Origin of the sequence: Tissierella carlieri, assembly GCF_018917285.1 — a bacterium.
Classification (GTDB): Bacteria; Bacillota; Clostridia; order Tissierellales; family Tissierellaceae; genus Tissierella; species Tissierella carlieri.
This window is the reverse complement of the sequence record NZ_JAHLOH010000048.1, coordinates 1-57671: the sequence shown is the minus strand read 5'-3', so window position 1 is coordinate 57671 and position 57671 is coordinate 1. Positions and strand designations below refer to the sequence as shown.

At 31.0% G+C, this 57671-nt stretch carries 59 protein-coding genes; 4 read left to right on the top strand and 55 right to left on the bottom strand.

All coding sequences use genetic code 11. From position 1 onward, the window contains the following. Positions 1-227: 227 nt before the first annotated feature. The 18 genes from KQI38_RS17335 to KQI38_RS17250 all read right to left on the bottom strand — a co-directional run bounded on the left by KQI38_RS17335 (position 228) and on the right by KQI38_RS17250 (position 18314). Entirely contained in the window at positions 228-749 is a 522-nt protein-coding gene (locus tag KQI38_RS17335; protein WP_216561605.1) for a GNAT family N-acetyltransferase, read from the bottom strand. A 280-nt stretch (positions 750-1029) separates the two neighbouring features. Continuing rightward, positions 1030-1551: a GNAT family N-acetyltransferase gene (locus KQI38_RS17330; protein ID WP_216561603.1), complete on the bottom strand. Its 522-nt coding sequence runs from the start codon at positions 1549-1551 to the stop codon at positions 1030-1032. Between the two features lie 260 nt (positions 1552-1811). After that, the gene (locus KQI38_RS17325; RefSeq protein WP_216561733.1) at positions 1812-2123 is read right to left on the bottom strand and encodes a GNAT family N-acetyltransferase; all 312 of its coding nucleotides are present in this window, start codon (positions 2121-2123) and stop codon (positions 1812-1814) included. Positions 2124-2129: 6 nt separating this feature from the next. Further along, a complete protein-coding gene (locus KQI38_RS17320) occupies positions 2130-2654 on the bottom strand; it encodes a hypothetical protein (RefSeq protein WP_216561601.1) in 525 nt (174 codons plus the stop codon). Between the two features lie 282 nt (positions 2655-2936). Further along, positions 2937-3692, bottom strand: a complete 756-nt coding sequence (locus tag KQI38_RS17315) for an NUDIX domain-containing protein (protein ID WP_216561599.1) — start codon at positions 3690-3692, stop codon at positions 2937-2939. Positions 3693-3885: 193 nt separating this feature from the next. After that, a complete protein-coding gene (locus KQI38_RS17310; protein ID WP_216561597.1) occupies positions 3886-4356 on the bottom strand; it encodes a pyridoxamine 5'-phosphate oxidase family protein in 471 nt (156 codons plus the stop codon). A 185-nt stretch (positions 4357-4541) separates the two neighbouring features. Continuing rightward, positions 4542-5783 carry a [FeFe] hydrogenase H-cluster maturation GTPase HydF gene (gene hydF, locus KQI38_RS17305; RefSeq protein WP_216561595.1) on the bottom strand — a complete coding sequence of 414 codons (1242 nt, stop codon included), beginning with the start codon at positions 5781-5783 and terminating at the stop codon, positions 4542-4544. Between the two features lie 13 nt (positions 5784-5796). Then, a complete protein-coding gene (hydG, locus tag KQI38_RS17300; protein ID WP_216561593.1) occupies positions 5797-7170 on the bottom strand; it encodes a [FeFe] hydrogenase H-cluster radical SAM maturase HydG in 1374 nt (457 codons plus the stop codon). Continuing rightward, positions 7167-8216, bottom strand: a complete 1050-nt coding sequence (hydE, locus tag KQI38_RS17295) for a [FeFe] hydrogenase H-cluster radical SAM maturase HydE (protein WP_216561591.1) — start codon at positions 8214-8216, stop codon at positions 7167-7169. The genes hydG and hydE overlap by 4 nt, the downstream gene beginning before the upstream one ends. A 102-nt stretch (positions 8217-8318) precedes the next feature. Beyond that, complete coding sequence (locus KQI38_RS17290) at positions 8319-10022, bottom strand: [FeFe] hydrogenase, group A (RefSeq protein ID WP_216561589.1); 1704 nt, start codon at positions 10020-10022, stop codon at positions 8319-8321. A 3-nt stretch (positions 10023-10025) separates the two neighbouring features. After that, positions 10026-11897 carry an NADH-quinone oxidoreductase subunit NuoF gene (locus tag KQI38_RS17285; protein ID WP_216561587.1) on the bottom strand — a complete coding sequence of 624 codons (1872 nt, stop codon included), beginning with the start codon at positions 11895-11897 and terminating at the stop codon, positions 10026-10028. Then, positions 11898-12374: an NADH-quinone oxidoreductase subunit NuoE family protein gene (locus tag KQI38_RS17280; protein WP_094899723.1), complete on the bottom strand. Its 477-nt coding sequence runs from the start codon at positions 12372-12374 to the stop codon at positions 11898-11900. A gap of 458 nt (positions 12375-12832) precedes the next feature. Beyond that, complete coding sequence (locus KQI38_RS17275; RefSeq protein WP_216561585.1) at positions 12833-14323, bottom strand: 4Fe-4S dicluster domain-containing protein; 1491 nt, start codon at positions 14321-14323, stop codon at positions 12833-12835. A gap of 16 nt (positions 14324-14339) precedes the next feature. Next, complete coding sequence (locus KQI38_RS17270; RefSeq protein WP_304440613.1) at positions 14340-14600, bottom strand: NAD(P)H-dependent oxidoreductase subunit E; 261 nt, start codon at positions 14598-14600, stop codon at positions 14340-14342. 45 nt (positions 14601-14645) lie between these two features. Continuing rightward, a complete protein-coding gene (locus KQI38_RS17265; protein ID WP_094899720.1) occupies positions 14646-15818 on the bottom strand; it encodes a trans-sulfuration enzyme family protein in 1173 nt (390 codons plus the stop codon). Positions 15819-15854: 36 nt separating this feature from the next. Beyond that, positions 15855-16619 (bottom strand): S-methyl-5'-thioinosine phosphorylase, encoded by a 765-nt coding sequence (locus tag KQI38_RS17260; protein WP_094899719.1) that lies wholly within the window; start codon positions 16617-16619, stop codon positions 15855-15857. 10 nt (positions 16620-16629) lie between these two features. After that, positions 16630-17667: an S-methyl-5-thioribose-1-phosphate isomerase gene (mtnA, locus tag KQI38_RS17255; protein ID WP_216561583.1), complete on the bottom strand. Its 1038-nt coding sequence runs from the start codon at positions 17665-17667 to the stop codon at positions 16630-16632. After that, the gene (locus tag KQI38_RS17250; protein WP_094899717.1) at positions 17667-18314 is read right to left on the bottom strand and encodes an L-fuculose-phosphate aldolase; all 648 of its coding nucleotides are present in this window, start codon (positions 18312-18314) and stop codon (positions 17667-17669) included. Before KQI38_RS17250 ends, mtnA begins: the two co-directional genes overlap by 1 nt. Positions 18315-18490: 176 nt before the next feature. Between KQI38_RS17250 and KQI38_RS17245 the strand changes: the two genes are divergently transcribed. The 3 genes from KQI38_RS17245 to truA all read left to right on the top strand — a co-directional run bounded on the left by KQI38_RS17245 (position 18491) and on the right by truA (position 21838). Next, positions 18491-20056 (top strand): hypothetical protein, encoded by a 1566-nt coding sequence (locus KQI38_RS17245; RefSeq protein ID WP_094899716.1) that lies wholly within the window; start codon positions 18491-18493, stop codon positions 20054-20056. 62 nt (positions 20057-20118) lie between these two features. Further along, positions 20119-21021, top strand: a complete 903-nt coding sequence (locus KQI38_RS17240) for a DUF2935 domain-containing protein (RefSeq protein WP_216561581.1) — start codon at positions 20119-20121, stop codon at positions 21019-21021. A 79-nt stretch (positions 21022-21100) separates the two neighbouring features. Then, positions 21101-21838 (top strand): tRNA pseudouridine(38-40) synthase TruA, encoded by a 738-nt coding sequence (gene truA, locus KQI38_RS17235; protein ID WP_216561579.1) that lies wholly within the window; start codon positions 21101-21103, stop codon positions 21836-21838. On the opposite strand, the gene KQI38_RS17230 is transcribed toward truA, so the two are convergent. The 34 genes from KQI38_RS17230 to KQI38_RS17065 all read right to left on the bottom strand — a co-directional run bounded on the left by KQI38_RS17230 (position 21835) and on the right by KQI38_RS17065 (position 53567). Beyond that, positions 21835-23865: an erythromycin esterase family protein gene (locus tag KQI38_RS17230; RefSeq protein WP_216561577.1), complete on the bottom strand. Its 2031-nt coding sequence runs from the start codon at positions 23863-23865 to the stop codon at positions 21835-21837. The two genes, truA and KQI38_RS17230, sit on opposite strands and share 4 nt — an antisense overlap. A gap of 279 nt (positions 23866-24144) precedes the next feature. Continuing rightward, a complete protein-coding gene (locus KQI38_RS17225) occupies positions 24145-24777 on the bottom strand; it encodes a hypothetical protein (protein WP_216561575.1) in 633 nt (210 codons plus the stop codon). Beyond that, entirely contained in the window at positions 24743-25891 is a 1149-nt protein-coding gene (locus KQI38_RS17220) for an ABC transporter permease (RefSeq protein WP_216561573.1), read from the bottom strand. The genes KQI38_RS17225 and KQI38_RS17220 overlap by 35 nt, the downstream gene beginning before the upstream one ends. 6 nt (positions 25892-25897) lie before the next feature. Then, positions 25898-26752: an ABC transporter ATP-binding protein gene (locus tag KQI38_RS17215; protein WP_216561571.1), complete on the bottom strand. Its 855-nt coding sequence runs from the start codon at positions 26750-26752 to the stop codon at positions 25898-25900. Beyond that, positions 26736-27047 carry a hypothetical protein gene (locus KQI38_RS17210; protein ID WP_216561569.1) on the bottom strand — a complete coding sequence of 104 codons (312 nt, stop codon included), beginning with the start codon at positions 27045-27047 and terminating at the stop codon, positions 26736-26738. Before KQI38_RS17210 ends, KQI38_RS17215 begins: the two co-directional genes overlap by 17 nt. 20 nt (positions 27048-27067) lie before the next feature. Beyond that, the gene (locus KQI38_RS17205; RefSeq protein ID WP_216561567.1) at positions 27068-27580 is read right to left on the bottom strand and encodes an RNA polymerase sigma factor; all 513 of its coding nucleotides are present in this window, start codon (positions 27578-27580) and stop codon (positions 27068-27070) included. Positions 27581-27619: 39 nt separating this feature from the next. Further along, the gene (locus KQI38_RS17200) at positions 27620-28363 is read right to left on the bottom strand and encodes an ABC-2 family transporter permease (RefSeq protein ID WP_216561565.1); all 744 of its coding nucleotides are present in this window, start codon (positions 28361-28363) and stop codon (positions 27620-27622) included. Continuing rightward, a complete protein-coding gene (locus KQI38_RS17195) occupies positions 28356-30518 on the bottom strand; it encodes a M1 family aminopeptidase (RefSeq protein WP_216561563.1) in 2163 nt (720 codons plus the stop codon). Before KQI38_RS17195 ends, KQI38_RS17200 begins: the two co-directional genes overlap by 8 nt. Continuing rightward, complete coding sequence (locus KQI38_RS17190; protein ID WP_216561561.1) at positions 30505-31398, bottom strand: ABC transporter ATP-binding protein; 894 nt, start codon at positions 31396-31398, stop codon at positions 30505-30507. Before KQI38_RS17190 ends, KQI38_RS17195 begins: the two co-directional genes overlap by 14 nt. Positions 31399-31521: 123 nt before the next feature. Continuing rightward, the gene (locus tag KQI38_RS17185) at positions 31522-32292 is read right to left on the bottom strand and encodes a nucleotidyltransferase family protein (protein WP_216561559.1); all 771 of its coding nucleotides are present in this window, start codon (positions 32290-32292) and stop codon (positions 31522-31524) included. Between the two features lie 15 nt (positions 32293-32307). Next, a complete protein-coding gene (locus tag KQI38_RS22675) occupies positions 32308-33972 on the bottom strand; it encodes a B12-binding domain-containing radical SAM protein (protein ID WP_216561556.1) in 1665 nt (554 codons plus the stop codon). Then, entirely contained in the window at positions 33969-35186 is a 1218-nt protein-coding gene (locus KQI38_RS17175; RefSeq protein WP_216561554.1) for a DUF6365 family protein, read from the bottom strand. Before KQI38_RS17175 ends, KQI38_RS22675 begins: the two co-directional genes overlap by 4 nt. Beyond that, positions 35183-36106, bottom strand: coding sequence for a radical SAM protein (locus tag KQI38_RS17170; protein ID WP_216561552.1), 924 nt, complete (start codon positions 36104-36106; stop codon positions 35183-35185). Before KQI38_RS17170 ends, KQI38_RS17175 begins: the two co-directional genes overlap by 4 nt. 15 nt (positions 36107-36121) lie before the next feature. Next, on the bottom strand, positions 36122-36922 hold the full coding sequence (locus KQI38_RS17165; RefSeq protein WP_216561550.1) for a hypothetical protein: 801 nt from the start codon (positions 36920-36922) through the stop codon (positions 36122-36124). 1 nt (position 36923) lies between these two features. After that, positions 36924-38216 (bottom strand): DUF6365 family protein, encoded by a 1293-nt coding sequence (locus KQI38_RS17160; protein ID WP_216561548.1) that lies wholly within the window; start codon positions 38214-38216, stop codon positions 36924-36926. 14 nt (positions 38217-38230) lie between these two features. Continuing rightward, entirely contained in the window at positions 38231-38872 is a 642-nt protein-coding gene (locus KQI38_RS17155) for an SAM domain-containing protein (RefSeq protein ID WP_216561547.1), read from the bottom strand. A 12-nt stretch (positions 38873-38884) separates the two neighbouring features. After that, positions 38885-39208, bottom strand: coding sequence for a hypothetical protein (locus tag KQI38_RS17150; RefSeq protein WP_216561545.1), 324 nt, complete (start codon positions 39206-39208; stop codon positions 38885-38887). A 19-nt stretch (positions 39209-39227) separates the two neighbouring features. Further along, positions 39228-39938, bottom strand: coding sequence for an ABC transporter permease (locus tag KQI38_RS17145; protein WP_216561543.1), 711 nt, complete (start codon positions 39936-39938; stop codon positions 39228-39230). Then, positions 39938-40804: an ABC transporter ATP-binding protein gene (locus KQI38_RS17140; protein WP_216561541.1), complete on the bottom strand. Its 867-nt coding sequence runs from the start codon at positions 40802-40804 to the stop codon at positions 39938-39940. The genes KQI38_RS17145 and KQI38_RS17140 overlap by 1 nt, the downstream gene beginning before the upstream one ends. Positions 40805-40824: 20 nt before the next feature. Next, positions 40825-41004 (bottom strand): hypothetical protein, encoded by a 180-nt coding sequence (locus KQI38_RS17135; protein ID WP_216561539.1) that lies wholly within the window; start codon positions 41002-41004, stop codon positions 40825-40827. A 760-nt stretch (positions 41005-41764) separates the two neighbouring features. Beyond that, a complete protein-coding gene (locus KQI38_RS17130; RefSeq protein ID WP_216561537.1) occupies positions 41765-42148 on the bottom strand; it encodes a hypothetical protein in 384 nt (127 codons plus the stop codon). A 486-nt stretch (positions 42149-42634) separates the two neighbouring features. Continuing rightward, positions 42635-43723, bottom strand: a complete 1089-nt coding sequence (locus tag KQI38_RS17125) for a hypothetical protein (protein ID WP_216561535.1) — start codon at positions 43721-43723, stop codon at positions 42635-42637. After that, positions 43724-44200, bottom strand: a complete 477-nt coding sequence (locus KQI38_RS17120; RefSeq protein WP_216561533.1) for a pyridoxamine 5'-phosphate oxidase family protein — start codon at positions 44198-44200, stop codon at positions 43724-43726. A gap of 96 nt (positions 44201-44296) precedes the next feature. Then, on the bottom strand, positions 44297-45277 hold the full coding sequence (locus KQI38_RS17115) for a helix-turn-helix domain-containing protein (RefSeq protein ID WP_216515732.1): 981 nt from the start codon (positions 45275-45277) through the stop codon (positions 44297-44299). 291 nt (positions 45278-45568) lie between these two features. Continuing rightward, entirely contained in the window at positions 45569-46519 is a 951-nt protein-coding gene (guaA, locus tag KQI38_RS17110) for a glutamine-hydrolyzing GMP synthase (RefSeq protein WP_476756238.1), read from the bottom strand. Between the two features lie 15 nt (positions 46520-46534). Continuing rightward, entirely contained in the window at positions 46535-47986 is a 1452-nt protein-coding gene (gene guaB, locus KQI38_RS17105) for an IMP dehydrogenase (RefSeq protein WP_216561531.1), read from the bottom strand. A gap of 202 nt (positions 47987-48188) precedes the next feature. Continuing rightward, positions 48189-48317, bottom strand: coding sequence for a cyclic lactone autoinducer peptide (locus KQI38_RS17100; RefSeq protein WP_216561529.1), 129 nt, complete (start codon positions 48315-48317; stop codon positions 48189-48191). A 43-nt stretch (positions 48318-48360) separates the two neighbouring features. Next, entirely contained in the window at positions 48361-49722 is a 1362-nt protein-coding gene (locus tag KQI38_RS17095; protein WP_216561527.1) for a sensor histidine kinase, read from the bottom strand. 170 nt (positions 49723-49892) lie between these two features. Further along, positions 49893-50471 carry an accessory gene regulator ArgB-like protein gene (locus KQI38_RS17090; RefSeq protein ID WP_216561524.1) on the bottom strand — a complete coding sequence of 193 codons (579 nt, stop codon included), beginning with the start codon at positions 50469-50471 and terminating at the stop codon, positions 49893-49895. A 216-nt stretch (positions 50472-50687) separates the two neighbouring features. Beyond that, complete coding sequence (locus tag KQI38_RS17085; RefSeq protein WP_246565907.1) at positions 50688-51620, bottom strand: CobW family GTP-binding protein; 933 nt, start codon at positions 51618-51620, stop codon at positions 50688-50690. 130 nt (positions 51621-51750) lie between these two features. Continuing rightward, complete coding sequence (locus KQI38_RS17080; RefSeq protein WP_216561522.1) at positions 51751-51984, bottom strand: thioredoxin family protein; 234 nt, start codon at positions 51982-51984, stop codon at positions 51751-51753. 4 nt (positions 51985-51988) lie between these two features. Beyond that, positions 51989-52597, bottom strand: coding sequence for a TetR/AcrR family transcriptional regulator (locus KQI38_RS17075; protein WP_216561516.1), 609 nt, complete (start codon positions 52595-52597; stop codon positions 51989-51991). A 43-nt stretch (positions 52598-52640) separates the two neighbouring features. Then, positions 52641-53360 carry an ABC transporter permease gene (locus tag KQI38_RS17070; protein ID WP_246565906.1) on the bottom strand — a complete coding sequence of 240 codons (720 nt, stop codon included), beginning with the start codon at positions 53358-53360 and terminating at the stop codon, positions 52641-52643. A gap of 6 nt (positions 53361-53366) precedes the next feature. Then, positions 53367-53567 carry an ATP-binding cassette domain-containing protein gene (locus KQI38_RS17065; protein WP_094899675.1) on the bottom strand — a complete coding sequence of 67 codons (201 nt, stop codon included), beginning with the start codon at positions 53565-53567 and terminating at the stop codon, positions 53367-53369. Between the two features lie 309 nt (positions 53568-53876). Here KQI38_RS17065 and KQI38_RS17060 point away from each other — a divergent pair, with 309 nt between their 5' ends. After that, a complete protein-coding gene (locus tag KQI38_RS17060; RefSeq protein WP_094899674.1) occupies positions 53877-54605 on the top strand; it encodes a hypothetical protein in 729 nt (242 codons plus the stop codon). Positions 54606-54690: 85 nt separating this feature from the next. On the opposite strand, the gene KQI38_RS17055 is transcribed toward KQI38_RS17060, so the two are convergent. From KQI38_RS17055 to KQI38_RS17045, 3 genes are read right to left on the bottom strand one after another with little or no spacing between them, the layout of a single operon-like run. Continuing rightward, positions 54691-56553, bottom strand: a complete 1863-nt coding sequence (locus tag KQI38_RS17055; protein WP_216561514.1) for an oligopeptide ABC transporter substrate-binding protein — start codon at positions 56551-56553, stop codon at positions 54691-54693. Between the two features lie 17 nt (positions 56554-56570). After that, positions 56571-57503: an ABC transporter permease gene (locus tag KQI38_RS17050; RefSeq protein WP_216561512.1), complete on the bottom strand. Its 933-nt coding sequence runs from the start codon at positions 57501-57503 to the stop codon at positions 56571-56573. A gap of 12 nt (positions 57504-57515) precedes the next feature. Beyond that, the gene (locus KQI38_RS17045; protein ID WP_276515577.1) at positions 57516-57665 is read right to left on the bottom strand and encodes an ABC transporter permease subunit; all 150 of its coding nucleotides are present in this window, start codon (positions 57663-57665) and stop codon (positions 57516-57518) included. Positions 57666-57671 lie beyond the last annotated feature (6 nt).

Genomic DNA, 57671 nt, shown 5'->3' with positions numbered 1-57671 from the left:
TAAAATCTTTACTCTGAAATTAGACTTTCAGATAATGACTAGTATTTGCGACGTCCCTGAACCAGAACTGAAAGATAGCCTCCTGCTCCCAGTGAAAGGATGTGGTGCACAATGTCCTAAGAATGTGCCTAGTACACCTTTACACAAATTTACTGTTATAAGATGTGGCGATTCTTTTCTCCCATAATATTTCGCATAAAATAAAAAATGCGACTTACCTTATGAAACTATCTAATTTTTTTATATAGATACAATAGCAAATCATCATCAACAAAAACATCTCTTTCTGGCTTTACTTCAGCATTATTATATACAAGTCCGTTTCCATCAAGAACATATCCATTTTTCGTATATAATCTCTGTGCACTTCCATAATCTTTGTATAACCCAACACCAAGACCTATGTAATCGTACTTGTTTGAAGCAAATTTTTCACATTTATCTATTAGCATCTTACCTATACCTTTCCTTCTATATTTTGATATGACCACCAAATCATTTATTTCTGGAATGTTCTTCTCCAGAAAATGTGGATAAGATGATTTATAAAGGATATTTACATATCCAGCTATCTCATTATTGATAAACGCTATAAATGTTACTCTCTCTTTTGTTTGGTTTTGCTTAAAACAGTGATTAATATACTTCTCAAATCTTCCTTCACATCCAACCAGTTCATTAAAAGCAGTTACAATTTTTATAATATCATTTTTTTGTATAGTTCTTATCGATATAACATCATTCTCCATAGTAAATTCTCCTTATTTTTTCTATTACACAAAATCTTGTTTTCATTAAACAGGCCACTAATGAACAGCTCCGATATTTTCATGTCTTATAGCGTCCACGTATTCCTGATATTTCGTAACCTTAGATAGAAGCTATCTAAGGTTACGAAATATGCACAACGAACAGAAGAATTTTGCTATAGGGAGTCGTAATGCTTTTACCTCTTTATCCTCTAAATCATACTCACTAAATTCATTTTCTTTAGTAGTAGCTTTAACATTAGCCTAGCCTACGTAAAGTTTAATCAAGTATTTTCTCGAAATTTATTCCATCAATCCATTTTCCATTTTGGTAAATATACTGATTGTATCGACCTGTAAATTGAAATCCATTTTTTATTAAAACAATTTGTGAACCTATATTATCAGGTGATGTACCAGCCTCTATTCTATGAAGTTTATGCGTATTGGCGGCTTCATCTAAAACCAATCTTACTGCACTTGTTGTATATCCTTTTCCTTGATGTCTCTCAGCTATTCTATAGCCTAATTCAGCTTTATTAAAACTTCCTCTTGTTATTGATACTAGATTTACCCTACCAACAATTTCTCCATCCTCAGTTTTTATCAAATACATGTATACCAAATCTTTTCCTTGTTCCTCAATTAACTGCTTTATTATAGTTTTGAAATTATCAAAACTATAGTAACTACTATGTCTAAATAAAAATTTTCTTTCAAAAAAAGCTCTGTTTTCTAGTTCAAATTTAAAAAGCTCTTCTTCATCTGATTGCTCAAGTAGCTTAATACGTATATTACTCATAAAAACACTCCTTTCCTTCCTATTACTGAATACACTATAAACTAATTTAAATAATACTCCAAAGAATGACCCTGATTTGCCATTTATTATAATATCCTAGTATTTGCGACACCGCTGAACTTCCCCCTAAAAATGGTTCCCATAGTGAAGCTTTATTTTTATTTCTCAAATTTTTCAACACAATTGCATACTTCAAGGCCAATTTTTTCTGATATCACAGTCATAGGTAAAGCGGTAATACTATTCTGCATATAAATATATCACTTTATAAATAATCTCCTAGAATCCTGCGCTTGTACAACTTCAAATCCTATGTTTTTATATAGCTTCAATGCCTTCTCATTACTTGCCAATGCATTTAAATTTACACCTGCTTTATTTTGTTCTAAACCTCTATTTACTGTAAATTCTAATATCTTTTTACCATAACCTTTTCCTTGGTATTTGATATTAACAAATAATAAATCTATTTCAGCATTTTTAACCATTGAAGCTCCAATCATCTCATTGTTTTCAAAAAATAGATAAATATATTCTTTTTCCTCAAGTGTTTCCTTTCTATTATTTTCAATTGCCTCTTAGCTTGCACCTAAATACCAATTATATGGCTTAATATCATTTTCTCTTCTTACTACTGAGAAAGCTTCACTCTCAAGTCTTATTTTATCCTGATAATACTTATCTTCATATTTTACTGCATGAATATTAGGTTCATTAAATTTATCTCCCTCATATGAAAATCGATATACAGAATACCAATATTTAAATCCAATTTCATTAAATAGCTCTTGCCAGTTTAGATTATCTTTCACATGAAAAACTTGAATAAAATTTATAGATTTCTCTATAAAAAGTTTTTTAGCTTCTTCCCAAAGTTTCAAACCCACAGGCCTTATTAGCTCATTAGCTGCAGCTCCCATTTCAACATAACAATAGCTACCACTCATTGCTAAATGAATAAATCCTTGAATTCCATTATCATCATATACTAAAATTTTAGATGCGGATTTTAAAGCTTCAATTTCTGCTGGCATTGCCTTGTATTCTAATGTATATATCCTAACAATTTCATCAATATCATATTGTTCATAATCTCTAATCATATTTACTCTCTCTTCCCTCTAATTAACTAAGCCTCTAATTATATGCAAAATTTCGGCTAACCTCCAAATACTGGTAATATGTCTGAATCCAACCCTAAAAAGAATCCTCCTTTTGCATTTCTTGCACTCAGTTAGAAGGTAAGGATTACAGGACATCAACTCCTTGATCAAAAATTGCCTTTAACCTCCTAAGACTGATTGATGTTAAACTCCCCCTAATATAATTTTACTACCCAATGTCGATAAGCCTATGTTAAATTATGATCCAGATGGAATAAACGATTATAATAGCTTGATCAATTCTTTAGGATATAATTTCTTAGTACCATTTATTAGCTCATCAATTTCAATCCATTTCATCGTACAGGGCATTATATCTCCTTCCATAGTTGTCCCATCAATTAATTTTCCGTCTTCTATATTGTAAAGTTCATATATCTGAACGATCTCATGGGCTTTTATACCATCTATTTCAAATATGTTGCTTATTATATGTGATAAACCATAGTCTATTATATCTATATTAAGCTCTTCTTTCATCTCTCGTTTCAATGCATCTTCACTAGTTTCTAAAAACTCAATTCCTCCACCTGGCAAATAATAGTATACTTCCCCCTTATATTCCTCTTCAAGAACTAAAACCTTATTTTCTTTTCTCAATAAGCCTCGTACAGTATTCCTTATTGAGCTTCTTAAATAATCTAAGGTTATTACTTCGCTATCAAAAAATCTCTCTTGAAATTCAGTTAAAGCCTTAATCTGATACTTATCATAATCATTTAGTTCTTCTGCAACTACTAGCTTGTCCTCTGCATCATCGTTCCTCTTTATGATACCAATAACCTTCCCCTTAAAGCTACTTATAGGCTCGAATATACCAAGAACATATGCATAAATCTCCCCACCATCTCCTGCTTTAGTTCCTTCAATATATCCATAATTTATTGGATATATAAAATTATGTTTAGGATGCTTACTTCCCATCGGTCTATCAATCTTTACTGTTATTACTTTACCCAAATATTCTATCGTAGTCATTCACCTCAATTTTTATTATTCATGGACTTGACTATAACCCTAAGTAGATTTAAGTGCTTTGCTAGATATATCTTTTAGAGTTAAATCTTCTCCCTCTTCTTCCGCTCCTTCTTCAATGTTCAATAAATTTTTTAAATGACATCGATATGTCCAAGTATATGGACTCCTATACTAATACAGCAAGATTTACAAATCATGATACAGGGACAATATCAATATCGAACGGAAACTGCTCTGCTTCTTTTTGTTGAAAGTTTACTTTATAACCTACTCCATCCTTATAGAAAAATCCTTCCTTAAGTTCAATTCTTATATAACACATATTTTCATCATTTTCATTATTATGTGCGAAATACCAAGGCTCAAATACCTTTATCAATTTTTCTCTAATTTCTTTATTTTCCGTTAGTAATGGATGTCCAATATTATAGCCATTTCCGCTAAAGCGGTATAGCTTATTGCATAGTGCAACTTGAATGTTGTTCTTCAATTCCTGAACCTTTTGTGATTTTGAATATGTAACTACATAAAATGAGCCATCTTCATAGAAAGTGTCCACAAATCGAACTGATGGTATATTGTCTTTTACGGTAGCCATTGCAAGCTGATAATCCTTTGCGAATAATTCACTCATAACCTCTATGGCTTTTTCATAAACATTCATTTTCAAATCCTCCTAAAATTTTTATTTTCTATATACTTTAATACTATACAAGTTTACAATCATTATATGTTAAAACATATATATTACTTATTCTACAAAATTTTCTATATTCCTCTATATTCCATAAAATTTTTATAAAATAAACAAAGCATCCAATCTTCCAATTGAATGCCTTATCATATAATTTACCTGGGACACAACTCCTGTCCTCCTGTCTCAATAAATACCTTCACAGCCCTATTCAATATTCCAGTCAAATATGCCAATAATATACCATAATTAGTAATAGGTACTCCTTTATCATTACAAACTCTCATTCTAGTTTCCATAGTCTTCTTATTCAACATACAAGATCCACAGTGAATAACTAAATCGTAAGTTTCCAAATCCTTAGGAAAATCTTCTCCCATTCTAAAATGAAAATCTATTTCTTTTCCTAGATGTTTTGTTAATAGCTTTGGAATCTTCACCTTGCCTATATCTTCATGGGAGGTATTGTGGGAGCAGCTTTCCATGATTAGAATTTTTGGGGTTTCCTTTTCTTTTAAACTTTCTATAACCTTTATACCTTCTAAGAATGTATTCATGTCTCCCTTTTGTCTAGCCATTATAATAGAAAAACTAGTGAGGCTTATACTTTTCGGTACTATTTTATCTACTTCTTTAAAGGCTTGTGAGTCTGTGACTACAAGGTCTATATCCTTTAAGTCCTCTATAGCTGAGGCTAGTTCTGTATCTCTCACTACATAAGATTTTATACCATGATCTAAACAGTCTCTAATCAATTGTACTTGAGGTAGAATTAGTCTTCCCTTTGGTGCTTCTGCATCTATGGGAACTACCATTATTACTTTGCCTCCGTAGGGAATGATATCACCTATTAAAGTCTCCTCTTCCTCATCTGCATCTAGATTTTTTATTAACTCATCCTTTAGATGAGATATTGCATCACTATCCTTTGTAGATACAAAAACTACATTTTCCCATTTCTTCTCATTATCTATATTACTTTTAATTTCTTCTAATCTTTCCTCTGATACTATATCAGTTTTATTTATAACTATAATATAGGGAATGTCTCTCTTTTTAAATTCCTCTACAAATTCTTTATGATAGTTATCATCTATATCAGTTATTTCCATTACATAGATAGCAAAGTCTATCTTTTCCAAGGTCTTCATGGTTTTCTCTACTCTTAGTTCTCCTAACTGCCCTTCGTCATCTATGCCTCCTGTATCTATAAATACCACAGGTCCAAAGGGAATTAACTCTACTGATTTAGATACTGGATCTGTTGTAGTGCCTTTAATTTCCGATACCAAAGATATTTTCTGCCCTATAATATCATTCATAATAGATGATTTCCCTGCATTTCTTTTTCCGTAGAATCCTATATGTTTTCTATTGGCTCTTGGCGTATTGTTCATATTCCTCTCCTATCTATAAATATAAATCCCTTTCCCCTTTTTTTATCTTGTCTATTTTTTCTAGAAGAAGATTTCTTATATCTTCTCTCTCTATATTTTCTATTTCTCTTGCTATCATATTATTTACTGTACTCTGTAATTCTCCGTCACCATAGTCTAATGCATATTCCAATAATGTCATTAGTGCATTAGGTCCACAAACATTTTGTATCCGCCCTGATTTTGCTAATTGCATAAATCTGTCCCCAGTTCTACCCATTCTATAGCAGGCCGTACAATAGGAAGGGATATGACCCTCGTCTATTAATTCCTTAATTACTTCAAAGGGTTTTCTATTATCTGCTACCTCGAATTGAGGTTTATTTTTCTTTTCTTCACTTTCCTTGTACCCACCTACACCTGTGCAGGAACCAGCACTTACCTGAGATACTCCATATTCTATTACTTCCTTTCTCATTTCATGGGTTTCCCTTGTAGATAGGATAATTCCTGTAAATGGAACTGCAAGCCTTATTATAGCAACAATTTTCTTGAACTCATCATCTGTAACTATATGAGGAAATAGATTCAAATCCATACCTTCAGCTTTTTTAAGCCTTGGAACTGATATTGTGTGGAAGCCTACTCCATATTTATTTTCCAAGTATTCATTATGAAGCATCAAAGCTAATACTTCAAACTTATAGTCATGTAGTCCAAATAATACTCCCGCCCCTACATCATCTACACCACCTTCCATGGCCCTGTCAAAGGCAGTTAAATGATAATCATAATTTGCCTTTGGTCCGTTTAGATGCATTTTCTCATAGGTAGGTTTATGATAGGTTTCTTGGAATAATATATAAGTGCCTATACCTGCATCCTTTAATTTTCTATAATTTTCTACTGTAGTTGAGGCTATATTTACATTTACTCTTCTTATGGCACCATTATCATTTTGTGTTTCATAGATTGCTTTTATAGCATCTAGAATATAGTCTATATTACAATTTATTGGATCTTCTCCTGCTTCCAGAGCCAATCTTTTATGTCCCATCTTTTCTAGTAATTTTACTTCTTCTTGTATTTCTTCTCTTGTTAGCTTTCTTCTTTTGAAATCATTATTCCTTTTATATCCACAGTAGACACAGTTATTTACACAATAATCACTTAAATAAAGTGGTGCAAAGATTACAATTCGATTGCCATATATTTTCTTTTTTACCTCACCGGCTATTTTAAAGATTTCCTTTATATCCCCTTCATCTTCAGCTTGAAGTAAAATAGCTATATCTCTATGAGACAGTCCCGTTTTATTCTTTGCTCTATCTAATATCTCTTTAATATCTTCCTTCGTTACATTCTTTCCTTCTTCCAATAGATTATATATAAGTTCATGGCCAATCATCTTCTTTCCCTCCACTTTACATTGTCTCCTCTAGACATATCTATAGAAAATCCTGATGATACTATTCTCTTCTCTATACAATATCTACACTCTGCTGCCTCGTCCCCAGTACAAATCTTTCCATCATATAAAGAGTATTTTTCCCTCACATTAGTAGGAGATAAATTCGGCATCACTACATTGGCTCCCGCCTTTATTCCCTGCTCTCTTCCAAGTGGATGAATTGTACCTAAGGCTGTTGTTGCCGGTAATAGTGAATATGGTAAAAATAATCTAGTTAGAGCAATCATAGTAATAGTATCTTCAAGTGTACCACCTAATTCATCCTTATAAATAGTGTCCTTATGTGGAATAAAAGGTCCTATGCCTACCATCTCTGGTTCTAACTCCTTTAAGAACAAAAGGTCCTTTGCTAAATCTTCTTTGGTTTGTGTTGGTATACCAACCATAAATCCAGCTCCTACTTGGTATCCTATTTTCTTTAAATTCCAAAGGCATTCCATTCTATTATCATAGCTTGAATTAGTGTGTATTCTTTCGAATAATTCTCTGCTAGCTGTTTCATGTCGTAGAAGATATCTATCTGTACCTGCACTATGATATCTTTCATAAGAATCATAAGACTTTTCACCTATTGAAAGTGTTATGGCAACATCAGGGTATTTATCTTTTATAGCGATGATTATTTCAATTATCATATCATCTGAATAATAATCATCTTCTCCGCCCTGCAGAACAAATGTTCTATAGCCTAGGTTATATCCGATTTCACAACAAAAGAGTATTTCTTCTGGACTCAACCTATATCTTTCTACATTTTTATTTGATGCACTTATACCACAATATTTACAGCCCTTCTTACAATAGTTTGTAAATTCTATTAGGCCCCTCATATAAACCTTATCTCCATAGGCTCTCATTCTTGTTTCATGAGCCTTTTCTATAAGATAGTCCTTCCCAGACTCTTCAATATTATTTAAGACATATACTAGCTCATCATATTCTAATTTATTAGTTTTATAAAGCTTATCTATTAATTTTTTCATAACTTATTTCCTCTTCTTTGGTTTCTAAATAATATTATAATTGGCAATATGGAAATAACCTCCATACTGCCAATTCTTCAATTAATAATTCAAAATTCAAAATTACATTTCAGCTTCAGCTTTCTTATGCACATGTAATAGTTCATGATTATCCTTTAGTATATCTTCAAACAATGACATTACTAATGGATTTTTCTCTGAGCTCTTTATATGTGATGTTCTATCAAGCTTATAAAGCCCCTTAGCTCTCTCTTTTCTCATTTCTTTATTCATTGGAACCGGTTGTCCTCCACCAGCTATACATCCACCTGGACAGGCCATTACTTCTATGAAATCATAATGTCTTTCTCCTGCTTTTATTTGCTTTATCAATTCATCTGCACTTTTCAAACCATGTACTATAGCAATCTTAACTTCTTTTCCATCTACATTAAATACTGCTTCCTTTAGATTATCCATTCCTCTTACATTGCTAAACAGTATGTCTTTTGCAGAATGGTCAGGTTTATCTCTTAATAATCTAGTAACTACAGCTTCAGTAACTCCACCAGTAGCTCCAAATATTATTCCTGATCCACTTGCTAATCCAAATGGCATATCAAAGGATTCTTCTTCTAACTGGTCAAAGATAATTCCTGCTTCTCTAATAAGAAGTGCCAGCTCTTGAGTTGTAATTACTACATCTACATCTCTAACACCATTATGCTGAAGTTCTTCTCTAGCTGCTTCTGCTTTTTTAGCAGTACAAGGCATTACTGAAATCATTATTGTTTCTTTACCTTCTTTTTTATCTTTGTCCTTATAATATTCCTTTATAACTGCTCCGAACATTTGCTGCGGGGATTTACATGTAGAAATATTATCAACCATGTCTGGGAACTTATTTTCTGCAAATTTCACCCATCCTGGACAACAGGAAGTGAATAATGGTAAATTTTCTCCTGTAATTAATCTTTCTACAAATTCCTTACTTTCCTCTATTACAGTCATATCAGCAGCAAAGGCAGTATCATAAACTTCATCAACTCCAAGAGTTTTAAGAGCTGATACTATTTTTCCTATAGTTACTTCTCCAGGATTTAGTCCAAATTCCTCACCTAAAGCAACTCTTACGGCTGGGGCAATCTGTGCTATTACTCTCTTTGATTTATCGTGAACTGCTTCCCATACCTTTTGATTATCATTTTTTATAATAATGGCTCCTGTAGGACAAACTGCTCTACATTGTCCGCAGTTTATACAATTTACTTCTGCAATATCTCTATCAAATGCTGGTGATACTGTCATATTTGAACCTCTATGTGCAAAACTCAAAGCTCCTACTCCTTGCACCTCTTCACATACCCTTACGCAGTCGCCGCATAGAATACATTTATTAGGGTTTCTAATTATACTTAAACTGGATTTATCTATCGGTAATCTTTTTCCTATATGGTCAAATCTAATATCTTTAATACCAAATCTAATAGCTAATTCTTGCAGCTCACATTTTCCAGTTCTATCACAAGCAGTACAATCTCTGTCGTGGTTTGCTAGTATCATTTCAAGTATTGTCTTTCTGTATTTTTGTACCTTTGGAGTATTTGTAAATACCTCCATACCATCCTTTGGTAATTGGGAACAGGAAGCAAATGTACCGCCCCATTTATCTTCAACTATACACATTCTACAAGCACCATAAATACTTAACTCAGAGTGATAGCAGAATGTTGGTAAATTGATACCAGCTTTTCTCACTACTTCCAATACATTTTTCTCTTGATCAAATTCTACTTTTCTGCCGTCTACAATCATTGTACCCTTCATAGCCTAAGCCTCCTTTATAGCTGTAAATGCGCAGGATTCTATACAAGCACCGCATTTGATACATTTACTTTGATCTATTATATATGGTTCCTTTATTTTGCCACTAATTGCACCTACAGGACAAATTCTACTACATTTACTACATCCTTTACAAAGCTCAGGGCTTATCTCTATTACCTTTAGACCTTGACAAGTCTTTGTAGGGCATTTCTTATCTACCACATGGGTTAAATATTCATCCCTAAAATATTTCAATGAGCTAACTACAGGATTGGCAGCTGTCTTACCTAATCCACAAAGTGCAGTATTCGTTATTGTATCTGATAGCTCTTCAAGTAGGTCTAAATCCTCAACAGTTCCTTTACCTGATACAATTTTTTCTAGAATACTAAGCATAATCTTTGTACCTTCTCTACAAGGAACGCATTTACCACAGGATTCATTTTGAGTAAAGTTCATAAAGAATCTAGCTACTTCTACCATACAAGTATCTTCATCCATAATTACCATTCCGCCAGAGCCTATCATAGCACCAGCATCTGTCAGCGAATCGAAATCCAACGCCATGTCTAAATGCTCTTCCGTTAAGCATCCACCTGATGGACCACCTATTTGTACAGCCTTAAACTTCTTATTATCTTTTATTCCGCCACCTATGTTAAATATTATCTCTCTAAGAGTAGTACCCATTGGTACTTCTATAAGTCCAGTATTATTAACATTTCCAGTCAATGCAAAGGCCTTTGTACCTGGGCTGCCTTTAGTACCAAAAGATCTGTACCATTCAGCGCCATTCATGATTATATGTCTAACATTAGCAAATGTTTCAACATTGTTTAGAACAGTAGGTTTTCTCCAAAGTCCTTCTTCTACAGTTCTTTTTGCCTTTACTCTAGGCATTCCCCTTTCACCTTCGATTGAAGCAATAAGTGCACTACCTTCACCACATACAAAAGCTCCTGCTCCTTGATTAACATGAAGATCAAAGTTTAAGCCTGTGCCTAGAATATTTTTACCTAATAGTCCTATTTCCCTTGCTTGCTCTATGGCTTTATTAAGTCTAGCTACTGCTAATGGATACTCTGCTCTAACATAGATATATCCTTCAGAGGCTCCAGTAGCATAGGCCGCAATAGCCATACCTTCAATTATATTATGAGGGTCTCCCTCCATAAGGGATCTATCCATAAATGCACCTGGGTCTCCTTCATCACCATTACATATTACATATTTCATATCACTGGAATAAGAAAGAACTTGAGACCATTTCTTTCCAGCGGGATATCCTCCGCCTCCTCTTCCTCTAAGACTCGCATCAGATATTTCTTTACATACTTCCTCTGGTGTCATTGTATCTATAGCCTTAGCTAATGCTTGATATCCACCATATGCAATATATTCTTGAATTGATTCTGCATCTATATGTCCACAATGTTCTAATACAACTCTAGTTTGAGATTTATAAAAAGGTATTTCTTCCTGCTCATGATAAACCTTATCTCCTACATTGTACATAAGCCTTTCAACTGGCTTTCCCTCTACTAAAGTAGAGTTTACTATTTCTTCACAGTCTTCTACTTTTACCTTTAAATATAAAAATTTATCAGGTTCAATTCTAACTAACGGCCCTGCCTCACAAAATCCATGACAACCAGATTTCTTAATTCCTATTCCCTTATCTTCTTCATATAATTCAACTTTAGCTAATAAACCTTTTTCTTCTATCAATCTTTTTATCTCAGCATATACCTCTAAAGATCCTCCTGCTACACAGCCTGTTCCACCACAAACCAATACTTGTTTATATTGTTTATCTAAGGAATTCTTAAATCTTTCAGAAATGTCTATGAGTTCTTTAATACTATTGATTTTCATTTATGCTTCCTCCCTTAATTTATTTAAGAGTTCAACTGTAGATTCAGGAGTCATCTTCCCATAAACCTTATCATTGATATTCAATACTGGTGCAAGTCCACATGCTCCAAGGCATGATACAGTCTCAACAGTAAACATTAAATCATCAGTAGTATGCTTTTCATTATCAAGTCCCAACTCTTTCTGTAATGCACTCAGTATAGGTATAGATTTTCTAACGTGACATGCTGTGCCATCACAAATTTTAATAACATACTTTCCCTTTGGTTTTAATGAAAAGTTCTCATAAAATGTGGCAATACCAAATATCTTAGAAGGACTAATATCCATCTTATTTGCTATGTACTCCAACACTTCCTCAGGTAAATACCTATAGTTCCCTTGAATCTCTTGTAGAATAGTAATGATTGAGGATTGATTACTTCCATGCTTCATTACAATCTCATTAATTGTGTCTTTCATCTCTACAGTAAGCATAAATGAACCTCCTAACTATTTTTTATTATATTTTGTTAATTTTTTAACCCTTAATTTGAAAAATTTATGCTGTGAATATTTGAATACTGATATGAATTATATTTGCTATGCCTAGTTTATGATTATATACCTAAATGAAATTGTGAGAATATTTAGAATGAATAAAATTGTCAAACCGCTCCGTTCCAATATTATTGAAGGTTTTATTAAATCTTGATAATGTAATTCTATCAAAAATATACTTTTAGTCAATATAATTATTATATTTTTTCGACAAAATATTTTTATAGATAAGCTCTTTATATTAGGTATTCTTATGTTTATTTTGTTTATATTTTAACAAGTTTTCCCTTTATTTCTTTATTGCATTAAAAAATGAGCAGAAAATCTATAGTAGACTACTGCCCATTTTAAATTTAAGTTTTAATTATACTTATTCTTCGTATCTCACTCTAATCTCACTCTAAAAATGGATTCTGAAACACATCATTATATGGTGATTTTTTAGCGAAGTCCTTCGCTTCTTTTTCACCCTTTTCCGTTGGCAACATGGTTCCTGGGCCTCCAACGCATCCACCAGGGCAAGCCATACCCTCCAATAAATATCCATTAAATTTCCCAGCCTTTGCTAACATTAACATTTTTCTACACTCAGATAAACCGTTAGCATTATGTGTTGGTACTTCCACTCCTGGATTAAATTTTTCTATGCTTTCTTTTACTGATGCTGCAACACCTGATGCAAATGCAAAATTCCTTCCCTTCGTTGATGCATCTGCAACAACTTCATCCTCTTCAATCTCAGCAACATCGATATTTGCTGCTACAAATATTGCAGCAAGCTCCTCATATGTGATTACGAAATCAACATATGGTCGAACTTCTTCATCCATTGCTTCAATTTTTTTTGAAATACATGGCCCTATAAATACTATCTTACCACTTGGACTTCTTCTCTTAATTGCCTTTGCTGTTTCTACCATTGGTGTATTAGATGAAGATATATACTGATATAGATCTGGAAAGAATTTCTTCGCTGTCATTGTCCAAGATGGACAGCAAGAAGTACCTAAAAACGGTTGTTTTTCCGGTACAAGTTGTGGAAACATTTCAGCTTCATGTCGGGCAGCAACATCTGCCCCTAATGCTACCTCAATGATTTCTGTAAATCCTAGGTCCTTTGCTGCTCTTACTATTTTACCCGGTGTTGCAAATGGTCCAAATTGTCCTACAAATGAAGGTGCTATTATTGCATGAACTTCTTCTCCTTGTTTAATAGCTAAAACTAACTGAAATATATCTGATTTATCTGTGATAGCTGCAAATGGGCAATTTACTATACACATACCACAACTTACACATTTATCATAGTTTATTTTTGCTCTGCCTAATTCATCTGACTCTATAGCATCTACTCCACATGCAACCTCACAAGGTCTCTCTAATCGCATAATTGCATGATATTGACATGCTTTAGCACATTTCCCGCAATCTATACATTTTTCCTTATCTATTATTGCTCTATCCTTTCCTATGGAAACAGCATTAACTGGACACACTATTACGCAAGGGTGAGCGATACATTTTCTACAATTGTCAGTAACATAATGCTTTGATCTCGGGCAAGCTTCGCAAGCAAATGGAATTACATTAACTAAAGGTTCTTGAATTATACTATGGGTCGCTACTGCTTCATCAACAGATTTAGATAAACGAGCATTCTCATCATTAGATTTTCTATCTAACCCTAGACCAAGTCTAGCTCTAGCCGCTACAATTGCTCTTTCATGAAAAATACTTCCCCTATATTGAGGTATTTCCCCACTTATTACTTTATAGGGTATATCGTCAACTTCTCTTGGGTCTCTTCCCTCCCAAGCTATCTTTGCAATCTCGGTAAATACTTGTCTACGAATGTATGTAATTGGTGTAAACAGTCCTCTTAGCATTTTTTCTCTCCTCTAATTATTTAACTAGTTCTATTATTTCTGATACGATTTTTTCCGCACTGGCATTTGTGATTATTTTTCCATTCAACTCAACTACAGGTGCTTTATCACCCTTGCAAAACTTTAAACATTTTATTGCCTCAATTTCAATTTGTTCGGGATATTCTAATTGTAAATTTTCAAGACTTTCCTGTAAATTTAAATTTCCCATCATTGTACAATGAGTTCCCATGCAAATTTTTACTTTAACTGCCATTTTATCACTTCCCTTATATATTTGTTATAATTATAACATATTATTGCTTTAATAAAAATATTAAATCTATTGTTTTAAAGCCTGCTCTAAATCCTCTATTATATCTTTACTATCCTCAAGTCCAACGGAGATTCTTACCATACTTTCTGTTAATCCAAATTCAGCTAATTTTTCTCTTGGATAACCTCTATGGGTAATGGCTGCTGGTAGCTGTACTAAAGTCTCGCAATCTCCTAAACTAACTGCTAGCTGTGCTAGTTTTAAACTATCTACAAATTTTATTGCAGAATCAAGTCCACCTTTTACCTCAAAGCTTATGATAGCTCCAAAGCCATTCATCTGTTCCTTCGCTATATTATGTTCTTTAAAATCTGATAGACCTGGATACATTACTGAATCTATCCTAGAATGATTTTTTAAAAATTCTGCAACTTCTATCGCATTTTTCTCATGCTGTCTCATTCGAAGTCCTAAAGTCTTTAATCCTCTAAGTAGCAGCCAAGCATTAAAAGGACTCATCACGCCTCCAAATTCACACATATAGCCAAATTTTAGATGATGAATATAATCTAAATCTTTAGCTATGGCAACTCCTCCTACTACATCACCATGACCACAAATATATTTTGTAGCACTATGCACTACCACATCTGCTCCGAGTAATAGTGGATTTTGGAAATATGGTGAAGCAAAAGTATTATCTACTACTACCTTGATACCTTTACTCTTCGCTATTTCCGACACTGTTTTTATATCTATAATAGATAAATCTGGATTTGATGGAGTCTCAAAATATATTACTTTAACAGATTCATCTATAGCATTTTCTAGCTCATCTATGTTGGTAAGGTCTGCTATTTTATAATTTACATTATATTTTGGCAGTAATTCAGTAACGACGCTATAGGATGAACCATAAAGTGTTTTGTGAACTATAATAGTGTCTGCTGGTTTTAGAAGAGAAAATATCACAGAGCTAATAGCAGCCATACCTGAAGCAAATGCCACAGCCCCTGCCCCATGTTCTAGTTCTGCCATTCTGTTCTCAAATAATCTTAAGGTTGGATTATTTCCCCTAGTATATACATAATCATCACTCTCAAAGGACATTACCTTGTTTGCATGATCTATATTGTTAAATACAAAGGTTGAAGTCTGAAATATAGGTGGATTTAATGAATTACTTGGATTATTTCCTTTACTTCCTGCATGAATTGCTCTTGTATCAAATCCTGTCATTTTTATCACTCCGTTTCTACAGTTCACAATGCACAATTATAATTCAATTATTGAATTGTTGCATTTACACTGTTCTTGATCTAGTCCTTGTTTAAATATTTCTATAAAAACTTCTGTTATTTTTTCCTTATTTCTGTTCATTGCACCCTGAATGTCATGTAGCTCTATTTCCCCACTTATTCCTGTGCACCAGTTAGTTATAATTCCTATGGTTGAGTAGCACATACCTAATTCCTTAGCCAGCACAACCTCTGGTACATTAGTCATACCTACTACATCACCGCCAAGACTTTTATACATCCTTATTTCAGCACCAGTCTCAAATCTTGGCCCTTCTGTACATACATAGACTGCATCTCCTTTTATTTCTAATTCATGTTTCTTAGATTCATTATAAAACTTTTCTCTTAGATTTTTACAATATGGATCACTCATATCAACATGTTTTACTGGTTCATTTCCGCCCTCAAAGAAAGTCATTGGTCTTAATTTGGTAAAATCAATAAAATCTTTAATTACAACAACATCGCCAGGAATATAGTTTTCATTACATGATCCTACTGCCGCAGTTCCATATATATATTTCACTCCTAGTTCTTTCAATGCCATCATATTAGCTCTATAATTTATTAAGTGAGGAGGTGCAGAATGTCCTTTACCATGTCTAGCCAAAAATACAATATCTTCTCCCTCTATATTGATAATATCCAATTCTACTTCTCCATACTTTGTCTTTACTTTTTTTATAGTAGTGTTATGACCTGTATCATATACACCCGTGCCTCCGATTATAGCTTTCATAGATTCACCTCTATCTTAGTTTCATTATATTTTCCTTATATGGAAACCTTATAATTCCCTTCTCAGTTATTATTCCAGATATATTTTCCCAAGGAGTTACATCAAAGGCTGGATTATATACTTCTATTCCCTCTGGAGCAGTTCTTACTCCATCTATATGGGTCACTTCTATTGAATCCCTTTCTTCAATCTCAATTTCTTTTCCTGTTTCTATATCAAAATCTATGGTCGTCGTAGGTGCAACTATATAAAATGGTACATTATAAGCCTTAGCTACTACAGATAACATAAACGTACCTATTTTATTTGCAGTATCACCATTTAAAGCAATTCTATCTGCACCAACTAATATTACATCTATTTTCCCATCTCTTATCAATGTGGCAGCTACATTATCTGCTATCAATTTTGATGGAATCCCTTCCTGTACCAGCTCCCATGCAGTTAATCTACCACCCTGTAATCTAGGTCTTGTCTCATCGGCGTAAACAAATATATTTTTTCCAGTATAGTGTGCTTCTCTTACAACTCCAAGAGCTGTACCATATCCGACTGTAGCTAAAGCACCAGTATTGCAATGAGTTAGAATAGTTGCCCCTTGTTTTATAATTTCATTACCATGCTTTGCCATAGCCTTATTTGTAGCCATATCTTCCTCAAATATTTTATCTGCTTCTTCCTTTATCTTTACATATATTTCTTCATTTGATAATCTTCTATTTTCTTCTATTAGCAATCTCATCTTTCTTATTGCCCACATTAAATTTACTGCTGTAGGTCTTGAATTGTTTAAAACTTCCAAAGCTTTATCAAGATTTCCTAGGAAATCTTTCTTGTCTTGATTTAAAAACTCCTTGGCTGCTAAGACAACTCCATAGGCAGCTGTAGCGCCTATAGCTGGTGCTCCTCTCACAACCATGTCCTTTATAGCGAAGTCCACCTCCTTATAGTCTTTGCATTGAAATATTTCATAAATAGTTGGTAGCTTTCTTTGGTCAATTAAATATAGAATGTCATCCTTAAATTCAATAGCTTTTATTTCTTTCATTATTTCTTCACCTGCCCATAAGTCTTAAATTTTTCAAGCATTAATACCATCTCTTCTTCTGGTAGAATTATCGGTTCTCCAATGGACTTAGTTCTATAATATAGCTCTGCACAATATTCAATTTCTTCCGTAATATTAAATGCATTAGCTAAATCCTTTGCACCTGCCAATAATCCATGGTTTGCCAATAATACTGCATATCTATCTCTCATAGCTTCAAAGGCATTTTCAGCCAATTCCTTTGTTCCATATGTAGCATACTTTGCACATCTAACATCAAGTCCCGCCAAAGCAACCATATAGTGTACTGGTGGTAGTGACCAATTTAAACAAGCAAGTGTTGTGGCATACATAGTATGTGTATGAATTATTGCATCTATCTCTTCTCTATTAGCATAAAATATCCTATGCATTTCCACTTCTGATGATGGCTTTTTATCTCCTTCAATTATCTTCCCTTCCAAATCCATAACTACTACATCTTCTGGTTTTATATCAAAATAATCTATGCCAGTGGGTGATATGCAAAATAATCTTTTCTCTCTATTATAAATACTTAGATTTCCACCTGTTCCCTTAGTAAGTCCTGATGTAACCAATCTTTTCCCATATTCTACAATCTCAGTTCTTTCATCTATCATCAACATTGTATCAGCTCCCATTTTGAAAGTATAAACTTTCCATCATTATGATTAGATAATACCATTGATTTGATTCTACATCAACTTTTTTGACAACTATATATCACTTTTTTTGTAACTTGTTTGTTACCCAAACCTTAAGATTCCAGTGTATAATATGATTATAGAAAGGAGAATATTGTATGTGGAAAAAATCGATAAAATTCATAGTACTACTTCTATGCTTAACTATTTTTACAATGGCTTGCTCTAAAAAAGAAAGTCTTCCGACTGCTTTAAGTCTAGAGCAATCGATCAAAGAAATCATCATATCAAAAGGTGCTAGCTACGATTTTTTGACTGATACAGCCTATATGGAACATATGGATAAACTTGGGGCTGAACTTACAAATGACCATAAATCTCCTCATTATGCAATTGGAAATCTTGATGAAGATAGCATACCAGAGCTTGCTGTATTTAAAGAGAGAGATCCTAAAGACATGAATGATGAAGGAAGTCTGGAAATTTACAAATTTAACGGAGAAAAATATACTTCTATAGATAAAATTTCAATGAACTATGACAATACCAACTATCAAATTGCAATTGGTAAAATATCTGAAGAACAAAATGGATTGCTTTTAAATAATCAGGTAGGTGCTCACTCTGGATTAACTTATGGTTTTATTCTAAAGGATGGCAAACTTAAAAGCATATTTAATGAAAATAAGATTTCACTACTATCTATATATACTGACAATGAAATTAAAGATATAAACGATGATGGAATCTTAGAATTTAGTATTTATATAACGGATCCAGAAACTAAAGATTCTACTGTTTCTAGCTCTGACAAGATGACTCTCTGGTATAGATGGGATGGTAAAGATTCTGCCACTCTACTGGAAGTTGAGAGAAAAGATTATTCTAAAGACGAGTCAGACAAAGAAATATTTAATGAAGCAAAGGACTTGATAGAAAATAATTTCCCTGAAGCATTAAAATATATGGAGGAACATAAAGATGAATTATCAAAATATGATAATACTGAGCTTTTAATGAAATATATGAAAATATTAGATGAGATGTCTTTTGATGAAGGTGTTGAAATCGAAAACTTATTTATAAAATACCAGAATAATGAAAACTTCGATTATCTATTTAAAAAATATGGTTTATCTATTGAAAAATTAAATAGCTTAGAATACTTAACTCGTGAAAAGGTACTAAAGGATGAAGAAGAATTGAAGAAACATCTAATCGATCATATCATCCTTGGATATAAGTTAGATACTTCGGAAGGTATTTATTATTATTTAATAGATAATCAAAAGTTCGTAGATACTTTTGGTCAAAATATTACTAACGAATATAATGATTATCTCAAAATATTAGCTCTAGATACTAATGAACCTTTTATGAATGATGGAAGTCTTATGATATCTATGGATAAATTAGCCGAAAGGATATTATTAGTTGAAAGCTTTAAAATGGTTTATCCATATTCAAATCTACTACCAAAGGTTGATGAATTATATAAATGGTACATCTACACTTATTTTTACGGAGATAACCATACTCCTAACTTTAATGAAAATACTTTTATAATGAAAGAAGAAGTTCTTAAAGAATTTGAAAATGCCATAGGAAAATATGAATATACTAATTTTGCAGATATAATAAGAGAATTTATGGAAAACTTAAAACAAAATAATAATATAATTAATGATGAAATCAGAGTAAAACTTGATGAAAGATTAAACTAATCACAAAAATCTCCCCTCATAATATTATATATTACGTAATATTATAAATAGGGGGGATTTATTTGTTAACAAGAAAAGAATTTATTCAGATTTCACTTGAGACAAATTTATTTTTTCAAAGAATTATGAAAGAGCATCTATTTTTTATACAAACTAGTCTTCCATCAATCAATGAATCTGAAATTGATGAGGCTAATATACTTAAAAAATCCTTTGAAGCACTATTAGCTGAAACCGTCATATTTGGTAATTGTGCAGTAAGAAATGAAGTTTTACAATCAAATGAAATTGTGACACCTTTTACTCTAAGAGCAGAGCAAATATCATCTAAATTAACTGGTGCTTCTCTAAACATGGAAATTACTGAAGCTGAATACGATTTAAGATCAGATCCAAACTTTAATTATACAGAATGGTTAGAAGAAAAAATTTGCAACATAAACATGAGATCAATAAATTTATTAGAGGAAGTCATTAATCTTAAGAAAAAATTGCTTAAATCTCAGTTAGAATGTAAAATATTTACAACCCTCTATCCTCTTCTAATAGAACATATTCTTCGAGAGGCTGAGTTGTATATGGAAACATTAAAGTCTCTACAGAATAGAAAACTACCTGATAGAACTAAATGTGATGATTTAAACTTTTGGAATCAAATAATGGAAGAACATGCAGAGTTTATTGATGGACTACTTGATCCTACAGAAGAAGAATTAAAGGAAACTGCGGAAGAATTAGCAGAAACCTTTGAAAAGATATTAGAAGAAAAGTGTAATAAAAACAACGAAAAGGAGATATTAAATAAAAGCCTAAAAGCCACAGAAAATATAAGGGCTTTTAAAAAAGCTGGTACTGAAGGCTTGTTAGCATGTAAAATCAGGTCCATCATCATACCTCTCTTAGGAGATCATGTTCTAAGAGAAGCAAACCACTATTTAAGAATATTAAAAGAAATGAAAAACTGATGGCTATCCATCAGTTTTTTATTTATATATAATCTAATATAAGCTATAATAACTATAATAAGATATAGGAGTAGATAAAATGAGAAATTTTAAGATGTACTTACAATTCGACGGTAGTAGATATGCTGGATGGCAGAGATTAGGTGATGATGATAATACTATACAAGGTAAGCTAGAAACTTTACTGAGAAAAATGACTTCTGAAGAAGTAAATGTAATAGGCTGTTCAAGAACTGATAAGGGAGTCCATGCTAAAGCATTAGTTTGCAACTTTTTCACTAATTCTGATATGACAATAGATGATATAGAGAAATATATTAACCGCTATTTACCTGATGATATTGTAGTTTATAATCTATCGGAAGAAGATGAAAGATTCCATTCTAGATATAATGCAAAATCTAAATTATATAGATATACTATAGATAACAATAAATACCAAGATGTATTTACTAGAAAATTCACTTCTCATGTCCCTGAAAAACTAAATATAGATTTAATGCAAAAAGCTGCTAATGAGTTAGTTGGAACTTTTGATTTTGCTGCCTTTACTACTATGAAATCAAAAAAGAAAAGCTCTTTAAGGACTATAATGAATATCAATATATCAAAGGAAAACACCTATATTTATATGGATTTTGAAGGTGATGGATTTCTTCATAATATGATTAGAATAATTACAGGAACTTTAGTTAGGGTAGGAAAAGAAGAAATTAGCCCCAAGGATGTAAAGTCTATACTTGAGGCTGGAGATCGTAGTATTGCGGGTCCTATGATTGAGGCTAAGGGTTTATGCTTGATTGAGGTTAGGTATTAGATTTTAGAAATTAAAACAACTCCTAACATGATTAAAATATTATAGATAACTAATATTATTGAAATCGTAATTAAAGGCTTTTTTCCTTTATAATATAACAATCCATAAGTATAACCATATATAAGTCCATATATAATGTTTATTAAAATGTTAAAAGAATATAATAATATTCCAGAACTGAAGTAGTGCTGTGAATTAATCAATGCCATTATAATAGAAACAATAAGAATATGCTTGAGATAAATAGCTTTTTCTTTTGAAAGAGCTTTTATTATATTAAGAGGCAAAATATAGAGTAAAAATATTTCACCAGTTCCAATCAATATAATGAAAATTAGGTTTAAGAATGCTAATATCCCCTTATCAACATATATTCTGCTAAATACATCTATAGAATTCATTATAATTGATGTAATTGTTAAAATGGTCATAATAAATAAAACTATGACACAATATTTAAAGGTGGAGATGGAATTAAAATAATTATTTATCCTTATTATTAACTTTTCAATAATATTAATATCTGTTTTTTCCTCAGTATATTTATCTAAAATATAAAACTTATCTGAAGACTTCTCTGTTAAATTTGATGTAGACTTCTTCTTTTTATATAATGTATATAAAAGCACAAATACAATTATAGCTATAATTGCCACAAAAATATAGTATTGTATTAAGAGTTCCTTTCCATCTGGTACTCTACTAATATATGGCTTAGCTCTTTTAGCTTCTGTAGTAGATTTGACAAAAATCATACCATCATAAGTGTCCCTTACTACTATTTTATTTATAGGATTTACATTATGCCATTTCCCAAAATAAGTTGCACCAATGTTATTTACATGGACTTTTGATGATAAAAAATTCAATAATATCTTATCTTTTTCAGCATTTTTAAAATCTAAAAAACTAGTTGGAATACCTGTATTATTCATTTCATCACCATATGATCCAATCGGTGATGAACTTATATAAAAATTAGCTAGGCCACTACCTACTTTTGTACCATAAAATGTAGTTGGCATTGCTACAAAATTTCCTTGATAAAAGTCAAAGCCCAGAGAATAGTAATCTTCATTATATAGAATCTTTAGGTTTTTACCCATATTTTTAATCTCAAAATAGCTATTAGCAATATGCCCATTATGAGCCCATAGCATGATTTTAGCATTACCATAATATTTATTCTCATAATCTAAAATCCATTTTACATTCTCAGCCATATAATAATCTCTAGTTTCAAATCTTGACCCATTAGATACAAAATCAATCCATTGGTCTATAGCTGCCATATGTTGAAGTATCAAATCATATTCTTCCACTGAGCTATTATTAATATAAACATCTTTATTTTTTATAAGGTCATTATGTATTTTCTCTATTTTAAGATTAAATTTCTTTAAACTATCTTTATTTGGACGATAATAAACCTTACTTGAATCTTTTAAGTTTGCTCTATATTGAGTAATATTGCTAGCTCCTAATTTCTCTAAATAATCTAAAACATAGTTTACACTATTATCAATTGATTGCATATCAAATCCATAGAATCTTATCTTATTTTCATTATTTTTATTTTCATTATACTCCTTCATCCATTCAATCATATCTGCTACTTCCTGAGTATTCCAAGTCCAAAACTTCATAGCATCTAAACAAGTCTGTATGCTTCCTTTGCCACTGAGAATGTAATCATTAACAATTTGAGCTCCACCAAATTCAGCCTCTATACCAAACACCCTATATTCCATTTCCTCTACTAAGAATTTAAACATCCTATGTTTCATCTGAAAGAACTCACTTGTTCCATGGGTAGCTTCCCCCATGCCTATAATCTTCTTATCCTTAAGAATTTCCTTCAATGGCATGAGGTCTTCAAAACCATTCCTAGGTTCCGTAGTCTTTAGCGGAATTAAATTTTCCCTTAGCCTCGTGGTTAACTCACTTTCTGCATCAGCTTTTATCTCTATAAAGCTTGTAAAAATAATTATAACGACTATTAATACTATTAGTGCCTTTTTATTCATTATTATCCCCCCTATTTTCCTTCCCCATTATGTGTCTATCTCTTTTTCTATGATACCTCATATCCAAATTATGGTAAAGTCTATATTTGAATATATGATCAATCAATATCAATTTGAAGAATTGTCAGCACCGAATACTCGAATAAATTTGAGTTATCTAAAAAAGCTACTGAAATTAAAAAATTATTCAAACATCAATCACGCAGCATATGTAACATCTTAAGATAAATTATAAAAAATGCCAAAGGATAGTAAAAATAATCCTTTGGCAATGTAATTTTACTTTGAAATTTCTTTTTTTATAATAAAAAGAAATACTATTATAGCAATTGTAGCAATAGAAAATAGCTTTATTTTACTTATATAGTTTCCCCTACCCATTCCAAATAAATATAAATTCTTGGTAAATCTTCCCTTTGAGAACATTTCGAAGAAATAATAGAGAAAAGGGACTAAAATACCAATAGATATTTCCTTAGTCATATATCCTAATATCATACCAATAACTCCCAAGTACAATGCTGTTGTATAAGAGCCAAATAAAATATTAGTTATATGAAAGTCTAATCCAGCAATTTTCAATGGAAGAAAGACAATACTTAATACTAAAGATAATTGTATGGAAGTAATAACAATCCTATATAAAATAATTCTCCAGTAAGGATATACCTTTGAATAGACCATTTCCGATACTCCATATTCATCTTCAATCAATGCAGTCCTAACAAACATTGCTATACCAATAGGAGATATAAGCTGTTCTCCAATAAAAATTATACTATCCTCTAATAAGTCATTTTTATTTATCATTAAATAAATAGCTCCTATATATACCAAAGCTAAAGCCATGGTATTAAAGGAAATTATCTTTATATTACTATAAAATATCTTTTTCTCTAATCTTAAATCCATTACTCATCTCCCCTCGCTTTCTATCCCATAGCTTTATAGCCAAGAATAATAGCACTAAAGAGAATATAGTAAATAAGATTCTATTTAAGCTTATTCCCTTGACAAAAGGTTGAAACTCCGAATGAGGGATAATTGTATTAAACCTTATAAAATATTTTGTAGGCTGAATCCCCTGAGGCAACAAATTCTTCATGCTATAGAGCCAATAAAAAAACTGGGCTATGATTGATACTATTCCATTATTAAACACAAGCTGAATTACATAGCTTAGGGAAGTCACAAACATAATAGTAGGTATAATCCACACTATAGAATATTTAAAGAATCCTCCATAGGAAATAGTATCTCCTGTTAATTTTGAAAAACCATGAAATAGCCAAGTTACATGACCTGTTACTAAGAACAATATTAAAATTGTTATAGTTATATCCCCTAGATATTTTCCCAGTACATATTTATATGAAGGCACACTAGTAGTATATATAAGCTCATTACAATTATATCTCTTATCTTTGGTAAGAGTAAAAGCCGTTACAAATACGGTAAAAAAACTTATTGCAATTCCTATATAGTCTGCAAAGAGTCTTCCATAGGCATTAGTAATCCTATCTTCTTTAAGTATAGCATTATAAATTTCAAGCTCTTCATCATAATATCTACTACGAATAATAGATGAGAAATTATTTTCATTGCTATATACAGTATTTCCACCTAAAGCTTTGTCCACTCTATATATAAACTCATAATATTCATCAATAGTTTGAAAACTTATATCTTCCATTTCTTTTATTGCTTCTTCTAAAAATTTTCTTTGTTCTTCATTTATTTTTTCATAGAGCATATTTATTTCCTTAATCCTCAGAGTATCACCTGAGTTATAATCAGCCTTCATAGTATTATAAGCATACTCAATATGATCTTCTAATGTAACTCCCCTTATAGTTTCATCAACAGTATTATATTTAAATCTAGGAGGCATAGGTTTTATGCCATCTCTCTTTATATCTCCTATAAATTGAGTGTAATAGAATAGAAATATAGCTACTATTAAAATCAATACACTTAGACTTTTAGTTTGTTCCTTTATTTGCTTCAAAAAGATTTTTCTAAGCATTTTTTTCTATACCCCCTTTATAAGCTTCATATATGCATCTTCTAAAGTTGGCGAAATATTATTAGCATTTACAGACGGTCTCTCCTTTGATAATATCCTTAAAGAAATCTTATCCTCATCTACTATAGATGAAATAACATTGTACTTGTCCATATACTGTTCAGATTCACCAAAACTTACATTTAAATTCCACACATATCCGTCCGCTTCTTTTATTACATCTTTTACTGTTCCATTATAGATGAGTTTTCCTTTATTTAGAATCGAAAGACTTTTGCAGCTTAATTGAATATCTTCAACAATATGAGTTGATAATAATACAGTTTTTGTCTTTCCAAAGTCAGAAAGCATATTTCTGACCCTTATTCTTTCTTCTGGGTCAAGGCCTGCCGTAGGCTCATCTACAATTAATACTTCTGGCCCTCCTATCATTGCTACGGCTATTCCTAATCTTCTCTTCATTCCTCCTGAAAGAGTCTTTGTCTTAGCTTTATATATATCTTGAAGATGTACGATTTCTAGTCTATCTAATATCTCCCTTTTATTTAACTTTATATTAGAAAGGGAAGCAAAATAATCTAAAACTTCATATACTGTAAAATTTGGATAAAAGGAAAACTCCTGAGGAAGATACCCTATTATCTTTCTTATTTCCTCTTTATTATCCACTTTTATATTATCATAATAAATTTCTCCTGATGTCTTAGGTAATAATGTTGACAAAATTCTAATAAAAGTTGTCTTCCCTGCTCCATTAGGCCCTAAAAGTCCGTGGATTCCCTCATCAAAGGTAAGATTTATTCTATCTAATATCTTGTAAGCTCCATAGTATTTTTCTAACTCTTTAATTTGAATTTTCATAATAAATCCTCCTCTTAGCCTCACTAAAACTCAAATAATCATAAATTTCCGCACCTATTAAAAATGCTGATATACATATAATTAGCCACTCCATACTAACTCCTAATATAAAATATAATATCAAGCTTAAGAAAGATAAACCTCCAAATATTGATAATGATAATTTTATTTCTATCATCCTTAGAAATTTCTTGTTTTCTTTTATCTTATCTAGCTGATATCTATCATATTCCTGTACTCTCACTCTTCTCCATACTTCATTTAGATATTCTCTATTGTTCTCGTCAGGTCTCATAAAATTTACCTCCATCAACTTTATTTTTCAGCATATAGAGCCTTTAATTTTTTTCTTGCTCTAAAAATATTTATTTTCACCTTAGATAAGCTTATATCTAATACTTCTGAGATCTCCTTATAAGACATCTGCTGAAATGCATATAAATAAAGTATGCTCTTCTGACTTTCATCTAATTTGTTAAAGTTATCCATGAATCTATGTTCTTTTTCTTTGTTTAATATAATTTCTTCAGGAGAAATAGTGGAGGCAATATTATAATCAGTATAAATATTTTTATTATTATCTCTAATATAGTCTACAGATTTATTGTGTATAATAGAAAATAAATAAGATTTCAATGTACTATAATCTCTTAATCTTTCTCTATATACATAAAAGATAGCAAAACTATCTTGAACAACATCCTCTGCTGCATAATAATCTTTAAGTATACTTAATGCGAAATTTACAGCTTCTTTTCTATGTTTAAGAACAAATTCTTCAAAGGCATTTTCATCACCACTCTTTAATAGCTGTAACCGTTCATCCACTCTTTCACCTCCATCTCATTTATATAACTAGCCATAACTTTATTCCTTTTCTCTTTTCAAGCATGTATATATTAAAAGTATAACACCTAAAAATATAAATATAAGTCTAGAATAAATGAAATGATTGGGTAAATTAAATGGTATGACTTGGCTCTTTCTTCCTATAAGTTCTGCAAAGGTAGATATATCAAAGAAATGTTGTCCAAATATATCTAACCATAGTGGGAGAATACTTCTTGTATTTATGCTTCCTAATAAAAATACTATTGGAATCAAGCCATATAATAGTTTTGAGCTCGTTTTTCCCAAAACCATACTAACTCCTAATAAAAATATAAAAGTAGGAATAAAAAACCATATAATATATTTTCCAAAGTTGATAAATTGGCTATAATTAAATAATACTTTATAATATATAAAACTCATGACAATCGGAACTAATGCTGTCAATATAAAAGTAATCACTAATCCAGCAATTTTCAGTATATAATATTTACTCTGAGATATAGGAGCGGAAAATAATATCTTTCTAGCCCTTAATTCTTTTTCATTAAAAATACTTGTCATGATAAATATCATTATGCTCATTACTAAAGGTGAAATTAGTTGAATAAAAAGTGTATATGTCCATTCAGAAAATGGAGCTGTTCCATAGTATCCACTTATTACTAACCTTGTTAGTGAATCATAAGTAAACGCCATCAATATAAGAATCATATATAAATACTTTTTTGATATGATCGTTGTTTTAATCTCGTATTTTAATAAATTAATATTATTCAAATTCCATCGCCTCCTTAGAAAGATTCATTTCTTTAAGAAACTCTTCATAGGTTAAATCCTTATACAAATAATTTTTATATACCTTTGCTAGTCCCTTTAAAAATTCTTTTTCTCCTAAGACTTCTTCTCCATTTAACAATTTAATAGGCATTAGATAATATAATTCACTCTGAAGCTTTTCCATCTCTAAGGATCTTCTATATTTTTCATTTATTTTATCTAACATTTCACTATTATTTAAATAGTAATAGTTATTCAATTCTCTCACACGACTCTCCCATCTGCTCAGAAATAGATTTGATTCCATATCTTCAAATTCACTTTGTATATATTTATAGGACATATATTGTGCAAGCCCTTCTGATGACCATGGACTATCCTCTACTACCTTAACCCCTGTACCCCACCATTGATGTGCTATTTCATGAGCTATTGTATTTATATCACTCATAAAAACATCTATATCCATACCTCTATACTGAGTATTATCATCACCAATTACTGAATACATAACTTTATCACGATTTAACATATTTTCAGAAATAGTTATAACATTTTCTGATGAATGACCACCTCGCTTATATAGAGCAACTTCTGCAATTTTTAGTGGATATATATCCGAATAATAATCTCCTATATTTTCAATATAATACTTCATCATATTTTTTATATATTCTTCTATTTTCATATTCTGCACATATTCTTCATGTCTAGGGGAATAGTAAAATTCAATTTTCATATTTTCAAAGTTGATTAGTTGTCTTTCATATCTCCCTGCAAATGCTCCAATGTCTGCCGTATGAGAATTATATTCAAATATCCACTTCTTTAATTGACCTTCTATCTCCGTATCTATAAGTCTTCCTGGGACTACCATTGTTAAATACTCCGGTGCAGAATAATATCCACTAATCTTTATAGAATCTCCTTCTTTAACTAAAGGTCTGAAAATCCAATTAGAATTCTCTAGTAAATAAATACTATCTTGAGAAATATATCCCGGCATACCTCTACCTACTCCATTTTTATCTGTTTTTACCTTCCCACCGTAGGAAATCATGATTTTTATTTCTTCTATATTTGGTATAGGTACTTCAACTTTACCTTTATTCTCGCTACATTCTATTTCTTTTCCATTAACCTTTATAGAATCTATATTTAGCCCTTCGTTAGTATGAAATGTGATTGAATCAGAACCTTTATTTATGAAATCATATAGAACCCTTCCATACATTTCTCCCTTTTCATTATCAAAAATGATCTCTGGTTTAAGACCAGTTAAAGATATGTTTTCATCAATATTAGTTTCCATATTTCTTATTAATTCCATTGTATAAGGCTCTTTTATATAGGTAAATCCACTTCCCAATACAGCAATTACAACTAATAATATCAATATTTTGCTTTTTATATTGATTAAAAATGATTCTTTTAAATTGAATTCATATCTTCTTTTAAATAGCAATCCTACCCCGAATATTGAAATAGAGATAAATAGCCACAGTAATCTATTATAGATAATGGTTTGCCCTACAGGTTGTATTCCTGCAAAATCTGAAATAATATCTAAATTAGTTTGTACCCATGTAAATAAATAATTATTCGAAGTTAAACTCTTAACAAATAATACTCCTAAAGCTATAAAACTTATATCCAAGCTATCTGTTAAAAGATATAGCCCACTTACTATTAAGGTAGAAAATAAGAGTGATGGAAAAAATATAATCCAATAGTTAAATAGATAATAAAAAATATCAATTGGAATACTAAATACAAATTTTTGTATAACAATAACAGCCATCATTCCAATTATAGTTGCTATAACTTCATAAAAAACTATAGCTAAGATACGAATTATCATTAATCTATGATAATTTATATTAGATTCTATAATTCCCTTACTTCTTTTTTTCTTATCTTTATCTAGCGTTAATACTGTAAACAATCCAAATAGCAATGCACATATTGAGGCTCCAAATCTTACAGCACCAAAGGCAATAGTTGAAGAAGACCTTCTTATATAAAACAAATCAAAATCATTAGACATATTTAAGGAATTTATTCCAGTTGTTACAGCAATACAGGATACCAATATCAAAAACACTATCATTTTTGATTTAAACATTAATTTAATTTCATTCTTAAATAAAGACATATTCTTCCTCCTCCAGCATGCAATATATATAGGCATCTTCTAAAGAAGGAACTACTTTTTCAAAATATGAAGGTAGAGATTTAGATACTACCCTATATCTAGTACCAGTAGGAGTTATAACTGTAGATGTAATCTTAAATTCTCCTTTTAATTCTCTCTCTAAAAAATTCTCTTTGTCAGCACCTGTAATCTCTACAATTCCTACATGATCTATGGCTTTTCTAACTAGTTCACTAGGTTCACCGACAAATAGTATCTTACCTTTATTTATAACTATAATTAGATTACATATGGATTCTACATCTTCAATAATGTGAGTAGATAATACAACTATTTTATCAATGGAGTCTTCAGAAAAAAGATTCCTAAATTTAATTCTTTCTTCAGGATCAAGTCCTACAGTTGGTTCATCAACTATAAGCAATTCAGGATTATTTAACATTGCCTGGGCAATTCCAACTCTCTGTTTTTGTCCTCCTGAAAGAGTCTTTATTTTAAGTTTTCTCTTTTCTTCAAGATTAGTCATTACTAAAACTCTTTTTATTTCCTCTTTCTTATTTCCTTTTATCCCTTTTAGTGAAGCCATATAGTCTAAGTATTCCTCTACTCTTAACTCCTCATATAATCCAAAGTCTTGAGGTAAATATCCTAATCTTTCTTTTAAGTATTTTTCTCTTTTATTGAGAGGAACTCCATCTACTAAAACCTCTCCCTCTGTAGCTATTAGTTGTCCTACTAAAATTTTCATAAGAGTACTTTTTCCCGCTCCATTTGGTCCTACAAGTCCAATCATTGCAGGAGTGTTAATAGTTAAATTAATATTATTTATAGCCCTTACATTTTTATATTTTTTACTAAGATTTTGTATTTTTATTTCCATTTTATCACCCTCCACTAGATATTCGGAAAAAAGAAGGAAAAGTTACAAAAAATAAAAAAAATTAATATCTTTTTTTATTTAAAGATATTAATTTTTTTAAAATTATGCTAAGACCTATATAAATCAAATACTTTCAACACCATATTTTGAATCACGATAAATATCAACCTTTACACCAAACAATCTTACTAGATTATAGTAATCTTCCTTTGTATTTAGATTTATATAAGAATCTCCTACCTTAAAGGTAGTCACATTTCCATATTTTTTTAATATTATCTTGAGAAAATCCACTAATTCCTTTTCTCCCCTTATGGAATTTACCGGAGTTTGGTCTATATATTTAAGAAAACTTTTTTTAAATATAATATTCCCCGTTCCCATAATATTGTTAAATGGTTTAATCGGCTTTTCAATAAAATCTAGTATATTATCATTTTCGTCTATTTCAATTGTATAAGTCTTTTTAACCAAGTTTATATCATCGACTTCTACTATTCCAATCATACAGTTATATTTCTTTTCATAGAACCTTTTGATTGCACTGGAATAATTATTATTAATTATAAACTCATCCCCTAATATAAGAATGAAATCATTATCTTCAACTGCATATTTGGCTGCCTCAAGTGCATTAATTAGTCCTTTTTGCTCTTTTTGAATGCAGTAACTTATTCTTTTACCATTATAATAATTTCCAACCTTAGACATTATATCATGGGACCTATAACCAACAACTATTATTATCTCATTGATTTCATCAATTCTACTAATGTTTTCCACATTATATTCAATAATAGTTTTATCTCTAATTTTTAAAAGACATTTGTTCTCACCATTTGTGACAGAATCAATCCGCTTTCCTTTACCTGCAGCCAATATAACAGCCTTCATGGTTTTCCTCCTTTATTATGAGCTTTCTCTAATTTTATTCATACTGGAATAGAATTTGAATAGCTGATTAAATTCAGGATTTCTTAATTCTGATAATCGTTTAATCTTATCAATATTTTCCCTTTGCATTTCACCATAAGACCTAAAAGAATTTTCCTTCACTTCATTGAATCCCCAAAGCCTAGAATTGGAAGTCATATTGCTTGTATTTTCATTTAAGAACTTATCCCTATTTACATTTAATAACATATTATAATTGTATATATCTTTAATCAGTTCAATTCCATATTTATTTGGATATCTTCCTATTAAGCTATTAGGTATTAAAAAGTATTCATTTAACCAGAAGTTGTTTATTAGATCCCTATATTCATAAAGGAAATTATAGGTGTTCATAAATTCATTTTCCCTTTCATAAGGCAATCCTATTATAACTTCTAAATCTGCCCAAATACCTATTTCCTTGCACCACTTTAGAACCTGTATAAGTTCTTTTAAATCTAATTTTTTATTTATAAATTCAAGCAGCCAAGTGTCCCCCGTTTCAAATCCAAATACAAGCTTTCTACAGCCACTTTCATATAATAGTTTTAATTTTTCATAGGTCATACCATTGACTCTCCCACAATCGGACCAATATATTCCTAAGTTTCTTTCCTTTAATAATCCATTAAATTCTTTTATGAATTTTAAAGATGATGGGAAATAGTTATTTAGAAAATAAAAATATTTTGAATTATACTTCTTTGATAATTCTTCAATATCCTCTACTACCCTTTCTACATCTCCAACAATAAGCTGCCCCCTATCTGTATCACTTTGAGTACAAAATGCACAGCTGTAGACACAATTATAATTAAAAATATATGGTATAAATAAGGTGTCTTCTCTATTTTTTCTTCTATTAAACTCTACTACTTGACTTGTTATTGCCAATGGGAATCTATATAATATATTTTCATTTTCCCTTTGACTTGTAGAAAGAGGATAACTATAAAGCTTCATATCTAGTCCATCCCATGTCGGACAAATTACAATTGGACTGGCCTCTACATTACACTTTATCTCTCCGTCTTCAAGATATAATAAACCTTCTCCTTCTCTAACTATAATTTCTTCGGGAATTCCTTTGTCTATGGAGTTTATAATCTTATAAATAGCTTTTTCTCCAGGTCCTTTTACTATGAACTTTAAATTTTCTATAGCAGCCGTAAGCAATTCATGATAAAAATCTTTAAAAATATAAAGATAGGATATATTATTACCTCCGACTATTACAGGCCTTTTAGTTTCTTTTTTTAGATATTTAGCAATAACCATTCCTAAATGAATTTGAAATAGAGAAAAATCAGCACCTATGGAAATACCATAGGAATCATATTCTTTCCAATTTTCATCTAAAAACAATCTAGCTATTCCATCTAATGTAGTATCCTCTTCACCATAAATATAACTCAAGACTCTATCTTTATCATATAATATAGAAATTAGTTCTTTATCCGTTTTAGTGAAAGATTTATCCATCAAAAATTGATTTATATCATGTACATGCGTATCTATACCTACTCTTCTTAAATAAGATGAGATAATCCCCATTGCCAAAGATAGACCTATAAAATTCTGTTCTTTTATTATTGAATCCTCATCAGCAACAAGAATCATATAAAAGTTCTTTATCACCTTTTCCCCTCCAAATCATAACTTAGTATGGATCTTACAATTTCCTTAGGTGTCATCAATTCTGATAATCTCTTTCTAAGTTTATTTGTTAAAATAATATGATTAGAATTATCTTCATAGAGAATATCCTTTATAGTTTCTATTCCTCTTTCAATTTCAAACTGCTCAATTTGAATTATAAGCTCAGCATATGGATTATCATCAAAAATTGGCTTTAAAAAACTATACCATCCTACTGGGAACATAAGATATCTATAGGGTTTTATGGTCATATTAAATTCATCTTTTGCTGCTATTTTTTCTATAGTTCTTATATCACTTATGCTATTAATTATATTTACACATCTTACCCCTGATAAAGCGATCCTCACCATTGAAGTGGATGTCATGTTACGGCTTATATAGATATCAGAGATAGAAACTAGTTCATCAAAAATTTCAGTATGCACAGAGCTGTAATGATGAATATTATCACCCTGAATCTTTTCTTTGCTTCCAACACAGATTATATGAAATTCTTCTGCTAGTTTAATAATAAGTTTATTAAAAAAACTATTGGATAATTTTATAAACTCACTTACTCCCCTATCCTCTATGTGCTCATTTTGCCATTTTGCATAGGATACTAAGATAATCTTATCTTCATCATTATCAAATCCATATTTTATTCTATTTTTTCTCTTTTCCAAATTAGATATATCTACAAAATCACTAATCAATGAATAAGTGTATACATTTTCTCCCTCTACTGAATCTGGACTTACAATAGGACAAGGAACTATTCTAGCTCCATAATCTTCTAAAACTATTTTCTTAGGTATGTCACTTTTAAATCCATAGGTATCCATACATTTTCTCGGGTAGTTCCAATAGAAATTGTCAAATGTGCATAGGGTGGTATCAAATATATTTAAATCTTCTTTTGTTATACCATAGTGTATATCCGCAAAATTATAATTTAAAAAATCAGAGAGTATCACTAAGTCTGGTTTAAATGAATATTTAACTTCATTGAAAAGTATTCGATTTAACTGTCTAGATTTAGGAACTAATGAAATGCATATATAGCCTTTTTTAAGAATAGTATTTTTATGAGTTGGAGGAGCTATAAAACATATATTATCTCCCGATTTTACTAGTTCATCAGCAAATTCCATTGCAATTAATAGTTCACCAAAAGACCAAAAACTAGTAACTATAAAAACTATATTCATATATTCACTTCCGCTATTGGTCCTTCGCTGAACTCATCCCATCCATATTTCTCTATATATTCTTTGTATATACCTCCACATAATCTATCATGACTATAATTGCATCCGTTACACATAGTGCCAAGGTTCTTTGTACTTTGTGACATAAAGTCAGCATAACTATTCAAAATAAAATTATGATAAAGCAGCTTAAAGTCAGTATCATACCAATCCACTAAATAATCTTTATATTCACCTAATAGACATGGAGGAAACCCCTCAAGTGTTAATTCTTTATCTGTTTTTATAACATAGTCAACAGCCTCCATTACAGGCTCTATGATTTCAGTATACCTTGGCACCACCTCATAAAAGTTTTTATATGCTCTTCCCGCAGGATGCATAGCTGAAATATTAATATGGTCAACGTCCAATTCTTCTACTATAAATTTCATAATCTCACATAGATTTCTTAAATTGTTTTTATAGACTACAGTATTGGTTCTTACCCTTGAACCCACAGCTTTTGCATTTTTAATCCCCTGTATTATTTCTCCTAACCACTCTTCATTTACATTAGCTAAATCGGCGATTTCCATTTTATCAGTATTATGAAACGAGATTACAAAAGTATTTACATTGTAATCTGATAATTGTTTTGCAAAATGGAAATCCTTTAAAGTTCTTCCATTTGTTTGAAGAGAAACTTGTGGATAACCTAGTTCCTTAATTCTGGCTAAAATATCCAGAAATTCAGGAACTATTGTAGGCTCGCCGCCATGAATATTTACTACTTCATATCCTTTATTTCTGTTTCCTTCTAAGAACTTATATATAATCCTTTTATTCACATTTTCTTTTCTTTCCTGATATGAATCAACTACACAAAATTTACAAGATTGATTACACTGATCCGTCAGATGAATACTCAATCCTTTCACAAAATCTCCTCCTATTTAAATTTGATCCTTATATACTTTTCTACTAATGACCTTATTACTGCCATCAATAGGTACAATTAGCTCATGCATATATCCATGATAAATATCTCCATCTTCCTTAGATACAAGGACTTTCCCTGAATATAATGATTTATTTTTTCTCATTTTTGAATTTAAATCCCCAAAAATCACGTCAGAAGAGTCTGCATAATAATCGAATATTTCATAGATATAACTTTCTCCTAAATATGCTATATAAAAATCATTGTGTTTAAAGTTTGAATGCTCAAAATTCTCTCCAATAGACATATTGATGTTTTTATTTGATAGTTCTTCTATCTTCATATATTGTTTTAAACTTTTTTCTACGTCTTCCTGACAATGAATAAAGGATAGAAATGAATCAAAAGCTAAGATATCGAATACTTGCATCATCAATAAATATACTGAAGGTAATTTTGGCAATTTGTTAAATGATTCTTCTACAGTCTCAAAGGGCTTTATATAGGTACTTTCTTCAATCAACATGTCCTTATATGCTTTATCCTTTAAAGCATATATTGCATTGTAAAATTCAAATCCTTTGGCAAAGGACCATGTCATAAAATCTTCACTATCTTTTTTTCTATAACGAGTTTCATCTACTACATATTTCACAAATCCTAAGCTTTCTATAGGCTTTTCATAAATAAACCTTTTATACTTAGTTTCTAAACTAGTAACATATATTTCTCCTGAATTCGTATTAATGAATTCATTAGTCATACTAATTGTAAATTCTTTACTCTTTTTATTTTTTAAAAACAAATAATCCAAGTTATCCCCTCTTTTCGTCTAACTCTAGCAAATACTGAAAAGCATTGTTTAATGCCTCATTGACGTTAGGTATTTTTAATAACTCTCTTTTAAATGTATTGATGTTGTGAATCATTTTGTCACATAAATCACCATAAAGTATTTCCTTTAGTGTTGAATTTACTTGTTCTGTATTGAAGACTTGTATCCTTTCAAAACTCTTCATATAAATATTATCCTTCATAATTCCCTTTAAAAAATGATTCCAACCAAACATACTAGCTGTAAAAGGGTATACCTTTTTTAAATCCTTAGCCATGTATTGATACCACAGAGGTTTTTCCATACATTTCTTCTCAAGGATTTTAAAATCAATGATTTTATCATTGTTCAATACAATTGAGGGTACTCCAAAGTCTACTGCTTTTGTAAGAGTTATAGATACTAAATTATATGTTACAAATAAATCTGATGATTGAAGTAACTCTTCAAAAATGTCTACAGGTAATGATCTATAATGAATATATCTTATCTGGGGATTTTTAAATTCTGATTCATTCCAACATGAGTCACCTACATGAATTAAGCATATTTTGGTGTCTAGTTCTGATAAGTAATTATAAATGAGAGGTAAAAGATATCTACATAATGTGCTTTGACTTGTAAAAGAATATGCTCCCTCTAACTCCCATTTTGAAAGTGTAAGAAAAACTATCTTTTCATCGTCTTTTACATATCTTTTTCTAATATTGAAAATAACATTTTTATCTAACTTTCTTACTTCTTGAATAACTTGATAATAAAACTGGCCTTTTTTCTTAGCTTCCTTTATTAAATCTTGCCCTCCCTTAGGCATAGAGAGGGGACAGTTTTTTAATATTATATCTACTTCTGAAAGAAGATCTGGTAACTTCTTCACAAAAATTCCATAGTAATCTAATTTATATCCAGCATTTATATAGTCATATTCATCTAAGGATGAAATAGGGATATCTAATGCTTTTAATACATCCATATTTATGCCGGTCCAATGCTGTGCATATTCCATAGTAAAGGCATCAAAAAGTATTATTAAATCATAATCATTTGATTTTATTAGGGAAATTATATGCCTTTGATTATGAGTAACTCCACAATTTCGACTAACTGTATGGACTCTAAATTCAGAATCCTTCTCAAAAAAAACATTCTTTTCTTCAGGAATTAAAAAATCCATGGAATATTGATTTTTATTAAGACCTTTAGCAAAAGAATGAGCAATGACCAATTCCCCTGTTGATAATTCCCCCAAGACCACTCCCAGTATTCTCTTCATTACATATATCCTCTCTAAAAATATTCCTTTTCTATTTGATTTAATAACTCCATAATACTTTCTTCTTCTGAGCGCTTAACTAGATTTCTATATTCATCTATAAATCCTTGAAAAAATTCTTTTAAAATCTTAATTTTACCTTCATAATAGGTATTGACTTCTTTAAGTATATCTTCCGCTTCTTGATACCTTTCCTTAAGATAATATACATGAGAAAGAAGAATGTCTGATACTAGGAAATATGAAGGATAATTCTTTAGTCGCTGTATTTCTAATAATTCTTTTAAATCAGATATTAGCTCTTCTTCACTGAAATTCATAAATGATTGGATTCTATATTTTAAAATCCATAAAATCCAATATCTAGGCTCTATATCCACCACATCATCTACTACATTTATTAAGTTAAAAGAAACTTGAAATACAGAGTTAGTATCCGATAAATCCAAACGATCATCCGCTAAAAACCATAAGTAAAAGCAATAAGCACAAATTTTTTCTATATTAAATGGATCATTTTTGTACTCCTGTTCTAATATATAAATTAACTTATCATCCTTTCCCTTAAGTTTTGCTAAGATGGAACTGGTTCTTATGATAGATTCTAAATTTTTATCTAATTCATTAAAAACTATATCCTCACTTGAAACAAACATATATAACACTCCTTAAATATCATTTTCATCAGAATACTCTACAGGAATGTCTTCATCAAAGTCTGGTGTATAAATTGCAGAATCTGCTGCAAAATACTCCTCTATGTTTTCAGGAGTCAATTTATCAAAGTCCTCTTCACTCAAAGATTTAATCATAATTTTTCCTATTTCACTAATGTCATAATTAGCTAATACTTCATCTGGATTTTCAATCAAATTCTTCTTAAATTCTGGGTCCAAAACTGCCTTTTCTATAATCTCCTGAATAGCCACATTGTTTGAATTTAGATTATCAACTACATTTTCATTATTGTCTTGATTTCCATCATATGTCATTCTAATCCTCCTCCCAATATTAATTATCTAACAAACCTTTTTTATTATAAAAATTGATAAATAGTATTAAAAACAATATAAAATTAACAGCTAAAATAATTAAACGTTCCATGTTTAAACTTAATTGTCCTAAGTTATTAACTATGTCATATACCTGTTGAGTGTACAAAAACTTTGAAACCTTTCCAAAGGATTTATTAAATATAGCTATCATGGGCATAAAAGCAAAAACTATGACCAAAGGTAAAGTTGTACTGTTAGCACTCATTTGATTTTTACACACTATTCCTAAAGTAGCTCCAAACATCATAGAGCATAAAATCCCTAAAGCCATAATAATAAAAAATTTTAAAAGCTCTCCTCCACTATACTGTCCACCGATAGCTAAAATCCCAACTCCTACAATACACATTACAAAGGTATAGAAACCAATTCCTAATAGATATTCATATGGTTTAACATTGGCCATTAACAAAGATCTTAAAGTTCCTTTTTCTTTCTCCTCAGATATTATTCCTTCCATTGCTACTGCCGGCGACATGCCTACATACATTGATGCAAACATAGTAATAAAATAATCATAAGGAATATCATTGTTACCATTAGCTATGGTTTTTGTAAGTATTAGGGCTAATATGGGAAACATAACAAATTGAATTAGCACCGTTCTGTTTTTTAATGTGTCAATCACTTGTTTCTTTAGTACCGCTTTTACTCTTCTCCAAGACATTATAATAACCCCCTTCCTGTTAAATGAATGAATACAGTTTCAAGATTTGGTTCAGAAGAATGAATAGACTCAACTTCGTCCTTAGAAAAAAACTCTTTAATTTCTTCGGCACAATCAGGACTATTACATAGAATTTTTCTGCTACCATCTTTGAGGATTATTTCAATTTCATTTTTGTCATTATATTTCCTGCAAAGCCTTTTAGGTTCGTCCATCTCTACTATAACCCCTTCATTTAATAATGCCACTGTATCACAAAGCTTATATGCCTCTTCCATGTTGTGAGTTGTAAGGAAAATAGTGGTCCCATTGTCTCTAAGCTTCAAAATATTATCATGAATCTGATTCATAGTAACAGGATCTAATCCAGTAGTTGGTTCATCTAAAAATAATATGTTTGGATTATGTAGCGTTGCCCTAGCAATTGATAGTCTTTGCTTCATTCCCTTGGATAGCTTGGATACGGGTTTGTTCCTTGCTTCTAAAAGTCCAACTTCTTCCAGTGCTTTAGAAATTAAATTTTTGTCCACATTGTATATATCTGCATATATTGATAGGTTCTGCCAACAACTAAGCCTATCATATAGACCCGTTGTATCTAATACTAATCCCATGGTTGAGTATGTCACATCATCGAGAGATTCACTATTCATACCATTTACAAAAGCATCACCTGATGTGGGTTTCAATTGTCCTGTAAGTATTTTTATAATCGTGGTTTTTCCTGCTCCTGATGGTCCTAATAATCCAAATATTCTTTGGTGATCAATATGAAAACTAACTCCTTTTAAAGCTTCTGTATTTCCAAAGTTCATAACAATGTTATTCATCGCTATAACTGAATCATTTTTTACTTTTATATCCATATCTCTTCTCCTAATTTCAATTATTTTTTATCTTGCAATAAGTATAAACCATATGCAACAACTCCTAAAGATAATAGTTTTATAGAAATATCATTTTCAATACTTCCTAATATACTTAGTACAAATACTGCAATTCCCATGGCTAAACCAATACCTTTTAATATAATTCCTATTAAATCTCTTGTTTTAGCACCATCCATTCTTCTCCCTCCCTTTAATTGATTTTAAATATAAGAAAATCTATATAAAATTTCTCATACCTTAACTTTTAATTATTGTAATATAACTCGAATTTAGTAAACAACTTAGATTAAATAAGTTTTGAAGAAGTAATTAAAGATATTTTTCAGAATAATCTATGATCTTAAATTTGTTTAAACTTAATAAAACTAACTTAATAGGTTAATTTATATAGGATCTCAATTCATTAATGTTATTCTAAGGATTATATTTATGTCTTCTGATTTACATGACAATTTAACAGGGCTTAGGTTTTATGATCTCACAGGTATATTCTCCAATTTGTTCATCATAATCCATTGCAGTATTACTAAGATATGAATAAAAGTTATATTAAATGAAAGATATATCACTATTGATTTTATAAACTTATAGGTATGATAACATAAATGCACTGTCAACATTTGTCAAACCGCAGGGTAAACATGTTAATCTTTTGTAATATATTTACAAATCAAAAAGTACTACCAATCTTTCAAGCAAAGAGTACAAACTAATATGATACAACAAAAAAATCACTGGAAAACTTACATTTCTAAGTCTTCTAGTGATTTTACTTTTACTTCTCCTCTACTTTTATTGGGTTACCCTTTTCTAACAAGAAATACACCCAAACTACCTCAAAAAAATGTTTATACCTATGTAGGTGGATTTGAAACGTACTCTAATAAATCAATGAGTGAAAATATAAATAATACTATTAAAATAAACAAGTAATATTTAATCTCTTTCCTTTTTATAAGCCTGTTTGAGAATAAAATCTATAATAAAAGCAATCAAAATTGAAATAATGAAAACCGTTCCCCATATTATCCAATTATTATTTGTAGTTCCTCCACCTTGATCTACACCATAAGTCTTAAATATCATAGCAAGGATAAAACCGCCCACGTATCCTACGACAGCAGCCCCTGAAATTATACGGTTTCCAAATATAGTAGCGATAACTATTACAATAACACCTAATATAGCCAATATATTTGGCCACTGTTTCATGCCGTGCATTTCAAAAAAAGAAAATCTATATAACCAATATGAAATACCCATTAGTCCAACCATACTAGTCCCCCACAGGACTTTATTTTTTATATCCATCGTTTTCAAATATATCTACCTCCTTTTTTTAATATATTATATCGTCTATCGAGCAACCGTAATACAAATATAAAGATTGCAAAAAGTTCAGAACCACCATCTGACCAAATGTTTCCTTGTTTATCTAATTATATCTTAACTTGTAGATGTTTAGTATGCAAATTATTCGAAATTTTCATAGAGTATATTTATTAAACAGAACCATTTTAGAATCATCACACATAAAAGAAACCTTATAGCAGCTATTTCCAGCCATTATAAGGTTTTTGTCTATTATTCCCACTCGGCAAATTCAGCGGCGTTTCTAAACATTTATGTTTAGTTTTGGTGCTTTTTATGCCGACTTTCTATTTCAATTACACATATTATTTTGACTTACTGATTTTTTGTTGTCAACATCACGCCGCAAAGCAAATATCCTTCAAATTTCAGCTTAGATAATCACACTAATCAAGGTATATAGTATTTTTCCACTATGTTTTACTAATGCTTATACTATACAAATGACAATTCCGTGTCAAGCCAAGTTTCGATAGCATTTCTTATATCAATGATTGAGTCATCCAGGGAAATACGAAACCCTCGGCAACCTCCATCACAACAATCGCTTATACCTCTTTTTTTTCCGCACCCATATCCCTTTTCAATCATTTCTTGTAAAAATGAAGGAAGTTTTTCGATGGCATCAGCGTATTTATGCGTGTTTTTGGCTTTGACATTTATTTGATAACCATTATTAAGTGATGCATTAATTGCCCATATCTCATTTCTTTTATAAGAATATTTAATCTTTATCCATAAATCTTTTATTTCCACATCGCATTTAAGCCCTTTATCCAAATAACGTTGATGTAGCTGCAATATAAAATCTTGCACATTGGCAGACAAAGGTTTCATAGTATCTTTTAATATAGAAATAACATCGTCGGTTTTATTATTTTTCAATACTCTGTAATCACATCGCAATAAAATATCGGAGAAGCGGCAATAACTGATTGTATTGGACTTATTGACCTTCGATTTGTTGGCGTTTCTACCAAATTCTATCTCTGCTATTGCCATTACCTTCAAGCCCGTCAGCATAGCAGGGTTATTAGGATACGAAATTTTTATTCTTTCAGCTTTTAATAAATCCGGTTTTTTATCATTCAAGTTTATACCGTCAATCAATATGTCGCAAGCATTCAAGAATCGCAAGCATTCAATGCTTTTTGAAACGGGGATTTTCGTGTCGAATATATTGTTTCCAACGGTAAGGGACCCGGTGCTTTCTGTTAGTACACCATGAAAACCTATATTCAATAATAAGCATTTCACATTGTGCAGGAATGGAAAATATACCGAAATAGTAACGCGGTCATCAAATACGTGAGCATTCTTTTTATGATTGTCATACGAATCACCTTCAACAATCAAAACATCGCAAAGCTGATACAAAAAGTTTCTGAACGCAAGAACTCCTTCTCGAATGTTTTCCTCGTTTGAAATATTTTCAAACATTGGATTAATTGCATATGTTTCAGGTATTTCTGGCGTAATAACATTTTTTAAGTGCTTTGCCATATCTTTGAGTGTCTTTCCCATTTATTTCACTTCTTTCTTCGCAAAGTCAACTTTATACTGCCATTCACCGTATTTTTTGTCGTTATCAGTTATCGTTCCTTCTGTAAGGGTGATACGCAGAACGATTGAGTCAGGGTTGTCTTCATCGCCATGTGCATCGAACCATGTGAAGATTTTTTTCATCTTCGCTCTTATTTCCGCGTTCCTCTCGTCCTTTACCCAGCCGAGATTTTCAGCCGTTCCTTGAGCAACAAACAAGTCTAACCCACAAATGGAAATCTCGTTGTTTTTCCCAATTTCCAGCATTTTATTTTTATTCGCGTCTGTAGAAACATAAAAAACGCCGTCTTCATAATAAGCATCAACTATACGGACAGCAGGGCGGGGATTGCCGACGGCGTTCGGGGACAATGCAATAGTTGCAAGAGCAACAAGGTTGTCCTTTCCGTTTCCGCAGTATTCTTCCATAAGCTTCATCGCGTTTTCATACTTGTTCATGATAATTCCTCCATTTATTTTTTATTTCCCTATGGGTTCTGTCATACTTTGCATTTCGCAATTACCTAAATAATACATGAGAAATTCCTTGTATTTTTATATTCCTTCTTTTAGCTTGATTGGAAAATATCTTTGCATTTGTTTATAGCCAAGTCCCTTTTCTATATCTTTATAGGCAATATCTCTTCCATCTTCATATAAATAAGGCATATTGAACATAACATTGCGGCCTTTGTCAAGCTCAAAATTTGTGCTTTCAATCCATCGGCGAACTTTATCTTCCACTTTATGTATGCTCTCGTTATCTTCATCAATACTGACTGCCATAGCATATAAGCCTCCCGGAAAATCGAACAATTTAAAAGGGCTTACATCCGCATTGGTAACACCATCTTTAACGGCACATATCCATTCAGCTTTGTCATTTTTAGACAGCAAAAAATCAAAACAATCGAAAATCACACTCTTATACAAATGACAATACTGCCACAATTGGTACATATATCCGCCTTCTTTGAACATTTCTCCCCACGGTTGGTCGCCGCACGTTACCGCTTTGAATCCCGGTATCCTGACGACCATTATATCAGGAATTTTTTTATCTAATTTTTCCGTTATTTCAATCAAGCGGTTTATATTGGAAGGCTTGCCGATATAGTCAATGCTTATCAATTGTGTTTCAATCTCTTTAGCCTTGTTATACAGCAGTTTTATGTCGGATTTGTCTGCAAAGTTCACTTGTTCGATTTCCCGTATAAAATCCATCACGATTTCTTTCAACTCATGCAAAAGCGCAACCTCGTCGTCTATGTTCTGTACTTTTTTCCCCAGTACTTCTAAAACTATATCGGAACCGGAAGTGTTGAAAACACGTTGAATGTCTTTTATACTGATATTCAGCTTGCGTAATATGAGTATTTGTTCAAGTCGCCTAACAGCGTTTTCGTCATACATTCTATATGCGTAGTCATCACTTCGAGTGCTGGACAGCAATCCCATGTCCTCATAATAACGCAGTGTGCGGGCTGTAATGTCATATTTGCTTGACACATCTTTGATTTTGATTAGGTTGTTCATTTGTTTCCACCTCTTTTCTAAATTATCAGGAATAAACTTAGTATAAAGGATTCCCCAAAGGAAGAGTCAAGAGGGTAATCCTATTTTTCTGTAGAAAATATAAATTTTCTCTCTTATTGAGAAACAGCATAACACCGTAGATAACATTTTCTATCTGCTACAAGCAGAATTTACTAACATTCTACGAAAATTATACTCAAAAAAAATTAAATAGACAATATCAATTTACCCCACAAATAAAAACAACCCCTAGAAAACTATTATTTATCAGTTTTCTAGGGGTTTTGGATACTACTCCCACTCAATTGTCGCAGGCGGCTTATTTGTTATATCATATACCACCCTATTTACTTCCTTCACTTCATCTGTAATTCTTTCTGAAATCTTTCCTAATATATCTAATGGAATTGGATACCATTTAGCTACCATGGCATCTTTAGTAGTTACGGCTCTTAAACCTATTGTATGGCAATAAGTTCTCTCACCATTTATAACTCCTACAGATTGGATATTTGGTAACACTGCAAAGTATTGCCAAATTTCCTTATCTAATCCTGCTTTTTTGATTTCATCCCTATAGATATAGTCTGCTTCTCTAAGGATATCTAGTTTTTCTTTAGTTAATTCTCCTAAACACCTAACGCCTAGTCCTGGTCCCGGGAATGGCTGCCTGCTTACTAACTCTTCATCAATCCCTAATGCCCGACCAACTTCTCTAACTTCTTCCTTATATAATTCTTTAAGTGGTTCTATAAGCTCAAAGTTAACATCTTCAGGTAAACCTCCAACATTATGATGGGATTTAACTGCTACTTTACCATCTTTATTCAAGCTCTCAACTATATCTGGATAGATCGTTCCTTGAACTAGGAATTCTATGTCTTCAAGTTTTGATTGTTCTTCTTCAAATACCCTAATAAATTCTTCTCCGATTACCTTTCTTTTCTGCTCAGGATCAGTAACTCCTTTTAACTTTCCTAAAAATCTATCCTCAGCATCAACCACTATTAGATTCATATGGAATTTATCTCTAAACACACTCTCTACTTCTTGTCTTTCATTTTTTCTTAAAAGACCATGGTCTACAAATACACAGACTAGATTATCTCCAATAGCCTTATGAACTAATACTGCTGCCACAGAAGAATCTACCCCACCTGATAAAGCACATAGGGCTTTTTTATTTCCTACTTTTTCTTTAATCTCTTCTAATTGCTTATTTATAAAGTCTTTTATTATCAATATGTTGCCTCCTTTTTAGCGTCTGCTATAGTTTGGTGATTCCTTTGTAATATGGATATCATGAGGATGATTTTCTATCAAAGATGCAGATGTAATCTTTATAAATCTTGCCTTATCTTGTAACTCTTCAATATTTTTAGCTCCAACATATCCCATTCCTGATTTTAATCCACCAACAAGTTGATATACTACATCTCCTAATGGTCCTCTATAATGTATTCTGCCCTCTACACCTTCTGGTACATATTTCTTAGTATCTTCTTGGAAATATCTATCCTTGCTACCTGAATCCATGGCACCCATAGAGCCCATTCCTCTATATTCTTTGTATCTTCTGCCTTCATATAAAACTTCTTCACCAGGGCTTTCATCAGTTCCAGCAAACAATGATCCTGCCATTATTACATTTGCTCCAGCTGCTATAGCTTTTGTTATATCACCGGAATACTTGATTCCTCCGTCAGCGATAACTGGAACACCATATTCTTTTGCTGCCTTAGCACAATTGATTACAGCTGTTATTTGTGGTACACCGATACCAGTTACAACTCTAGTAGTACAAATAGAACCAGGTCCTATACCTACCTTTACAGCATCTGCTCCAGCCTTTATTAGATCTACTGTAGCCTCAGCTGTTGCCACATTTCCTGCAATTACTTGTAGATTCGGATATTCTCTTTTTATTTTACCTACAGCTTCTAATACTCCTTTAGAATGGCCATGAGCAGTATCAACAACTATAACATCCACCTTGGATTTAACTAATGCTGCTACCCTTTCCATCATATCTCCTGTTACTCCAACTGCCGCACCAGCTAACAATCTACCTGTATGATCTTTAGCTGAATTTGGATATTGAATAGATTTTTCTATATCCTTTATAGTTATCAATCCTGATAGCATAAAATTATCATCTACTAAAGGAAGTTTTTCAATCTTATGTTGTTTCATAATTTCTAGAGCTTCATCCATAGATATGTCTATTTTTGCAGTAACTAAATTTTCCTTAGTCATCACATCATCGATTTTCTTTGCAGTTTCTTTTTCAAATCTAATATCTCTATTAGTTATAATACCTACTAGCTTTCCATCTTCATCTGTTATTGGAACTCCAGATATATGATATCTTTCCATTAATTCTAAGGCATCTGATACGCTATGGTAAGGAGATAAAAAAAATGGATCAGTTATTACACCATGTTCTGACCTTTTTACCTTATCCACCTCTAATGCTTGCTGCTCTATAGACATATTTTTATGGATTATGCCGATTCCACCTTCTCTAGCCATAGCTATTGCCATCTTAGATTCTGTTACCGTATCCATTCCAGCACTCATTAAAGGTATATTTAATTTAATGTTTTTAGTTAAATAAGTATTGATATTAGTCTCCTTAGGTAGTACTTCAGATTTACCAGGAAGTAGAAGAACATCATCAAAAGTTAAACCTTCACCTACAAATTCCACTATACATTCCTCCTTTATTATTCTGTCAAAGCATTTATTATTAGTATAACAATATATAAATTAATAATACTTTTTCTATCTTAATACTATATTCTAATTTATAAATCCTAAAAAAACAAGTTGTAAAATAAATTTTAATAAAAAAGAAAAAATCTCAAGGGATTTTTTCCCTTAAGATTTTTTCTTTAATAGCTAATACATTTTACTTTCTCAATTGTTTTGGCATCTCTGGTTGGTAGAAAAGCCCCCAGCAAGCAACCTCAGCACCAAGATTTGCAAACATAAGTGATAAAACTGCAACTAAGTTAAGTAGGTAACTTTTGTTCTTCATATTTACCCTCCTCCCCTTTTATATACGTATAGTGTATATAATTCTACCCTTTTACATAGGCGGTAGATTGCACCTCATACCTAAGATCTCCTTCCATAGGTATTCTTATATTTACCCTAAATTCGCTTCCTAAATCTTCTATTTTCATAATTCCGTTATATTGATTCACTATAAATTCAATATTACCTAAACCAAATCCATGGCTCTCCTTATCAGCTTTAGTTGTAAACCTGCTTGTAATATCTTTAGTCTCTAATTTTATTTTTTGAGATTTCGTATTATTTGCTTGGATTATTAAATAAGTTTCTTCCATATTTAGAGATAGATAAACTTTTCTTTCAAATTTTTTATCAATTAAAGTACATGCTTCTATTGCATTATCCAATATATTTCCGATTATAATAGAAATGTCAACAAAATCAATTGATAATTCTTCAGGTATATCTATTTCTAATTCCATATCGATATTCTCTTCAAAGGCTTTATTCTTTTTTATGCTTACTAGAGCGGTGATGACGGGATGATTTGTTTCAATTATTTTATTCATATTGCTGACTCTATCATTAATCTTTGTTATGTACGCCTTTGCATCATCAAAATCTCCTAAGCACATTAAACCATAAAGGGTGCTAAGATAATTATTTAAATCATGCCTCTGAGATCTTATTGTATAAAGAATATCGCTCATACTTTTAATATAGAAATCCTTTTTGTGAAATTCCTCTTCCTTGACCTTCCAAATCATTTCCTGCTGATATTGATATATCATCTTTTTAGATGTGGAATATATTATCCAGCTAAATATTATAGCACCTATCCCCATCCCTATTAAATATATATAAGCAGTTACAGATTCCACCATTATGTACTTGTATAAAGTCAATGTCATATATATAACTAAAATATTAAAAAATCCAATTAAGATAATAGTTTTTATACTGCTAGTTTTCATGTATAAAGGTATATTAATCTTTCTTATTAGATATTTGATAAATAAATAGAATCCTCCTTTAGAGCAAATTATTCCTAATATTCTATAAATATTTAATTCTAATATTAATGATGGTTGTATCTGAAAAACTAGAACTATAATATTTGCAGCCGTTAACTCAAAGATAAACATAAATATAGTAGCTAGAATACTATAAATCAATATCTTAGGAAATTTTTCATCTAACAAATATGAATACACAATTGTGGATACAATAAATATAGCTATAAATCCCAAAGAATTTGCTAACCCAAATACATGATTAATCAATGTATTAAAGATTACTAGATTTGATAAAAACATTACAGAGTTTTTCCTATTTATATTCTTTTTCTGAAATATCCTAACTAGAAAATAAAAAACTAAAACTGTATCTAATATATTTGTAAATATATTCATTATAGTCAAATCCATTATATTACACCCCCAATCATCCAGGAAAAAACTCTTCTAAACTATTTATTTATGAATGTCAAGGTCCAATAGTACTAATTATTCCACCCCTACTTACTAATATAACATATTAATTAAATCAAGCAATAAAAAAGAATTACTTTATAGCCAGCAATTCTTTAAACACTAGTTTACTTTTCACTTTCAAGGGCATGTATTAGGGTTAATGATTCTAATAGAAAACCAGTAGAAGCTATGGCCGCATAATAAACAAATTTATCACTAAAAGCCATTGATATTAGTATAATAATATTTCCTATAATAACTGTTTGTAAACTTCTACGTCTATATAGTATTTTTTCTTCTTCATCTAATGGTTTGTTTTCACTTTCCAATGGTGCATATAAATAAACAAAAAATATTGAAAATACCATGGATATTAGAACATAATATGGCTGATAAATTATAGGCAATAGTTTCAATAGTAGAATCGAGGGAAATAATAACATTGATGTTCCTATAAAGCAATTAATTACAGTTTTAGCATGATATCCTCCCGCCTGTATTCGAAGACTACTAAAAAACAAAATAAATACAATGGATTCTTTTAATAGACCAGTTAAAATTCCAATAATTGCAATTCCTAACCCCTTTAAAATTGTAGCTACAAGTAATTGCAATCCATAACGATATACTTCTATATCCTCTTCTTTTATAATATCTCTAGCACATAATTCTTTTAATGTTAGTTTACATATATAGTCTGTCATATAACTAAACACCTACCTCAATACCATAATTTAAAACTTCTATGGCATAGTTTTTTATAACTAGTTAATATTTTTTATTATATCACGACTTGTCCTCACTATGTACAATTGTATTTAGTCATTTTTCCTGATTTTTCGCCATAATTCATCATTTACTCTAATATAGTGGATAAAAAAGATGCCATTTCACTGGCATCATCCGTTTGTTTTCTATACTTATCTTAGCTTCATTTCAATATCAAATATTTCATTCCAATTATTAGCTATAGGTCTGATTATATGAGGTCCTATCTTAGATATAATAACTAGCTGGGAATTCTCATATTTCTCATCTATAGTCTTAAAATCAATTCTTTTACCTACTACATCTACTTGATTCCAGCCATCTTCAAGTTTTAAAAACCCCTTCAATCTATAAGCATCAGATTTTATCCTATCAATGAATTTGATTAAGTCATCCTTTTTGATCTCTCCATCATAAGTTAGCATTAGGGTCTTAGGTTTTGTTTCAGGCACATTTGTGGAATCTTCATTTTCTGCCCAATTGTATTTCATCAAATCTTCATGGAGAAAATTATAATCAAGCCTGCCAAATTCCATAGTTTCAATAGGTATTATAGGGTTGATTTCTTTTATCTTAGATATTATATTGATCAATCTTTCTTCGTCAATTAAATCTACTTTACTAATAACTGCTAGATGACAATGTTTAATTTGTCTCTCTACAGTTTCTAAATCTTCCAATTGCTCCAAAAAATTTACACCATCAACTACACATATTGCCGCTTTATAATCGTATAAATCTCCCTTTACAGCCTTTATACCCTCTAATATCTCCCCAATATTTGAAGGATCTGCAAGGCCAGAACTTTCTACAAATAAATATTTTAAATCTCTGTCTGCCATTTCAATCATGGCATGAGCAAAGCTAAGCTTTAAACACGAGCAAAAAATAGACCCTCTATTAATCTCAACTATTTCCATACCTTCTTTTTTTATGATTTCTCCATCTATGCTGATTCGACCAAATTCATTCATTATAACTCCTACTTTTTCTCCAGATAAATCCTCTAAAATATTGGTTAAAAATGTAGTTTTTCCTGAACCTAAAAACCCTGTTAAAAGATATAGATTAATTTTTTTATCCAATTATTACACCTCACTATATTATGAATTCTTATAATATCAACTATTTCCCTTATTACATAGAGATATTTAAATATATCTATGTGTTGATTAAATTATAACCCCACTAAAGGGGTTATGTCAATATACGTGATTATGCTCTTATCATACTCTTAAATTCTTCAACCTTTGGTACTCTCCCGACCATAACCACTTTTTCATCAACAACTATCCCCGGTGTAGTTATGATACCGTATTTCATCATGGTAATTAAATCTTCAACCTTTTCAATTTTCACCTCAATCCCTAAGTCTGCTGCTGCTTTTACTGCATTATCATAGGACTTATCACATTTATCGCAACCTGCTCCCAATATTTTTATTATCATTTTTTCACTCCTTTTTTCCCAATCCATCTTTGAAAAAATCTATTAGATAATTAAACTCTATTGCATATTCATCGATATCTATAACCTCTGTAATATCATGAAGATTAGTTAATAAATAAGATATCATATTCTTAATAAATGTCTTTGGTAAGTCTTCTCTTAGTTCTCCTCTTTCATAGGCTTTATTTATTATAACATCTAAGTGATCATTACCCCTAAAATCATATTTTTCCTTTACCTTATCTAATATTGGATTATTTAAATCTTTTAAGTAACTGGCTGAAAATCTATCTATCTCAGGCTTATATCTCGCAAACTCCGCACCTGCTTTACTCATAATCTTCAACAATGCAAATATATCTTTATCGAAATCTTCAGGCTTTATTTTTTGATTAAAAAACTTCATCTTTTCTTGAGCTAGAATATCATACAAATAAACATATAACTCTTCTTTATTCTTGAAATGATAGTAAAATGTTCCTTTACTTATTCCAGCTTCCTTTAAGATATTATTTAACGATGCATTATCATATCCCTTATCTCCAAATTCAATTAAAGCTGCATTTATTAGCTCTTCTCGTTTCTCAAAGGATTTCTCCTTTTTTACATTCAAAAACACCGCTCCTCTCCATTGCAATCAATAAACCGTTTGTTTACTATACTCTTATCTTTTTAAGGAATAATAGATAGGACAATATATTTAATATTACCATATATACTAAACCTATAAAATAATATTGATTATATGAAAGATAGGGTCCTCCACCTTTTATTATACTACTAATTACCTTAGCTGACCAGAATCCTGGTGCAAAAGAGAAAAACATTTCCTTTGCTCCTCCAAAGAATAATGCAATTATTGGAAAGATTATTATACTACCTCCAGCTTTCATCACAGCAAATCCTTCAATCTTATTTTTAGCAAAGCAATTAATCAATAAACCTGATATAGGAGCTTCTAAAGATGCTAACAAAGATATAGGAATAATATCTTTTATGGAGATATCTCCTACTTTTGAAAACCATATTACAAATATAGTGGCTACAACACAAATTAAATATACTGCAATTAATCTAAAACTTAAAAACTGATGCATGCTAAGAGGCGTAACCTTAATATTAGTTAATACATTATCATCCCTATCCTCTAATATAGAAAATCCTATTAACGTTCCATAAGATATAGGTACAATTAATACTAAGATGACTAAGATTAAATCATTAAAGGGTATAAAATTAAATCCATATTTATCAGATATCCAAGGTAAAAAATATCTGCCAAGCAATCCAAATATAATAGGATATATTAACATAAATCCCATCATGGAATCTCTACTCCATTTTTTAACCTCTGATTTTAGAAAATTTCCATACATGATTATTCACCACTTTCCTTTATAGAGTATCTCTCCTTTATAACCTTCTAATAGTTTAATGAGTAATTTTTGCGTAGTAGATTTACCAACACCAGAAGGGCCTAATAGACCAAATATCTCTCCATCCTTTATTTCAAAGGATATCCCTTTTATGGTGTCTTCTTCATTCTTAGGATACTTAAAGGTTAAATCTTTAATTTTATACAAATTAATCACTCCTTTTTATAGACCATGCAGCCTAGACCGATAAGTCTATCGTATCTTTATGTTTTTTATTTGTCAATAAAAATTGCAGCAGTTAACATTAGATTTCTATAAAAATAAACATATGACTAAATCAATGGAATAACATATATTGTAATCATAGTTATCTTTTTCACAAATCAAATTCAGAAAGTATTGACTTTTCGCTCATTATATCGTATGTTTAAAGTATAGCTAATAACTTTAAAGGGGGGGATAATTATCTTATTTGAAAGTTTGCTAAGCTAATGTATAAAACCAGGGGGTGACCTTATGAATTTTGAATTTTGGATAGAAGCGGAAAAATTCTTATACGACTCTTTTTTCTTTCACTTAATTATCCTAGGTCTTGTTTTAATATTTATAGTCCACAGATTAACGTTTATAGGATATAATAATAGCAAAGCTTCTAACATTATATTTTCTATTGTTATTATCTTTTTCATTATCTTTGGTATAAATACCATAGCAAATTTTAATAAATATAAGGTATTGTACAGTTATAATAGATATATTAATTATGGTGTAAGAAATAATAAAAAAACCATTTTTACATACCATTATCCTGGTCATTGGGAAACTAACATCTATAGTAAATTGTACTTAGTAGATAATTTTAGAAAAGCTGGAATATATGAAGAGGAAATAGTAACAGAGGATGTCGAATTTCTCGGCAGAGATGAAGATAACTTTTATTTTCAAGATAAAGATCAAATAATATACAGAAAATTAGGCGATTATTTAGAGATTGCTGATGATATTTCGAAGCCAATAAAAGAGGGAGTAAAATTTCATTTAACAGATTTACGATTTAAGGACATTGGATTTAAAGAAAAGTCTCCTTATACTTATCTATTAAACTACAAGATACCTAAAAGTGAATCAAATAAAGAGTTTGAAAATCCTGAAAATCTACAAATTTTATTAGAAAAAGAAACTACATCAGCTTGGCTCAATCCTCTAGCCTCCAATACGCCTTCAATCAATGAAGAAAATAAATAAACCTTTAATATAAAAAAATTAAATACAATAAAAGGTCTAATGATTTTTATCATTAGACCTTTTATTGTATTTAATTAAAATTTTCCTATTTTGCTTTTTCAGGAGTGTCAGCTAATAGACCAACCTTCTCCCATCCCCAGTCATAATTCATAGGGTCTGCATCCCAGTAGTTAACTCTGTTATTAAGTGCTGTCAATTCAATTCTATAGTGAGTTGGAGCTACTATAACTTGCTCCATAGCATATTTTTGCCAATCATGATATGCTTTTACCATGTACTCATTATCCATTCCATCTGGTCCAAATGCATCATTTGAATTAATAGCATTAATTAGTTTATCGTTTTCATCTGCTGCAAATCTTACATAGTTAAACAGAGAGTGTCTTCCCCATAATCCTGATGGTTCTGGGTTAGATCCTACTTGCCAAGCTCCTGCAAATAGATCTATATCTTCATTATCTTCTTCTACCATATCGTAGAATGCATTCATCTCTATTAATCTACCATTTTGTAATACTACATCTAATCCAACATCTCTAAAGTTTTGAATATAGAATTGAGCTAACGGCTCAGCTATATCTCCACCTGACATTGAAAGATAGTTGATTTGTAGCTTGTTACCCTTTGGATCTTCTCTAAGTCCATCTCCATCTACATCTTTATATCCAGCTTCATCTAATATTTGCATTGCTTTTTCTGGGTTATATGGATAACCTTCTTGCTTATCATTCCAGAAACTAGCATGATATGGTGTAATTAATGCATTAGCAGGTATTCTCAAATCGTTATAGAACAATTCTGCTACTTCTTCATTATTCATAGCATAAGCTATTGCTTGTCTTAATTTCACATCAGCTAATTTTGCATTTGGATCTGGCACAACTTTTTTAGCTTCTACATCCCACTTTCCTTGTTTAAATCCTAGATATCCTAAAGATCTACTTACAGCTGATGTTAAAGTTATATTGCTTAAATCCTTATACTCTGGATAACTATTAACATTGATCTTATTAACAATATCAAATGTTCCAGCCTTCAATGCTTCTACAATAGTATCTGAACTTGTTCTCTTTGCTACAATCTTATCTACCTTTGGTTTCTCTCCAAACCAATGTGGATTTGGAACATATTCTACTGATTCTCCAGGTACTATATTAGATACCATAAATGGACCATAAGATAGTGGATTTTTTCTAACTCTGTCATGTCCTTCCATTTGATCTATTGGAATATCTTTTAGATAATGTGCTGGTTCAGCTTGATAAGTAAGACCTGCACCCCATAATATTCCTGGTGTAAACTCATAGAAGCTTACTTCAAGAGTTTTATCATCGATTCTCTTAAGTCCTGAAATAGTATCTGCTTTTCCTTGGTTATAGTCAAGCATACCTACAACATTGTGATAATCACTGTCAAATCTAACACCTGGATAATCTTTGTGTCCTATACTATTATATACAAAGATTAAATCATCAGAAGTTACAGGTACTCCATCAGACCAAGTTAAATCCTTGTGAATCCTGTAAGTAGCTGTTTTAGCTTCTCTGTCGAAGTCAACATCACACCATCCGCCATTTACTATTTCTTTGTTTGGACCTGATCTCATGAATCCTGATTGTAGAGGCTCCGCTAATTGGCTATCTACAGCATTTGAAGATAAGAATTCATTAAAAATACCTTCAAAAGGTGTATCTGTTACTATAGCAACATTAAGTGTACCGCCTACTGTTGCTCCATCTTTTTTAATAGTCATTGGATGAGGTAGTACAATCTCACCTACCCCTACAGCAGGTTCGTCTTGTCCTTGGTCGGCTTTATCTTCTGGTTGTTGAGATACTTCTTCCTCTTTGCTTATTGGTGGCTCCTGCTCCACCTTTTTACCACAGGATGTTAGTACAAGTACTAATACCAGCAGTAGTGGAATAATAACTTTCCAACTTCTTTTCATTTTAATTTCCCCCTTCTTTATCCTAATCTTTGTTTCGCGTCGGACGCCCTTTTAACAGCTTGCCCGACGTAATTTATACACAGCATCATTACTAGTATCAATAATGATGCAGGTAACCATAACCATAGTTTGCCTGTCATGGCACCTGGAGTTCTTGCATATGAAACCAAAGTTCCAAGTGATGGTGTCGCTGGCGGCAAACCAAATCCTAAGAAAGATAATCCAGTTTCAATTCCTATGTTCCCTGCAAATCCTAAAATCAAGTCAACGATAATGATTGAACTAATGTTTGGAAGAATTCCAGTAAACATAATCTTAAAATCACTTGTACCCATTATCCTAGAAGCATTTATATAATCCCTTCTATTTTCCGACAATGCCTTACTCCTTACTAATCTAGTCATCCCAACCCAATAAAATATACTCATAATAAATATAAAATGCCACATAGTATATTTTGGAATTACAACTACGAAGGTAATGATAAGCATAGTTGTAGGCAATATAGAGATAAAATCGCATACTCTCATTATCATATTATCTATCTTTCCACCATAAAAACCTACAATCAATCCCATAATCACTCCCATTGTAGAAGTCAGTATGGTAACAGCAAAGCCTATTAAAATGGAGTTTCTTCCACCTATTAACAATTGTCCTGCAATCGGTCTTCCTCCAATATCTGTTCCTAAAATAAATTCTTTGCTAGGTGCCTTATACTTATTTCTCAAATTTATCCTCATAAGCTCTTCTTGATCTATTAGAAAAGAACCTACTATTACAGTGGTGAAAATAATAACTAACATAATAAGACAGAATGTTGCCAGCTTATCAGCCCTAAATTCTCTTTTTATTACCTTCCAAAAGGAGGGTACCTCACTAACGGATTTTAATGTTTCTTCATCTATTTTAGAGGCAACATTTTTCACAACTTTTTTTTCTTTATTCATACCTGCTACCCCCTATTCTATCCTTATTCTTGGATCAACAATTGTCATGATTATATCTGACAATAAACTTCCAAGTAACGTCAATACACCAAATAATAGAACCAAAGCATTCATTACTGAATAATCTCTACTGGTAATTGAGGATATAAATAGTTCCCCCATGCCTGA

Excerpts from the sequence above, each read along its gene's own strand:
- KQI38_RS17195 (WP_216561563.1), bottom strand. The coding sequence starts at position 30,518 with ATGTCTTTATTTAAGAATGAAATTAAATTAATGTTTAAATCAAAAATG.
- KQI38_RS17070 (WP_246565906.1), bottom strand. The coding sequence starts at position 53,360 with ATGTATGGAAATTTTCTAAAATCAGAGGTTAAAAAATGGAGTAGAGAT.
- KQI38_RS17285 (WP_216561587.1), bottom strand. The coding sequence starts at position 11,897 with ATGAAAATCAATAGTATTAAAGAACTCATAGACATTTCTGAAAGATTT.
- KQI38_RS17045 (WP_276515577.1), bottom strand. The coding sequence starts at position 57,665 with ATGGGGGAACTATTTATATCCTCAATTACCAGTAGAGATTATTCAGTA.
- KQI38_RS17090 (WP_216561524.1), bottom strand. The coding sequence starts at position 50,471 with ATGACAGACTATATATGTAAACTAACATTAAAAGAATTATGTGCTAGA.
- hydG (WP_216561593.1), bottom strand. The coding sequence starts at position 7,170 with ATGATTGGCCATGAACTTATATATAATCTATTGGAAGAAGGAAAGAAT.
- truA (WP_216561579.1), top strand. The coding sequence starts at position 21,101 with ATGAGAAATTTTAAGATGTACTTACAATTCGACGGTAGTAGATATGCT.
- KQI38_RS17330 (WP_216561603.1), bottom strand. The coding sequence starts at position 1,551 with ATGAGTAATATACGTATTAAGCTACTTGAGCAATCAGATGAAGAAGAG.
- KQI38_RS17220 (WP_216561573.1), bottom strand. The coding sequence starts at position 25,891 with ATGCTTAGAAAAATCTTTTTGAAGCAAATAAAGGAACAAACTAAAAGT.
- KQI38_RS17260 (WP_094899719.1), bottom strand. The coding sequence starts at position 16,619 with ATGAAAGCTATAATCGGAGGCACGGGTGTATATGATACAGGTCATAAC.
- KQI38_RS17250 (WP_094899717.1), bottom strand. The coding sequence starts at position 18,314 with ATGTTGATGATAGATGAAAGAACTGAGATTGTAGAATATGGGAAAAGA.
- hydF (WP_216561595.1), bottom strand. The coding sequence starts at position 5,783 with ATGAACAATACGCCAAGAGCCAATAGAAAACATATAGGATTCTACGGA.
- KQI38_RS17215 (WP_216561571.1), bottom strand. The coding sequence starts at position 26,752 with ATGAAAATTCAAATTAAAGAGTTAGAAAAATACTATGGAGCTTACAAG.
- KQI38_RS17335 (WP_216561605.1), bottom strand. The coding sequence starts at position 749 with ATGGAGAATGATGTTATATCGATAAGAACTATACAAAAAAATGATATT.
- KQI38_RS17155 (WP_216561547.1), bottom strand. The coding sequence starts at position 38,872 with ATGTTTGTTTCAAGTGAGGATATAGTTTTTAATGAATTAGATAAAAAT.
- KQI38_RS17150 (WP_216561545.1), bottom strand. The coding sequence starts at position 39,208 with ATGACATATGATGGAAATCAAGACAATAATGAAAATGTAGTTGATAAT.
- KQI38_RS17095 (WP_216561527.1), bottom strand. The coding sequence starts at position 49,722 with ATGGATTTGACTATAATGAATATATTTACAAATATATTAGATACAGTT.
- KQI38_RS17315 (WP_216561599.1), bottom strand. The coding sequence starts at position 3,692 with ATGACTACGATAGAATATTTGGGTAAAGTAATAACAGTAAAGATTGAT.
- KQI38_RS17140 (WP_216561541.1), bottom strand. The coding sequence starts at position 40,804 with ATGGATATAAAAGTAAAAAATGATTCAGTTATAGCGATGAATAACATT.
- KQI38_RS17210 (WP_216561569.1), bottom strand. The coding sequence starts at position 27,047 with ATGAGACCTGACGAGAACAATAGAGAATATCTAAATGAAGTATGGAGA.
- KQI38_RS17145 (WP_216561543.1), bottom strand. The coding sequence starts at position 39,938 with ATGTCTTGGAGAAGAGTAAAAGCGGTACTAAAGAAACAAGTGATTGAC.
- KQI38_RS17265 (WP_094899720.1), bottom strand. The coding sequence starts at position 15,818 with ATGACAGGATTTGATACAAGAGCAATTCATGCAGGAAGTAAAGGAAAT.
- KQI38_RS17125 (WP_216561535.1), bottom strand. The coding sequence starts at position 43,723 with ATGGGAAAGACACTCAAAGATATGGCAAAGCACTTAAAAAATGTTATT.
- KQI38_RS17185 (WP_216561559.1), bottom strand. The coding sequence starts at position 32,292 with ATGAAGGCTGTTATATTGGCTGCAGGTAAAGGAAAGCGGATTGATTCT.
- KQI38_RS17080 (WP_216561522.1), bottom strand. The coding sequence starts at position 51,984 with ATGATAATAAAAATATTGGGAGCAGGTTGCGATAAATGTGATAAGTCC.
- KQI38_RS17225 (WP_216561575.1), bottom strand. The coding sequence starts at position 24,777 with ATGGATTTAAGATTAGAGAAAAAGATATTTTATAGTAATATAAAGATA.
- KQI38_RS17135 (WP_216561539.1), bottom strand. The coding sequence starts at position 41,004 with ATGGATGGTGCTAAAACAAGAGATTTAATAGGAATTATATTAAAAGGT.
- KQI38_RS17100 (WP_216561529.1), bottom strand. The coding sequence starts at position 48,317 with ATGAAGAACAAAAGTTACCTACTTAACTTAGTTGCAGTTTTATCACTT.
- KQI38_RS17055 (WP_216561514.1), bottom strand. The coding sequence starts at position 56,553 with ATGAAAAGAAGTTGGAAAGTTATTATTCCACTACTGCTGGTATTAGTA.
- KQI38_RS17190 (WP_216561561.1), bottom strand. The coding sequence starts at position 31,398 with ATGGAAATAAAAATACAAAATCTTAGTAAAAAATATAAAAATGTAAGG.
- KQI38_RS17290 (WP_216561589.1), bottom strand. The coding sequence starts at position 10,022 with ATGAAGGGTACAATGATTGTAGACGGCAGAAAAGTAGAATTTGATCAA.
- KQI38_RS17320 (WP_216561601.1), bottom strand. The coding sequence starts at position 2,654 with ATGATTAGAGATTATGAACAATATGATATTGATGAAATTGTTAGGATA.
- KQI38_RS17060 (WP_094899674.1), top strand. The coding sequence starts at position 53,877 with ATGAATTTTGAATTTTGGATAGAAGCGGAAAAATTCTTATACGACTCT.
- mtnA (WP_216561583.1), bottom strand. The coding sequence starts at position 17,667 with ATGAAAGAAATAAAAGCTATTGAATTTAAGGATGACATTCTATATTTA.
- KQI38_RS17230 (WP_216561577.1), bottom strand. The coding sequence starts at position 23,865 with ATGAATAAAAAGGCACTAATAGTATTAATAGTCGTTATAATTATTTTT.
- KQI38_RS17175 (WP_216561554.1), bottom strand. The coding sequence starts at position 35,186 with ATGAATATAGTTTTTATAGTTACTAGTTTTTGGTCTTTTGGTGAACTA.
- hydE (WP_216561591.1), bottom strand. The coding sequence starts at position 8,216 with ATGAAAAAATTAATAGATAAGCTTTATAAAACTAATAAATTAGAATAT.
- KQI38_RS17115 (WP_216515732.1), bottom strand. The coding sequence starts at position 45,277 with ATGAACAACCTAATCAAAATCAAAGATGTGTCAAGCAAATATGACATT.
- KQI38_RS17280 (WP_094899723.1), bottom strand. The coding sequence starts at position 12,374 with ATGCTTACTGTAGAGATGAAAGACACAATTAATGAGATTGTAATGAAG.
- KQI38_RS17275 (WP_216561585.1), bottom strand. The coding sequence starts at position 14,323 with ATGCTAAGAGGACTGTTTACACCAATTACATACATTCGTAGACAAGTA.
- KQI38_RS17120 (WP_216561533.1), bottom strand. The coding sequence starts at position 44,200 with ATGAACAAGTATGAAAACGCGATGAAGCTTATGGAAGAATACTGCGGA.
- KQI38_RS17245 (WP_094899716.1), top strand. The coding sequence starts at position 18,491 with ATGTGGAAAAAATCGATAAAATTCATAGTACTACTTCTATGCTTAACT.
- KQI38_RS17160 (WP_216561548.1), bottom strand. The coding sequence starts at position 38,216 with ATGAAGAGAATACTGGGAGTGGTCTTGGGGGAATTATCAACAGGGGAA.
- KQI38_RS17050 (WP_216561512.1), bottom strand. The coding sequence starts at position 57,503 with ATGAATAAAGAAAAAAAAGTTGTGAAAAATGTTGCCTCTAAAATAGAT.
- KQI38_RS17310 (WP_216561597.1), bottom strand. The coding sequence starts at position 4,356 with ATGAATGTTTATGAAAAAGCCATAGAGGTTATGAGTGAATTATTCGCA.